At 72.5% G+C, this 48,554-nt stretch carries 44 protein-coding genes and 1 pseudogene; 13 read left to right on the top strand and 32 right to left on the bottom strand.

The genetic code is table 11. The features are described from left to right. Positions 1 to 142: 142 nt before the first annotated feature. The 8 genes from V1634_RS25250 to ruvC all read right to left on the bottom strand — a co-directional run bounded on the left by V1634_RS25250 (position 143) and on the right by ruvC (position 9,737). Positions 143 to 2,614, bottom strand: coding sequence for a RelA/SpoT family protein (locus V1634_RS25250; RefSeq protein ID WP_407951850.1), 2,472 nt, complete (start codon positions 2,612 to 2,614; stop codon positions 143 to 145). Between the two features lie 352 nt (positions 2,615 to 2,966). Next, the gene (locus tag V1634_RS25245) at positions 2,967 to 3,530 is read right to left on the bottom strand and encodes an adenine phosphoribosyltransferase (RefSeq protein WP_331210365.1); all 564 of its coding nucleotides are present in this window, start codon (positions 3,528 to 3,530) and stop codon (positions 2,967 to 2,969) included. A 79-nt stretch (positions 3,531 to 3,609) separates the two neighbouring features. Beyond that, positions 3,610 to 4,833 (bottom strand): protein translocase subunit SecF, encoded by a 1,224-nt coding sequence (gene secF, locus V1634_RS25240; protein WP_331210364.1) that lies wholly within the window; start codon positions 4,831 to 4,833, stop codon positions 3,610 to 3,612. 1 nt (position 4,834) lies between these two features. Then, positions 4,835 to 6,742, bottom strand: coding sequence for a protein translocase subunit SecD (gene secD, locus V1634_RS25235; RefSeq protein ID WP_331210363.1), 1,908 nt, complete (start codon positions 6,740 to 6,742; stop codon positions 4,835 to 4,837). 248 nt (positions 6,743 to 6,990) lie between these two features. After that, a complete protein-coding gene (gene yajC / locus V1634_RS25230; RefSeq protein ID WP_304598502.1) occupies positions 6,991 to 7,284 on the bottom strand; it encodes a preprotein translocase subunit YajC in 294 nt (97 codons plus the stop codon). 178 nt (positions 7,285 to 7,462) lie between these two features. Then, a complete protein-coding gene (ruvB, locus tag V1634_RS25225; RefSeq protein ID WP_331210362.1) occupies positions 7,463 to 8,530 on the bottom strand; it encodes a Holliday junction branch migration DNA helicase RuvB in 1,068 nt (355 codons plus the stop codon). Continuing rightward, the gene (gene ruvA / locus V1634_RS25220; RefSeq protein WP_107262864.1) at positions 8,527 to 9,129 is read right to left on the bottom strand and encodes a Holliday junction branch migration protein RuvA; all 603 of its coding nucleotides are present in this window, start codon (positions 9,127 to 9,129) and stop codon (positions 8,527 to 8,529) included. The genes ruvB and ruvA overlap by 4 nt, the downstream gene beginning before the upstream one ends. Then, entirely contained in the window at positions 9,126 to 9,737 is a 612-nt protein-coding gene (gene ruvC, locus V1634_RS25215; protein WP_331210361.1) for a crossover junction endodeoxyribonuclease RuvC, read from the bottom strand. The genes ruvA and ruvC overlap by 4 nt, the downstream gene beginning before the upstream one ends. Before the next feature lie 202 nt (positions 9,738 to 9,939). Here ruvC and V1634_RS25210 point away from each other — a divergent pair, with 202 nt between their 5' ends. Together V1634_RS25210 and V1634_RS25205 are read left to right on the top strand one after the other, a co-directional pair. Continuing rightward, the gene (locus V1634_RS25210; protein WP_331210360.1) at positions 9,940 to 10,803 is read left to right on the top strand and encodes a 3-hydroxybutyrate dehydrogenase; all 864 of its coding nucleotides are present in this window, start codon (positions 9,940 to 9,942) and stop codon (positions 10,801 to 10,803) included. An 18-nt stretch (positions 10,804 to 10,821) separates the two neighbouring features. Next, entirely contained in the window at positions 10,822 to 12,774 is a 1,953-nt protein-coding gene (locus V1634_RS25205; RefSeq protein WP_331210359.1) for a helix-turn-helix domain-containing protein, read from the top strand. Between the two features lie 33 nt (positions 12,775 to 12,807). Here V1634_RS25205 and V1634_RS25200 read toward each other — a convergent pair whose 3' ends face one another. Both V1634_RS25200 and V1634_RS25195 read right to left on the bottom strand, forming a co-directional pair. Continuing rightward, positions 12,808 to 13,416: a TetR/AcrR family transcriptional regulator gene (locus V1634_RS25200; RefSeq protein WP_331210358.1), complete on the bottom strand. Its 609-nt coding sequence runs from the start codon at positions 13,414 to 13,416 to the stop codon at positions 12,808 to 12,810. 13 nt (positions 13,417 to 13,429) lie between these two features. Beyond that, complete coding sequence (locus tag V1634_RS25195) at positions 13,430 to 15,001, bottom strand: MFS transporter (RefSeq protein WP_331210357.1); 1,572 nt, start codon at positions 14,999 to 15,001, stop codon at positions 13,430 to 13,432. Positions 15,002 to 15,231: 230 nt separating this feature from the next. On the opposite strand from V1634_RS25195, the gene V1634_RS25190 reads away from it, so the two are divergent. Both V1634_RS25190 and tsaA read left to right on the top strand, forming a co-directional pair. After that, on the top strand, positions 15,232 to 15,996 hold the full coding sequence (locus V1634_RS25190; protein ID WP_331210356.1) for an SDR family NAD(P)-dependent oxidoreductase: 765 nt from the start codon (positions 15,232 to 15,234) through the stop codon (positions 15,994 to 15,996). Between the two features lie 331 nt (positions 15,997 to 16,327). After that, entirely contained in the window at positions 16,328 to 16,795 is a 468-nt protein-coding gene (tsaA, locus tag V1634_RS25185; protein WP_331210355.1) for a tRNA (N6-threonylcarbamoyladenosine(37)-N6)-methyltransferase TrmO, read from the top strand. Between the two features lie 34 nt (positions 16,796 to 16,829). Here tsaA and V1634_RS25180 read toward each other — a convergent pair whose 3' ends face one another. The 3 genes from V1634_RS25180 to V1634_RS25170 all read right to left on the bottom strand — a co-directional run bounded on the left by V1634_RS25180 (position 16,830) and on the right by V1634_RS25170 (position 18,928). Next, positions 16,830 to 17,159 (bottom strand): cold-shock protein, encoded by a 330-nt coding sequence (locus V1634_RS25180; protein WP_331210354.1) that lies wholly within the window; start codon positions 17,157 to 17,159, stop codon positions 16,830 to 16,832. Between the two features lie 14 nt (positions 17,160 to 17,173). After that, entirely contained in the window at positions 17,174 to 17,923 is a 750-nt protein-coding gene (locus V1634_RS25175; RefSeq protein WP_331210353.1) for a YebC/PmpR family DNA-binding transcriptional regulator, read from the bottom strand. A gap of 354 nt (positions 17,924 to 18,277) precedes the next feature. After that, on the bottom strand, positions 18,278 to 18,928 hold the full coding sequence (locus V1634_RS25170; RefSeq protein ID WP_331210352.1) for an NADPH-dependent FMN reductase: 651 nt from the start codon (positions 18,926 to 18,928) through the stop codon (positions 18,278 to 18,280). A gap of 103 nt (positions 18,929 to 19,031) precedes the next feature. On the opposite strand from V1634_RS25170, the gene V1634_RS25165 reads away from it, so the two are divergent. Continuing rightward, positions 19,032 to 19,880, top strand: a complete 849-nt coding sequence (locus V1634_RS25165; RefSeq protein ID WP_331210373.1) for a helix-turn-helix transcriptional regulator — start codon at positions 19,032 to 19,034, stop codon at positions 19,878 to 19,880. Between the two features lie 23 nt (positions 19,881 to 19,903). Here the strand turns inward: V1634_RS25165 and pdxT are convergent, their stop codons facing one another. The 6 genes and pseudogenes from pdxT to pgsA all read right to left on the bottom strand — a co-directional run bounded on the left by pdxT (position 19,904) and on the right by pgsA (position 25,043). Further along, positions 19,904 to 20,536: a pyridoxal 5'-phosphate synthase glutaminase subunit PdxT gene (gene pdxT, locus V1634_RS25160; RefSeq protein WP_331210351.1), complete on the bottom strand. Its 633-nt coding sequence runs from the start codon at positions 20,534 to 20,536 to the stop codon at positions 19,904 to 19,906. 6 nt (positions 20,537 to 20,542) lie between these two features. Then, positions 20,543 to 21,421, bottom strand: coding sequence for a pyridoxal 5'-phosphate synthase lyase subunit PdxS (gene pdxS, locus V1634_RS25155; RefSeq protein WP_331210372.1), 879 nt, complete (start codon positions 21,419 to 21,421; stop codon positions 20,543 to 20,545). 219 nt (positions 21,422 to 21,640) lie between these two features. Then, entirely contained in the window at positions 21,641 to 22,144 is a 504-nt protein-coding gene (locus tag V1634_RS25150; RefSeq protein WP_331210350.1) for a hypothetical protein, read from the bottom strand. 110 nt (positions 22,145 to 22,254) lie between these two features. Continuing rightward, a complete protein-coding gene (locus tag V1634_RS25145; RefSeq protein ID WP_331210349.1) occupies positions 22,255 to 23,415 on the bottom strand; it encodes a glycosyltransferase family 4 protein in 1,161 nt (386 codons plus the stop codon). A gap of 13 nt (positions 23,416 to 23,428) precedes the next feature. Next, positions 23,429 to 24,403 (bottom strand): annotated as a pseudogene (locus V1634_RS25140) (phosphatidylinositol mannoside acyltransferase); the annotation flags it as partial. A 10-nt stretch (positions 24,404 to 24,413) separates the two neighbouring features. Then, a complete protein-coding gene (gene pgsA / locus V1634_RS25135; RefSeq protein ID WP_331210348.1) occupies positions 24,414 to 25,043 on the bottom strand; it encodes a phosphatidylinositol phosphate synthase in 630 nt (209 codons plus the stop codon). A 251-nt stretch (positions 25,044 to 25,294) separates the two neighbouring features. Here pgsA and V1634_RS25130 point away from each other — a divergent pair, with 251 nt between their 5' ends. Next, positions 25,295 to 27,454 (top strand): elongation factor G-like protein EF-G2, encoded by a 2,160-nt coding sequence (locus tag V1634_RS25130; protein ID WP_331210347.1) that lies wholly within the window; start codon positions 25,295 to 25,297, stop codon positions 27,452 to 27,454. Positions 27,455 to 27,475: 21 nt separating this feature from the next. On the opposite strand, the gene V1634_RS25125 is transcribed toward V1634_RS25130, so the two are convergent. Next, positions 27,476 to 28,489 (bottom strand): aldo/keto reductase, encoded by a 1,014-nt coding sequence (locus V1634_RS25125; protein ID WP_331210346.1) that lies wholly within the window; start codon positions 28,487 to 28,489, stop codon positions 27,476 to 27,478. A 202-nt stretch (positions 28,490 to 28,691) separates the two neighbouring features. Between V1634_RS25125 and V1634_RS25120 the strand changes: the two genes are divergently transcribed. Then, positions 28,692 to 29,567: a bifunctional DNA primase/polymerase gene (locus V1634_RS25120; RefSeq protein ID WP_331210345.1), complete on the top strand. Its 876-nt coding sequence runs from the start codon at positions 28,692 to 28,694 to the stop codon at positions 29,565 to 29,567. Between the two features lie 131 nt (positions 29,568 to 29,698). On the opposite strand, the gene V1634_RS25115 is transcribed toward V1634_RS25120, so the two are convergent. Beyond that, a complete protein-coding gene (locus V1634_RS25115) occupies positions 29,699 to 30,220 on the bottom strand; it encodes an HIT family protein (protein WP_331210371.1) in 522 nt (173 codons plus the stop codon). Between the two features lie 43 nt (positions 30,221 to 30,263). Next, positions 30,264 to 32,312, bottom strand: coding sequence for a threonine--tRNA ligase (gene thrS, locus V1634_RS25110; RefSeq protein ID WP_331210344.1), 2,049 nt, complete (start codon positions 32,310 to 32,312; stop codon positions 30,264 to 30,266). A 119-nt stretch (positions 32,313 to 32,431) separates the two neighbouring features. Here thrS and V1634_RS25105 point away from each other — a divergent pair, with 119 nt between their 5' ends. The 4 genes from V1634_RS25105 (at position 32,432) to V1634_RS25090 (ending at position 38,194) form a co-directional block, all read left to right on the top strand. After that, positions 32,432 to 33,583: a class I SAM-dependent methyltransferase gene (locus tag V1634_RS25105; protein ID WP_331210343.1), complete on the top strand. Its 1,152-nt coding sequence runs from the start codon at positions 32,432 to 32,434 to the stop codon at positions 33,581 to 33,583. Positions 33,584 to 33,769: 186 nt separating this feature from the next. Next, positions 33,770 to 35,977: a glycoside hydrolase family 3 N-terminal domain-containing protein gene (locus V1634_RS25100; protein ID WP_331210342.1), complete on the top strand. Its 2,208-nt coding sequence runs from the start codon at positions 33,770 to 33,772 to the stop codon at positions 35,975 to 35,977. A gap of 103 nt (positions 35,978 to 36,080) precedes the next feature. Beyond that, on the top strand, positions 36,081 to 36,770 hold the full coding sequence (locus tag V1634_RS25095) for a response regulator transcription factor (RefSeq protein ID WP_101366818.1): 690 nt from the start codon (positions 36,081 to 36,083) through the stop codon (positions 36,768 to 36,770). A 29-nt stretch (positions 36,771 to 36,799) separates the two neighbouring features. Then, complete coding sequence (locus V1634_RS25090; RefSeq protein WP_331210370.1) at positions 36,800 to 38,194, top strand: HAMP domain-containing sensor histidine kinase; 1,395 nt, start codon at positions 36,800 to 36,802, stop codon at positions 38,192 to 38,194. A 543-nt stretch (positions 38,195 to 38,737) separates the two neighbouring features. Here the strand turns inward: V1634_RS25090 and V1634_RS25085 are convergent. Together V1634_RS25085 and V1634_RS25080 are read right to left on the bottom strand one after the other, a co-directional pair. Continuing rightward, entirely contained in the window at positions 38,738 to 39,763 is a 1,026-nt protein-coding gene (locus V1634_RS25085) for an adenosine deaminase (RefSeq protein ID WP_331210341.1), read from the bottom strand. Positions 39,764 to 39,772: 9 nt separating this feature from the next. Further along, positions 39,773 to 40,588, bottom strand: a complete 816-nt coding sequence (locus V1634_RS25080; protein WP_331210340.1) for a trans-aconitate 2-methyltransferase — start codon at positions 40,586 to 40,588, stop codon at positions 39,773 to 39,775. Between the two features lie 93 nt (positions 40,589 to 40,681). Between V1634_RS25080 and V1634_RS25075 the strand changes: the two genes are divergently transcribed. Both V1634_RS25075 and V1634_RS25070 read left to right on the top strand, forming a co-directional pair. Then, the gene (locus tag V1634_RS25075; RefSeq protein ID WP_331210339.1) at positions 40,682 to 41,665 is read left to right on the top strand and encodes an aldo/keto reductase; all 984 of its coding nucleotides are present in this window, start codon (positions 40,682 to 40,684) and stop codon (positions 41,663 to 41,665) included. Positions 41,666 to 41,865: 200 nt separating this feature from the next. Continuing rightward, complete coding sequence (locus V1634_RS25070) at positions 41,866 to 42,072, top strand: hypothetical protein (RefSeq protein WP_331210338.1); 207 nt, start codon at positions 41,866 to 41,868, stop codon at positions 42,070 to 42,072. Between the two features lie 121 nt (positions 42,073 to 42,193). Here V1634_RS25070 and V1634_RS25065 read toward each other — a convergent pair whose 3' ends face one another. From V1634_RS25065 to V1634_RS25030, 8 genes are all read right to left on the bottom strand, one after another. Then, on the bottom strand, positions 42,194 to 42,397 hold the full coding sequence (locus V1634_RS25065) for a cold-shock protein (protein WP_007075740.1): 204 nt from the start codon (positions 42,395 to 42,397) through the stop codon (positions 42,194 to 42,196). A gap of 253 nt (positions 42,398 to 42,650) precedes the next feature. Continuing rightward, a complete protein-coding gene (locus tag V1634_RS25060; RefSeq protein WP_331210337.1) occupies positions 42,651 to 44,219 on the bottom strand; it encodes an MFS transporter in 1,569 nt (522 codons plus the stop codon). Between the two features lie 4 nt (positions 44,220 to 44,223). Next, a complete protein-coding gene (locus tag V1634_RS25055; protein ID WP_331210336.1) occupies positions 44,224 to 44,916 on the bottom strand; it encodes an LppX_LprAFG lipoprotein in 693 nt (230 codons plus the stop codon). A 72-nt stretch (positions 44,917 to 44,988) separates the two neighbouring features. After that, positions 44,989 to 45,240, bottom strand: a complete 252-nt coding sequence (locus V1634_RS25050) for a DUF4235 domain-containing protein (protein WP_407951849.1) — start codon at positions 45,238 to 45,240, stop codon at positions 44,989 to 44,991. Positions 45,241 to 45,257: 17 nt separating this feature from the next. Then, entirely contained in the window at positions 45,258 to 45,569 is a 312-nt protein-coding gene (locus V1634_RS25045; protein WP_331210334.1) for a DUF3618 domain-containing protein, read from the bottom strand. Further along, entirely contained in the window at positions 45,566 to 45,997 is a 432-nt protein-coding gene (locus V1634_RS25040) for a phage holin family protein (protein WP_331210333.1), read from the bottom strand. The genes V1634_RS25045 and V1634_RS25040 overlap by 4 nt, the downstream gene beginning before the upstream one ends. 310 nt (positions 45,998 to 46,307) lie before the next feature. After that, complete coding sequence (locus tag V1634_RS25035; protein WP_331210332.1) at positions 46,308 to 47,525, bottom strand: mechanosensitive ion channel family protein; 1,218 nt, start codon at positions 47,523 to 47,525, stop codon at positions 46,308 to 46,310. Between the two features lie 131 nt (positions 47,526 to 47,656). Continuing rightward, on the bottom strand, positions 47,657 to 48,478 hold the full coding sequence (locus V1634_RS25030) for a DUF1206 domain-containing protein (RefSeq protein WP_331210331.1): 822 nt from the start codon (positions 48,476 to 48,478) through the stop codon (positions 47,657 to 47,659). Positions 48,479 to 48,554: the final 76 nt, after the last annotated feature.

Here is a 48,554-nt window from a genome sequence, read left to right as displayed (position 1 = left end):
GGGGGGGGCCCGGGGGGGGGGGCCCCCCCCCCCCCCCCCCCCCCCCCCCCCCCCCCCCCGGGGGGGGGGGGGCCCCCCGGCGCCGTTTCAGTCATCCGTACCGAGGTGCCGCCCGTGCCGAGGAGCCGGCCCCGGGGTTGCCTCAGGCGCCCGAGGTGACCCGGTAGGCGTCGAAGACGCCGTCCACCTTGCGCACGGCGGCGAGCAGGTGCCCCAGGTGCTTGGGGTCGGCCATCTCGAAGCTGAACCGGCTCACCGCCACCCGGTCCCGGGTGGTGGTGACGGTCGCCGAGAGGATGTTGACCCGCTCGTCGGAGAGCACCCGGGTCACGTCCGCGAGCAGCTTGTGCCGGTCCAGCGCCTCGACCTGGATCGCGACCAGGAACGTCGAGGCCGAGGTGAGCCGCCAGCTCACCTCGACGATGCGCTCGGTCTGCACCTTGAGTTCCTCGGCGTTCGCGCAGTCGTCCCGGTGCACGCTCACCCCGCCGGAGCGGGTCACGAAGCCGAAGACGGTGTCCGGCGGCACCGGCGTGCAGCAGCGGGCCAGCTTGATCCAGACGTCGCTGACCCCCCGGACCACCACGCCCGGGTCGTTGCTGTTGCCCCGGCGCTGCGGACGGGTCGCGACGGCGGTCTCGGCGAGGTCCTCGGCGGCCCCCTCCTCGCCGCCGTAGCCGGCCATCAGCTTCTGCACCACGGACTGGGCGGAGACCTGGCTGTCGCCGACGGCCGCGTATAGCGAGGCGACGTCGGCCAGGTGCAGGTCCCGGGCGATGGTCATCAGGTTGTCCGTGGTCAGCATCCGCTGCAACGGCATGCCCTGCTTGCGCATCGCCTTGACGATCGCGTCCTTGCCGGCCTCGATCGCCTCCTCGCGGCGCTCCTTGTTGAAGTACTGCCGGATCTTCGTCCGCGCCCGGGGGCTCTTGACGAAGCCGAGCCAGTCCTGGGTCGGGCCGGCGGTGTCGGACTTCGAGGTGAAGATCTCGATCACGTCGCCGTTGGAGAGCGTCGACTCCAGCGGCACCAGCTTGCCGTTCACCCGCGCGCCGATGCACTTGTGCCCGACCTCGGTGTGCACCGCGTACGCGAAGTCGACCGGGGTCGACGCGGTCGGCAGCGGGATCACGTCGCCCTTCGGCGTGAAGACGTAGACCTCCTGGCTGGAGAGGTCGAAGCGGAGCGCGTCGAGGAACTCGCTCGGGTCGGCCGCCTCGCGCTGCCAGTCCAGCAACTGCCGCAGCCACGTCATCTCGTCGATGTGGGCCGGCGGGCCGACGACCGTCTCGCCCTTCTTCTCCTTGTACTTCCAGTGCGCGGCGATGCCGAACTCGGCCGTACGGTGCATCGCGTAGGTGCGGATCTGCATCTCGACCGGCTTGCCGCTCGGCCCGATCACCGTGGTGTGCAACGACTGGTACATGTTGAACTTCGGCATCGCGATGTAGTCCTTGAACCGGCCCGGCACGGGCTGCCAGTTCGCGTGGATCACACCGAGGGCCGCGTAGCAGTCCCGCACCGTGTCGACCAGGATGCGCACGCCGACCAGGTCGTAGATGTCGTTGAAGTCCCGACCCCGGACGATCATCTTCTGGTAGATCGAGTAGAGGTGCTTCGGACGGCCGGTGGTCTCCGCCTTGATCTTGGCGGACCTGAGGTCGACCTGCACCTTCTGGGTCACCTGCCGCAGCAGCGCCTCACGCTGCGGCTGGTGCTCCCCGATCAGCCGGTTGATCTCCTCGTAACGCTTCGGGAAGAGGTTGGCGAAGGCCAGATCCTCCAGCTCCCACTTGATGGTGTTCATACCGAGCCGGTGCGCCAGCGGAGCCAGGATCTCCAGCGTCTCCTTGGCCTTCTGCTCCCGCTTGGCAGGCGGCAGGAAGGTCAGGGTACGCATGTTGTGCAGCCGGTCGGCCAGCTTGATGACCAGCACCCGGGGGTCCTTGGCCATCGCCACCACCATCTTGCGGATCGTCTCCGCCTTGGCCGCGTCGCCCAGCTTGACCTTGTCCAGCTTGGTGACGCCGTCGACCAGCAGCGCGACCTCGGCACCGAAGTCGGCGCGCATCTGGTCGAGCCCGTAGTCGGTGTCCTCGATCGTGTCGTGCAGCAGCGCGGCGACCAGGGTGGTGGTGTCCATCCCGAGGTTGGCCAGGATGGTGGCGACCGCCAGCGGGTGGGTGATGTAGGGGTCGCCGGACTTGCGGTACTGCCCGGAGTGCCACCGGGCGGCCATGTCGAAGGCGCGTTGCAGCAGCCGCGCGTCCGCCTTGGGATGCGCGGCGCGGTGCGTCGCGATCAGCGGTTCCAGCACCTCGCTCACCTGCGGGGTCTGCCAGGGCGCGTTGAACCGGGCCAGCCGGGCCCGGACCCGGCGCCCGGTGGGCGCGTTGGCCAGGGCGAAACTGGACGCGGGCGGCTGCGCGACCCCGGTGGCCATCCCGGCGAACTCGGCGGTCGCGCCGGCCCCCACGGTGGCACCGACGCCGGCCGGCACCGCACCGCCGTCGACGGCGGGGGCGGCCAGCGGCCCGGCGACCGGGGCAGCGGCCCCGGCCGGACTGCCGGCGACCGGCTGGACCGCGCCGAGCGGTCGGTTCGGCGTGGCCACCCGTCCGGAGTCAGGCTGGGCCTGCTCGGCGGCGACCACCGGCTCCGCCGGCCCGCCGGGCCGACCGGACCCGTTGACCGGGGACTGGCCACCACCGGCGCCGGGCGTGCCGTCGGCAGGGGTATCAGCTTCGTTGGTGGGATGCACCATGCCCTCCGCCGGAGGGGCGACATCGGAAGACACCGGCCTCCTCAACACTTCGCCGGGAATGACCCGACCGTAGCCGGTCGAGCCGGTCCTACGCCAGTCGCGGGCATGCACCCGAGCCGGCCACGAAGGGCAATCGTACCCGCACCGGGGACCTGGTGACCGTCCTCCGGGCGTACCGGCCGGTCGTGGCGGTCACCAGGGACTAAACGGTCAGGAGGGCATGAACCGGACGAGGCGCCAACCGGTCGCGGCCGTTCAGGAAGCTCAGTTCCAGCAGCACGCTGAACCCGGCCACCGTGCCACCGGCCCGCTCCACGAGGTCCAGGGTGGCCTGCGCCGTCCCACCGGTGGCGAGTACGTCGTCGACCACCAGCACCCGGTGTCCGGCCGTGAACGCGTCCTGGTGCACCTCCAGGGTGGCCTCGCCGTACTCCAGGGCGTACGAGGCGGCGTACGCGGCCCGGGGCAGCTTGCCGGCCTTGCGTACCGGCACCACCCCGACCCCGGTGGCGTACGCGATCGCGGCGGCCACCACGAAGCCGCGCGCCTCGATCCCGACCACCACGTCGAACGAGTCCCGGCCGTGGTGGTCGACGATGTCGTCGATCACCCCCCGGAACGCGGCGCCGTCGGCGAACAACGGCATCAGGTCCTTGAACACCACGCCCGGCTTCGGGAAGTCGGGCACGTCCAGCACCCGGCTGGCCACCAACTGGGCGGTCACCGGTCCGCTGTCGCCGCGTACCTCGGTCGGGGTCTCCGTCACCACTGCGTCCTCTCCGGGCAAAGGCGCCCGACCCGCCGCCTGGGCGGCGCGTCGGGCGCCTTTCGATCCGTCTGTCGGCTCAGCGCCGCTTGCCACCGGGTCGGTTGCCACCGGAGCGACCGCCCCGGGCGCCACCGGACCGCTTGCCCGTCGGCCGGGAGCCGACCTTCGGCGCGGTCCCGGCCAGCGCGGTCCCCTCGGACGGCACCGGGGCCTCCTCGGTCGCCGGCTCGTCGACCGGCGCCTCGGCGGCGGCCGGCCGCGCCTGGCCGGGCTGCCGGGCGGGGCGGCGTACGGCGGAGGCGTCCCGGCCGCCACCGGCCCGGCGGGTCAGCACCCGCTGGGTGTGCTGCCGGATCCGCGGCTCCCGCTCCTTCAGCGCCACCAGCAGCGGGGTCGAGAGGAAGATCGACGAGAAGAACGCGGCGCCCATACCGACGAAGAGCACCAGGCCGAGGTCCTTCAGCGTGCCGGCACCGAGCAGCCCGGCACCGATGAAGAGCAGGCCACCGACGGGCAGCAGGGCGACCACCGAGGTGTTGATCGACCGCATCAGCGTCTGGTTCAGGGCCAGGTTGGCGGCCTCGGCGTACGTCTGGCTGCTGCCGCCGGTGATGCCCCGGGTGTTCTCCTGGATCTTGTCGAAGACCACCACGCTGTCGTACAGGGCGAAGCCGAGGATGGTGAGGAAGCCGACGACGGTCGACGGGGTCACCTCGAAGCCGACCGCCGAGTAGACGCCGGCGGTGAGCAGCAGGTCCAACAGGAGGCCGGCGACGGCGGCGATCGCCATCCGCAGCTCGAACCGGAGCACCAGGTAACCGGTGACCAGCACCACGAAGATCACCAGACCGAGCAGTGCCCGCTGGGTGATCTGGGCACCCCAGGCCGCGCTGACCCGGTTGTCGCTGATCTCGTCGACCGCGATGCCCAAATCGGCGGCGACCGCGGTGCGGACCTCGGTGGCCTGCTGCTGCTCCAGCGGTGAGGTCCGGAACAGGTAGGTGGCGTCGCCGACCCGCTGGCTGGAGACCAGCTCGGCCGGCCCCTCCGGGGTCGACTCCTCGGCGAGCGCGGAGTTCAGCGCCTCCTCGGCGCGCTGCATCGTGCCGACGCTGGTCGGCACCTGGAACTCGTTGCCGCCCCGGAACTCGATGCCGAGGTGGAAGCCCTGGATCAGGAAGCTGAGGATGGTCAGCAGCACCAACCCACCGGCGATGCCGAACCACAGCTTTCGGCGGGGGACGATGTCGAGACCGGCCTCACCGCGGTACAAGCGGCTGGCGAGCCCACTCCTGCTCATCTCAGGCCTCCTTCACGCGGGTCTTGCCGGTCGTCGGCGCCTCGTCGTCGTCCTGGCTGTGCAGCGCCCGACCGAGACCGCTGACCCGCGGCGACAGGAACGCCGGGGTACGCGCGAACATCGTCATGATCGGATGCCGGAACAGGAAGACGACCACCAGGTCGAGGATGGTGGCCAGGCCCAGCGCGAAGGCGAAGCCCTGCACCGTGCCGACCGAGACGAGGTAGAGCACCACGGCGGCCATGATCGAGATCGCGTTCGCCGAGATGATCGTCCGGCGGGCCCGGGCCCAGGCACGGGGTACCGCGCTGCGTGGGCTGCGTCCGTCCCGGATCTCGTCTTTCAGACGTTCGAAATAGATCACGAAGGAGTCGGCGGCGACACCCAACGAGACGATGAAGCCGGCGATTCCGGCCAGGGTCAGGGTGAAGCCGATCTGCCGGCCGAGCACCACCAGCGCGCCGAAGACCAGGATCGCGGAGAGCACCAGGCTCAGGAAGATCACCGAGCCGAGCAGCCGGTAGTAGAAGAAGGCGTAGATGATCACCAGGAGCATGCCGATGCCGGCGGCGAGCAGGCCGGCCCGCAGGTGCTCGGTGCCGAGCGTGGCGGTGATGTTCTGCGCCTCCTGCGGCTGGAAGGTCAGCGGCAGGGCGCCGTAGCGGAGCTGGCTGGCCAGCTCGCTGGCGGTGGCGTTGGTGAAGCTTCCGGTGATCTGCGAGTCACCGGTCAGCACACCCTGGATCTCCGGGGAGGAGATGATCTGGTTGTCCAGCACCACCGCCACCCGGCACCGGCCCTCGTCGCCCAGGGCCGCCTGGTCGCACTGGTTGTCGGTGTTGTTGTACGCCTCGCGGGTCAGGTTGGTCCACTTGCTCTGACCGCTGCCGGTGAAGTCCAGGCTGACCACCCACTGGCTGCTGGTCTGGTCGAGCACCCCGTCGGCGTCCTCGACGTCGGTCCCCTCCACCTTGGCGACGTCCAACAGGTTCTTCTGCTGGCCGCTCTCGCAGGCGACCACCTGCTGGTCCGACTCCTTGATCGAGCCGGGCGGCCGCTGGTCGAGCTTCTCGCAGGTGATGGTCGGTACGTTGAACTGGACGCCGGCCGGCAGGACCCGGATCTCCTGCGGGGTCAGGTCGGCGAAGGGCTTGAGCTTCTCGGCGAGGGCCGGGTCCGCACTGAAGTCCGCCGGCGCCTGGAGCGCGGTGGCGGCGGCCCAGGCCTCGGCGCCGATCTTCTGCTCCACCGCCGCGCGCTGCGCCTCCAGGGTCTGGTCGCCCGCCGGGGCGGCGCTGGCCGAGGCGCTCGGTGCCGGGGAGGCGCTGCCGCTCGGGGTGGGCGTCGGGGCCGGAGCGCCGCCGCCCTGGCCGCCACCGGCGCCCGGCGACGAGGTCACGTCCGGAGCCGGGCTGCCGGACGGGCTGGCGCTGCCGGAGGGAGTCGGGCTACCCGACGGGGCCGGGCTGGCCGAGGCACCGGGCGACGGCGCGGCGTTGACCGGGCCGCCACCGTCGACGGTCTTGAGCACCTTGCGGAACCGCAGCTCGGCCGGGGTGCCGACGTCGTCGAGGTCGGCGTTCTGCCCCGGTACCGAGATCACGATGTTGCGGTTGCCCTCGGTGACCACCTCGGCCTCGGCGACCCCTCGGCCGTCCACCCGGGCCTGGATGATCTGCCGGGCCTCCTCGAGGGAGCTGGCGGGCGGCGCCTGGCCGGCCTCGGTGGCCGCCTCCAGGGTCATCCGGGTGCCGCCGATGAGATCCAGGCCGAGCTTCGGCTCAAGCCGGTCCGTCCAGCTTCCCTTGGCCCCGGCGGCGAAGAACACCAGAAGGTAGAGGACGGTGAAGATCAACCCGAGCACGGCCAGCTGCCGCCCGGGTCGCATCTGTCCCTGAGGTGGTGCCACGGCTTTCCTGTCTCCCTGCGCGGTTCGGCCGCTAGTGGTGGGCGGCGGGTCGGACGCCGGTGGAGGCCGGCGACATACGTACCGCACCGGTGGGGGTCCCACCGGCCCGTCGATCTATTATCTTCGATGCCGAACCCGCCCCGTCGGCCGGGTCGGTCACCGAGCCATTCTCAACCCGGAGAGCGCGGAGCGTACGCCCGCCCTCCGCCCACGGCGACCACGAACCGCGAGGGAGGTTGAGCAGGGGCTCACTCCTTCGCGTCGACCTCTTCGGGCACCGACTCGACCCGCTCCACCTTCTTGACGACCCGGGCGATCGCCGGCCGCGCATACCGCGTCTGCACGCCGGGCGCCACCTCGAGCATCACGGTCTCGTCGTCCATGCCGGTGACGGTGCCGTAGAGCCCGCCGATGGTGACCACCTCGTCGCCGGGGCCGATCGAGGACTGCATCTGCTCGGCCTCGCGACGTCGCTTCTGCTGCGGCCGGATCATCATGAAGTACATGACGACGAAAAGCAGGACAATCATGAGGAGCGGCATGAAACTCCCGGCTCCGCCGCCGCTCTGTGCTGCCAAAGGCACTGTTACGACCTTCCCATCGGCCTCGTCACGACACGGGTATGCCGGAGCGGAGGCAGGAACTCACGTCCTGTACAAACCGCGGCGAGTCTAGTCCCTGCACCTGAGAACACCGAATGCGGCACGGATCACGAACGGATCACACCTCCTGGGACCCTGCGGAGAAGAGGTCGGGCCCTCCGGACCCGCTCACACCAAATGTACCATTTGGCGGAGTACGCCCCAAGTGTCGCCAGGCGGCCTCGGTCGCCACCCGCCCCCGGGGCGTCCGGGCCAGCAGACCGGCCCGGACCAGGAACGGCTCGCAGACCTCCTCCACGGTGTCCGGCTGCTCCCCCACCGCCACGGCCAGGGTCGACAGCCCCACCGGGCCACCCCGGAACGAGTCCACCAACGCGGTCAACACCGCCCGGTCCAGCCGGTCCAACCCCAGCTCGTCCACGTCGTAGACCCGCAGCGCGGCCCGGGCGGTCTCCAGGGTCACGGTCCCGTCGGCCCGGACCTCGGCGAAGTCGCGTACCCGGCGGAGCAGCCGGTTGGCGATCCGGGGCGTACCCCGGGACCGGCCGGCGATCTCCGTCGAACCGTCGGGGGTGATCGGCACCCCCAGGATCCGCGCGGAGCGCTGGAGCAGCACGTCCAGCTCGTCCGGGGAGTAGAAGTCGAGGTGCGCGACGAAACCGAACCGGTCCCGCATCGGGCCGGTCAACAACCCGGACCGGGTGGTCGCGCCGACCAGGGTGAACGGCTCGACGTCCAGCGGGATCGCGGTGGCACCCGGCCCCTTGCCGACCACCACGTCGACCCGGAAGTCCTCCATCGCGCTGTAGAGCAACTCCTCGGCCGGCTTGGCGATCCGGTGGATCTCGTCGATGAAGAGCACGTCACCCTCGGCGAGGCTGGTCAGGATCGCCGCGAGGTCACCGGAACGCTCGATCGCCGGGCCGCTGGTCACCCGGATCCCGGCACCCAGCTCGGCGGCGACGATGTTCGCCAGGGTCGTCTTCCCCAGGCCGGGCGGGCCGGAGAGCAGGATGTGGTCCGGCGGGGTGCCCCGGCCCATGGCGCCGCGCAGCAGCAGGTCGAGCTGGTCGCGTACCCGGTGCTGGGCGATGAAGTCGGCGAGCCGCTTCGGCCGCACCGTGACCTCGGCGTCCCGCTCCGCGTCGCTGGCGTACGCCGAGACGAGCCCCTCGGGATCGGTCACCGGGTCCTGCCCAGCAGCCGGATCGCCTGCTTCAGCAGCACCGGCACCGGCGGGACCTCACCGTCGACGGTCTCGGCCACCGCCGCCACCGCCTGGTCCGCCTGGGACGCCGTCCAGCCGAGCCCGACCAGCGCCTGGCGCACCTGCTCCGGCCAGGCACCGGCGGTGACCCCGGCCGCGCCGTCCGGGCCGACCGGCACCGGGCCGATCCGGTCCCGCAGCTCCAGCACCAGCCGCTCGGCGCCCTTCTTGCCGATCCCCGGCACCCGGGTCAGGGTGCCGGTGTCGGCGTTGGCGATCGCCTTGCGCACCACGTCCGGCGCGTGCACGGCGAGGACGGCCTGGGCGAGCCGGGGGCCGACCCCGCTGGCGGTCTGGAGCAGTTCGAAGAGGTGCTTCTCGTCGTCGTCGGCGAAGCCGTAGAGGGTCAGCGAGTCCTCCCGGACCACCAGGCTGGTGGCGAGCCGGGCCGGTGAGCCGACCCGCAGCCCGGCCAGGGTGCCGGGCGCGCACTGCACCGCCAGCCCCACCCCGCCGACCTCGATCACCGCGCCGTCCGGGGACAGCCCGGCGACCACGCCCCGGACACTCGCGATCATCCCGTTCCTCCCTGTCGCTTCGGGGCCGGCCGGGCGGCCCGCCGGGGCGTACCCGGTCGGGCGCCGGTCCGGGACGCGGCCGACGCCGCCGCGCGCTGCCGGACCGCGTCGGCCGCCGCCGCGATCCGGGACCGGGTGCCGCCGCGCCAGATGTGGCAGATCGCCAGCGCCAGCGCGTCGGCGGCGTCGGCCGGCCGGGGCGGCTCGGCCAGCCGCAGCAGCCGGGTCACCATCGACATCATCTGCGCCTTGTCCGCCTGGCCGGAACCGGTGACCGCCGCCTTGACCTCGCTCGGGGTGTACGTCTGCACCGGCAGCCCGGCCCGGGCCCCGGCCAGCACCGCCACCGCGCTGGCCTGCGCGGTCCCCATCACCGTCCGCACGTTGTGCTGGCTGAAGACCCGCTCCACCGCGACACTCTGCGGCTGGTGCTCGGCGACCAGCCGGGTCAGCTCGGTGTCCAGGTGCAGCAGGCGCAGCGGCAGCTCGTCACCCGGGTCGGTGTAGACGACGTAGTAGGCGACCAGGGTGCACGGCCGGCCGGGCACGCCCTCGACCACGCCGACCCCGCACCGGGTCAACCCCGGGTCGACGCCCAACACCCGCACGCCGCCCCCTCCCCGTGCCGCAGCACGTACGTGTGTTCGACACCCTACTGGCCTGCGCCGGAGCCGGAAACGCCGACACGCCCGTACCCGATCATCAGAGCCGTCCCCGGCAGCCCGCCGGGGGTCGCCACATAGGCCGCCGCCGGAGTATGTGGCCGACGCCCATGTGCCGCCGCCCGGTTGGCTCGTAGCTTTTTCGGCCATGACGGTAGAACCCGGTCGGGACGACCAGGCCGCGCGACGGCGGCAGCAGGAGGTCGGATCCCCGGCCTCGGCCGACCACCCGACCGGGACCGACCGGCGGGTCCTGCCGGTCGTCCGGCTCGACCTGTCCGGGCGGACCGCCCTGGTCACCGGCGGTGCCAGCGGGATCGGGCGGGCCTGCGCGGCGCGGCTGGCCGCGGCCGGCGCGACGGTGACCGTGCTGGACCGGGACGCCGGCCGGGCCGAGGCGGTCGCCGCCGAGATCGGCGGTCGGGCGCTCGGGCTGGACCTCGCCGATCCCGGCGCCGCCGACCGGATCGATCCCGAGTTGGACATCGTGGTCAACAACGCCGGGCTGCAACACGTGGCGCCGCTGCACGAGTTCCCGCCGGACCGCTTCGACCACCTGCACCGGGTGATGGTGACCGCCCCGTTCCTGATCGTCCGGCGGGCGTTGCCGCACATGTACGCCGGCAACTGGGGCCGGATCGTCAACATCTCCTCGGTGCACGGGCTGCGCGCCTCGGCGTTCAAGTCGGCGTACGTCTCCGCCAAGCACGCCCTGGAGGGGCTGTCGAAGGTGGTCGCCCTGGAGGGGGCGGCGCACGGGGTGACGGCGAACTGCGTCAACCCGGCGTACGTGCGCACGCCGCTGGTCGAGGGTCAGATCGCCGCGCAGGCGAGCGCGCACGGCATCGCCGAGAGCGAGGTGATCGAGCAGATCATGCTGGCCCGGGCGGCGATCAAGCGACTGATCGAGCCGGAGGAGGTCGCCGAACTCGTCGCCTACCTCTGCACCCCCGCCGCCTCCTTCCTGACCGGCGCCTCGATCCCCCTCGACGGGGGCTGGACGGCGAACTGAGTGGGCGCCTCCCGCAGAATGGACCCCGTGTCCACGCCGATCGAGTTCCTGGAGCTGCTGGCCCGGGAGGCCGCTCCGGTCGAGTTCGAGGGGCCGCTGGTGGCTGCCAGGGCGGCCGGGGTACCCGCCGACCGGCTCGCCGAGCTGGAGGCGGCCAAGGTGGTGGCGCTGCGGGTACGCGCCCTGCTGGAACGGCGGCGGCGCCGCGAGGCGGAACTCTCCGGCCTGTACGACACCGCCAGCGACCTGGCCGGGCTGCGCGACTCGGACGACGTACTGCGGGCGATCGTGCACCGGGCCCGGCACCTGCTCGGCACCGACGTGGCGTACATGACGCTGGTCGACGACGACCTGGGCGACACGTACATGCGGGTCACCGACGGCTCGATCTCGGCCCGGTTCCAGGCGCTGCGGCTGCCGATGGGGGCCGGACTGGGCGGGCTGGTGGCCCAGACCGGCAGCCCGTACGCGACCGCGAACTACCCGGAGGACGCGAGGTTCCACCACACCGGCGAGATCGACGCCGGGGTCGGCGAGGAAGGGCTGGTCGCCATCCTCGGGGTGCCGCTGCGGCTCGGCTCCCGGGTGATCGGGGTGCTCTACGCCGCCAACCGGTCGGCCCGGCCGTTCGCCCGGGAGGAGGTGTCGCTGCTGCTCTCACTGGCCGCGCACGCGGCGGTCGCGATCGACACGGCGCGGCTGCTCGCCGAGACCCGGGCCGCGCTGGCGGAACTCTCGGCGGCCAACTCGACGATCCAGGCGCACAGCGCGTCGGTGGAGCGGGCCGCCGCCGCGCACGACCGGATGACCTCGCTGGTGCTGCGCGGCGGCGGGGTGGAGGACGTGGCGGCGGCGGTGACCGAGGTGCTCGGCGGTGCGCTGCTGGCGCTGGACGCCGAGGGCCGGACGCTGGCCCGGGTCGGCGAGATCGACGAGCCGGAGCGGGCGGCGCTGGACGAGGCGGTGGTGGCGTCGCGTACCGAGGGGCGCAGCGTGCGCCGGGGCGACCTCTGGTACGCCGCCGTGGTCGCCGGTACGGAGAACCTCGGCGCCCTGGTCTCCCGCCCCGAGGAGGAGTTGGTCGACGCCGACCAGCGGATCCTGGAGCGGGCGGCGCTGGTCACCGCGCTGCTGCTGCTCTTTCGGCAGAGCGTCGCCGAGGCGGAGGGACGGGTCCGGGGCGAACTGCTCGACGATCTGATCGCCCGGCCGGTACTCGACGCCGCCGCGCTGCGCGGCCGGGCCCGCCGGCTCGGCGTGGACCTGGACGCGCCGCACGTACTCGTCGCGGTCGGCGACGACGCGATGGCCGGCAGTACCTCGGTACGGCAGCGGGTCACCTCCTGGGCCAGCACGTACGCCTCGGCCCAGGGTGGGCTGGCGGCGGCCCGGGACGGCCGGGCGGTGCTGATGCTGCCGGGCGGTGACGCCGGTTCGGCGGCCCGGACCGTGGTCCGGGACCTGTCCCGGGCGCTGGGCCGGCCGGTCACCGCCGGGGCGGGCGGGCCGGCGACCGGCCCGGCGTCGCTGGCCGGCGCGGCCCGGGAGGCGGACCGCTGCCTGACGGCGCTGCGTGCGCTGGGTCGGGGCGGCGAGGGTGCCAGCAGCGCCGAACTCGGCTTCGTCGGGCTGCTGCTCGGCGCGGTCGGGTCCGGCGGCGACCGGGAGGTGGCCCGGTTTCTGGTCGACACCGTCGGCCCGGTGGTCGACTACGACGCCCGCCGGGGCACCGCGCTGGTGAAGACGCTGGAGGCGTACTTCGGGGTCGGTGGCAGCCTGGCCCGGGCGGCCGAGTTGCTGCACGTGCACGTCAACACGGTGACCCAGCGGCTGGACCGGGTGGGGCAACTTCTCGGGCCGCAGTGGCAGAAGCCGGAGCGGGCGCTGGAGGTGCAGCTCGCCCTCCGCCTGCACCGGCTGCGTGCGGCGGCCGACCGGAACGGGGCAGGCGGCGGCACCGACCTGACCTGAGGGCGTGTCGCCCCGGCGCGGCGCGGCGGCGGGTCAGCGGGCGGCGATGCCGGCGATCACCGCGTCGACGACCCGGGCCGGCAGGTCCCGCTCGTCGAGGTCGGGCTGGGCGCGGAGCAACCGCTGCATCAGCAGCGGGGCGGTGAGCAGCGAGAGGGTCAGCTCGACGTCGAGGTCCGCCCGCAGCTCGCCGAGGTCGATCCCCCGGCGCAGCACCTCGCGGATCATCCGCCGCCGGGGCTCGACCAGCTCCTGGTAGAGCCGGTACTGCTCCGGGCTGCGGGTGATCGTGGGCATCAGGCAGGGCATGATCTGCCGCATCCTGGGGTCCGGGTTGTGTCCGGTGTTGCCGACCAGCGCGATCAGGTCCTCACGTACGGACCGGCCGGGCGGTGGCGGCGGTGGCGGCTTCAGCCGGCGCAGGGCGTCCTGGAGCAGCGCCTCCTTGCCGGACCAGCGCCGGTAGATGGTCGCCTTGCCCACGCCGGCCCGGGTGGCGATCGCCTCGATCGAGAGCGTCTCGATGCTGCTGCCCTCGGCGAGCAGGTCGAGGGCGGCCTCCAGGATCGCCTCGTCCGCGCGGATGCTCCGCGGGCGTCCTGGCGCCCGCGGAGCATCCATCGTTTCGGTCACGTTAACCATTGTCCCCTGTCGCTCAGGCGGCGACCAGTTCGGGATCACCCACCGGCTCCGGCGGCAGCACCTGCTCCTCGGCGGTGCGGCCGGGCAGCCAGCGGAGCACCACCAGGATGCCGAGGGCGGCGACCACCGCCGAGAGCCCGCTCGCCCAGTGCATGGCCGAGACGAAGGCGTCGTTGGCGGCGCTGGTCACCGCCGAGCCGGCCGGGCCACCGAGCCGCTCCGCCACCGCGTACGCCCCGGAGACCGACTCGGACGCGGCGTCCCGGACCGGTGCCGGCAGCGCGCGGGCCGCCGGCTCGATCTGGTCCCGGTAGACCCCGGAGAGCACCGAGCCGAGTACCGCGACGCCGAGCGCGCCGGCCACCTGGCGGACGGTGTTGCTGACCGCCGAGCCCACCCCGGCCTTCTCGCGGGGCAGCGCCGACATGATCGACTCGGTCGCCGGTGGCATGATGTTGGCCATCCCGACACCCTGGACGAAGAAGATCAACCCGATGATCCAGATCGGCGTGGTCGCGGTGGCGAAGGCGAACGCCACCAGCGCCGCCGAGGTCAGCGCCAGCCCGGTCACCGCGACTGCTTTGCCGCCGTACCGCTTGACCATGGTGGCACTGCGCGGGGCGAAGACCAGTTGGGCGGCGGCGAACGGCAGCATCAGCAGGCCGGTCTCCAGCGGGCTGTAGCCGCGGACGAGCTGGAGGTAGAAGGCGCTGAAGAACATCACGCCCATCGCGGCGAAGAAGACCAGGCCGATCACCGCGACCGGTGCGGCGAACCGGGGTACCCGGAACAGCCGTACGTCCAGCGACGGGAACTCGACCCGGCGCTCCCAGGCCACGAAGGCGGCCAGTACGGCCAGCCCGCCGACGATCGACACCCAGATGAGCGGCCGACCGAAGCCGTGCTCGCCACCGTCGATGATCCCGTACGAGAGCGCGACCAGACCGATCACCGAGAGCAGTACGCCGACCACGTCGATCCGGCCCGGCTTCGGGTCGCGCGAGTCCGGCACCAGCAGCGCGACCGCGACCAGCCCGATCAGCACCACCGGCACGTTGATCAGGAAGACCGAGCCCCACCAGTAGTTCTCCAGCAGCAGACCGCCCAGCACCGGGCCGATCGCCACACCGAGGCCGATCGCGCCGGCCCAGACCCCGATGGCGCGACCGCGCTCCCGGGGGTCGAAGACGTTGGAGATGATCGACAGGGTCACCGGCATCACGGCGGCGGCCCCGAAGCCCATCAGTGCGCGGGCGCCGATCAGTTGACCGGGGCTATGCGCGTACGCCGACAGCAGCGAGGCCAGGCCGAAGACGGCGAGCCCGACCATCAGGAACCACTTGCGCCCGTACCGGTCGCCGAGCACGCCGAAGGTGAAGAGCAGCCCGGCGAAGACCAGGGTGTACGAGTTGATCGACCATTCCAGTTCGCCCTGGCTCGCGCCGAGGCCGTGCACCGGGTCGGCCAGGGTGCGCAGTGCGACGTTCAGGACCGTGTTGTCCAGCACGATCACCAGCAGGCTGACCACGAGCACGCCGAGAATCGCCCAGCGCCTCGGGTGCCCGGTGTTTTCCGTTAACTCCATGCGGTGTTTTGTCCCCCCGAGACCCCACTTCGCCGGATTCCGGCGGCGGGGAAGTTTCTTGACCGCACTGACGATAACCAGCCATGAACCGAAACGGAACCGTTCCGTATCGTAATGTGAGCCGGCTCACCCCTCGGCTTGGACGACCCTCGAACGAGGCGTGACCGTCCTCGAACGAGGCGTCCGATCGCCGCCAGACGACGGCCCGCCCGCTGATCAGGATGGTTGGCATGAGCGAGATCATCGCGGCGAAGAGCCGCGTTCTAGAGGAAAAGGTCGCGGTTGTCACCGGAGGCAGCCGGGGCATCGGCGCGGCGGTGGCGGTCCGGCTGGCCCAGGAGGGTGCCGACGTGGCGCTGACCTACCAGCGGGATGCCGAAGCGGCCCACGCGGTAGTGGACCGGATCAAGGCGATCGGGCGGCGCGGGCTGGCGATCCAGGCCGACAGCGCCGACCCGGCGGCGGTCGTCTCGGCAATCGACCGGGCGGCCGGCGAGTTCGGCCGGCTCGACGTACTGGTCAACAACGCCGGGGCGTTCCTGGTCGGGCCGGTGCAGGAGTTGGGGCTCGCCGAGTTCGAGCGGACCGTGGCGGTGAACGTCCGGGCCCCGTTCGTCGCCGCCCAGGCGGCAGCCCGGCACATGGTCGACGGTGGACGGATCATCACGATCGGCAGCAACATGGCCGAACGGGCGCCGTTCCCGGGCTTCGCGCTCTACTCGATGAGCAAGACCGCGTTGACCGGGCTGACCAAGGGACTCGGCCGGGACCTCGGCCCCCTGGGCATCACCGTCAACCTGGTCAACCCCGGGCCGACCGACACCGACTCGAACCCCGCCGACAGCCCGATGGCGGAGACCATCCGCGGCCTCACCGCCGTCGGGCGGTACGCCGCACCGGCCGAGATCGCGGCGACGATCGCCTGGGTGGCCAGCGCCGACAGTTCGTACGTCACCGGAGCGACGATCAACGTCGACGGCGGCTTCACCATCTGATCCAGGTTCCGGGCCGCCCCGTCCAGCGTCCCGGCGGCGGTGGCGGTGGGGCCGGCGACCAGCGTGCCGGCCAGGGCCAGGCCGGCCGCCAGCATCACCGCGCTCAGCCCATCCGGGCGAGACTTCCCCACCACCGGCCCCCTTCGACTGAATCCGAAGGCAAGCCTGCCGCCCACGACTGGACAGGCACTGAACAACCGCTGGAACCCGCACCCACCGCGGGGACCGTGTAAGGAAGGGCCCCTTCTTATCGCTTTTTGTATAAGAAGGGGCCCTTCCTTACACGTCAGCTGGCGGTAGGCTCGGCCGACCGCACGGGGAGGAGCGAGGCGTGAGCGATGTTCCCGGCAACGCACCGACCGCCGGGACCGGCCGGAGGCCGACCGACCTGGCCCCGCTCGCCCTGGCTCCGATCGGGCGGGTCGAGTCTCCGCTGGTCGACCGGGCCTCGGCACCCCGGCAGGGCGACGAGGGGGCGCCCGAGGCGTGGCTGGTCTTCGATTCGGCGGTACGCGACGGGCTGCGCGACCTCCGACCCGGCGCCGACGTCATCCTGCTGACCTGGTTCGACCGGTCCGATCGGGACGTGCTGGTGGTGCATCCCCGGGGTGAGCTGACCCGGCCGCCGACCGGTGTCTTCAGCACCCGCTCCCCCGACCGGCCGAACCCGATCGGCCTGCACCGGGTGCACCTGCTGGAGATCGACGACCTCCGGATCCGGGTACGCGACCTGGAGGCCCTGGACGGTACGCCGATCCTGGACGTCAAACCGGTGCTCGACCGCGACACCGAACGCTGACCGGCCGCGTGGCCCGGCGCCGACCTGACCGGCGTCAACCGGCCTCGGCGACCCCGACGGACGGGTCGTCGTCGTAGACGATCGTCATCGTGCTGCGGTACGCCTCCGGCGGGTTCCCGTCCGGCACCCGGTCCGGCGGCTCCACCGGTCCGTCCCTCCAGACCTTCGTGGCCCGGTACGGGTAACCGTCCTGCCCGGGCGCCTCGGCCCGGAAGAAGACCCGCTGCCCCGCCGTCAGAGCACGGTAACCGGGGGCCGCGATGGCGGAGAAGTGCACCCAGCAGCCGCCGGGGGTCTCGGCGGCGTCGAGCACCCCCCAGCCCCGGTCGGCGTCGAACTCGCGTACCACTCCTTCGATGGTCACCGTGCGGCGCCGGCTCAGCCGACCGCTGCCATGACCTCGTCGGAGACGTCGAAGTTGCCGTAGACGTTCTGCACGTCGTCGGAGTCCTCCAGCGCGTCGATCAGCTTGAAGACCTTGCGGGCGCCGTCGGCGTCGAGTGGCACGGTCACGCTCGGCACCAGGGAGGACTCGGCCGACTCGTAGTCGATCCCGGCGTCCTGCAACGCGGTCCGTACCGCGATCAGGTCACCGGGCTCGGAGACCACCTCGAACGCCTCGTCCAGGTCGTTGACCTCCTCGGCCCCGGCGTCGAGTACGGCGAGCAGCACGTCGTCCTCGGAGAGTCCCGCCTTCGGCACGATCACGACGCCCTTGCGGGAGAACATGTACGACACCGAGCCCGCGTCCGCCAGCGAACCACCGTTGCGGGTCAGCGCGGTGCGTACCTCGGTCGCGGCACGGTTGCGGTTGTCGGTCAGGCACTCGATCAGCAGCGCGACACCGCCGGGGGCGTACCCCTCGTACATCACCGTCTGCCAGTCGGCGCCGCCGGCCTCCAGGCCGGAGCCGCGCTTGACGGCGCGGTCGATGTTGTCGTTCGGCACCGAGTTCTTCTTCGCCTTCTGGATGGCGTCGAAGAGGGTCGGGTTGCCGGCCGGGTCACCACCACCGGTACGCGCGGCGACCTCGACGTTCTTGATCAGCTTGGCGAACATCTTGCCGCGCTTGGCGTCGATGACCGCCTTCTTGTGCTTCGTCGTCGCCCACTTTGAGTGGCCGGACATCTGTTACCTCCGTTGCTAGCCGCCGCCTGCTTCGACCGCACCGCGCACGCCTCGCTCCGCACCCCGACGCACACGGTGGTGCCGGTCAACTCCGCTGGAAGCCGTGGCGGCCAGATGGCCCTGCCGAATCTCGACAATCCTACCGACGTGCGGCGGGCGGCCGTCACCCGCCGCACGTCGACGGCCAGGAAATGGTACAGATCGACACATAACAAACAGAGGATCGGCCCCGGCCGTACGACCCAGCACGGTGAACTCCGAGACGACCCGCTGCTCGCAGCGCTGTTCCGGGTCGGTCCGGGGCGCCGGAACGACCTCAGCGGGCCGGGTACGTGACCAGGATCGTCCGCCTGCTCACGACGCCGGGACCGGGGCCCGGGCCGTGTCGAGGAGTTCGGTGAGCAGCGCGGTGACCGCCACCGCCCGATCCTCGCCCGGCGCGATCCGCCCCGCGGCGGTCGGGTCGGACGCGTCCTCGCCGGACCAGTCGAAGTCGGTGAAGAGGCCCAACCCGACATGGGTCGGCACGACCACCATCCCCACCTCGGTGAGGATGTCCCGCAGATGTCCAGCCGCCTGCCCGCCGCCGCTCACGCCGTAGCTGAGCAGGCCGGCGGGTTTGCCCCGCCACTCCGCATCCAGATAGTCGATCCCGTTCTTCAGCACCGCGGGAATCGAATGGTTGTACTCCGGGGTGACGAAGACGAAGGCGTCGCAGCCGGCCACCACCGCCGACCAGCGGCGGGTGTGGTCGTGCCGGTAGTCACCGAACCTGGCCGGTACCGGCTCGTCGAGTAGCGGCAGCCGCTGCTCCGCGAGATCGATCAGTTCGACGGCCGCCACATCGGCCCGTACCGCCGGGTGCCCGGCCGCCACCTCGACCACCCACCGGGCCACCGCCGGTCCTCGCCGGCCCGGCCGGCTGCTTCCGACGACCACGCCGATGACGCGAGGTCCGGTCCGCTCCGTACTGTCCGGGAGTTCTCTGCGTTCCGTACTGTCCATGACCCGATCCCATCGGCGATCCCCCGCCGCCGGGAGACCGGCGCGAGGGTAGCCCTGGCAGGGACACCCTTCCGACCCGCGACACCGGCAGACTGGACCGGTGATGAACGGAGAACTGGGCGCGTTCCTCCGCAGCCGGCGAGAGGCGGTGCGGCCGGAACAGGTCGGACTGCCTGCCGGCATCCGACGCCGTACGCCAGGGCTGCGTCGGGCCGAACTCGCGACGCTCGCGCAGGTCAGCGTGGAATACCTGACCCGGCTCGAACAGGGCCGCGACAGCAGGCCCTCGCCGGAGATCCTCGCCGCGCTGGCAGACGCGCTCCGGCTCGACCAGGACGACCGGCAACACCTGCGGCAGCTCGCGGCGGTCAACCACCACAGACAACTGTGCCCGGGACGTCGCCCGTCGGTGTCGCGTACCGTCCGCCCGGAGGTTCGGCTGCTCCTGGACGCGCTACGGGACCGGCCGGCGTACCTGGTGAACCGGATCGGCGAACTGCTTGCCTGGAACGGTCTGTTCGACCGGGTGTCCCGCCCGCTCGGGCTGCTCGACGGCGACCGGCCCAACCTGGTGTGGTACGTCTTCACCGACGAACGCGCCCGGGAGCACTTCCCCGACTGGGCGCGGTTGGCCGACCAGCAGGTCGCCGAGTTGCACCGGCTGCGCCAGGGCGACCCGGCCACCGACGAGTTCGCCGAGCGCCTCGGCCGTACGGTGGGGACACCGTTCACCTCGCGCTGGCGGCGCCGTCCGGTCACCGCCACGTCCAGCGGCGTGCGCTGGTTACGGCATCCGGAGGTCGGGCCGGTGCGGCTCGCGTACGAGACGTTGGAACTCAGCGAAGACCAGCAGCGACTGGTGGTACAGCTGCCGGCCGACGCCGCCGGTGCGGAGGCCCTGGACCGCCTGCTGGGCCGGCGTCCGGGTCGGCTGCGCTCGGTGGCCGGCTGAGGCTGCCGCGGAGAGCGCGCGGCTCAGGTCGCGCTGCTGACCAGGTCGACGAAGTAGCGGTGCAGCCGGGCGTCGCCGGTGAGTTCCGGGTGGAACGAGGTGGCCAGCAGGTTGCCCTGTCGTACCGCCACGATCCGGCCGGCCGCCGGGCTGCTGGCAACCGTGCCGGCCGCCGGGCCGCTGGCAACCGTGCCCAGGACCTCTACACCGGGGCCGACCCGCTCGACCCAGGGCGCCCTGATGAAGACCGCGTGCAGCGGTCCACCGTCGATGCCGGAGATCTCCACCGGCGCCTCGAACGAGTCGACCTGCCGACCGAAGGCGTTGCGCCGTACCGTCATCGCGATGCCGTCGAAGCCGCGCTGGTCCGGCCGGCCATCGAGCACCTCGGCAGCCAGCATGATCATCCCAGCGCAGGAGCCGTAGACCGGCATGCCCGCGGCGATCCGCTTGTCGACTGGTTCGCGCAGCTCGAAGATGTCGACCAGCTTGCTGATCGTGGTGGACTCCCCGCCCGGGATGACCAGGCCGTCGACCGCGTCCAGTTCCGCCGGCCGGCGTACCAGACAGGCCTGCGCGCCCGCGCTGGTCAGGGCGGCGAGATGCTCGCGGACGTCACCCTGCACCCCGAGCACCCCGATCACGGGTGCGCTCATCTCACCTCACCAGCCGCGGTCGGCCAGCCGGTGCGGCACCGGGATGTCGTCCACGTTGATCCCGACCATCGCCTCGCCGAGCCCGCGCGACACCTTGGCCAGCACGTCCGGGTCGTCGTAGAAGGTGGTGGCCTTGACGATCGCGGCCGCGCGCTGCGCCGGGTTGCCGGACTTGAAGATCCCGGAGCCGACGAAGACCCCCTCCGCGCCGAGCTGCATCATCATCGCCGCGTCGGCCGGGGTGGCGATGCCGCCCGCGGTGAAGAGCACCACCGGCAGCTTCCCGGTCTCGGCCACCTCCCGGACCAGGTCGTACGGCGCCTGCAACTCCTTGGCGGCGACGTACAGCTCGTCGGTGGGCAGCGAACCGAGGCGGCGGATCTCGTCACGGATCTTGCGCATGTGGGTGGTGGCGTTCGAGACGTCACCCGTACCGGCCTCGCCCTTGGAGCGGATCATCGCCGCGCCCTCGGTGATCCGACGCAGCGCCTCGCCCAGGTTGGTGGCACCGCAGACGAACGGCACGGTGAAGGCCCACTTGTCGATGTGGTTGGCGTAGTCGGCCGGGGTCAGCACCTCGGACTCGTCGACGTAGTCCACGCCCAGCGCCTGGAGCACCTGCGCCTCGACGAAGTGCCCGATCCGGGCCTTGGCCATCACCGGGATCGAGACCGCGTTGATGATGCCGTCGATCATGTCCGGGTCGCTCATCCGGGAGACGCCGCCCTGGGCCCGGATGTCGGCAGGTACCCGCTCCAGCGCCATCACCGCGACCGCGCCGGCATCCTCGGCGATCTTCGCCTGCTCGGGCGTGACCACGTCCATGATCACGCCACCCTTGAGCATCTCGGCCATACCCCGCTTGACCCGCGCGGTGCCGACCACTGCGGTGGCGCTGACGGTCTGCTCTCCGGCCGCGGTCGACTGGTCGGAACCGGACTGGGCGGTGGATTCGGACACGGCGTTTTCGCTCCTCGGCAGTGTTTTCGGGGGTGGGATCGCACTCGATGCTACGCGCGGTACAACGCCGGACCGACAGCCAATCAGACCCCGGGTGGCCTGCACTGTGGCCCGGCTCACGCCCGGTGGCCGCGCGGTTGCCGGTCAGCCGACCGACAGCTCCGGACGGGTGCTCACAGTCGGGTCGTCGATGTCGAAGTACCGCGGCCGCTCGTGCTTGCGTGCCATCCGGAACAGGCGTACGACCGGGCGGCGCCGCAGGGAGAGCGCGTCGCGTACCAGGTCGGTGTGCACCTGACGGGCCAGCGCGAGCCGCCGGCTGGCGCCGATCACCGCCGCCGAGGCCGGCTCCTCCGGATCCAGCGGACTGGACCGCAGCTGCCGGGTCAGGTCGTTCTCGGCTGCCTCCCGCTCGTCGCCCTCGGCGTCCAGCGCGATCCGGGACGCCGCGTACAGCTCCACCGCGTACCGCTCCTCGGCCAGCACCGCGGCGGCCGCCGCCCGGCGCAGCAGGTGCGCGTCGAGGGCGCGGGTCGCCGAGCGTACCCGGACGTGCATCCGGTCGACCCGGGCCGCGATCCAGATCAGGTACGCCGTCACCAGGACGACCGCCGCGACGCCGCCCACCACCCACCACATGCCCGGCATCGTAGTGCGGCCCCCACTTCCGTCTCCTGGCACGTCACCGGCACCTCGCGGGACGATCCCGCCGAGCGGCCCCGGCAGTGTCGCAAGCGGGCCAGACCGACCGAACCCGCTCAGGCCGGCCCGATCCACTCCTGGTCCAGCACCCGACCGTCGGTTGCCTCGATCGCGGTGGCGTACACCTCCAGGACCCGGCGGGCCACCGTCGGCCAGTCGAAGGTCGCGACCACCTCCCGGGCACAGGTCGACAGCTCCGTACGGCGCACCGGGTCGTCGAGCAGGCTGGCCAGGGTACGCCGCAGCGCCGCCGGCTCCCCGGTGGGAAAGAGTTCCCCGGCCCGGCCACCGTCCAACACCCGACGGAAGGCGTCCAGGTCGCTGGCCACCACCGTCGCCCCGGCGGCCATCGCCTCGGTCAGGATCATGCCGAAGGACTCGCCCCCGATGTTCGGCGCGACGTAGAGGTGCACACTGCGCAGCATGCGCGCCTTATCCGGTTCGGAGACCCGGCCGAGGAAGGTGATCCGGTCCCGCAACTCCTCCGGTACGCCCTCGTGCAGCTCCGCCTCGTCGCCCGGGCCGGCGACCAGCAGCCGCAGCCCCGGACGTTGCGCGGCGAGCCCGACGAACGCCTCCCGGAGCACCCCGAAGCCCTTGCGGGGCTCGGTGAACCGACCGAGGAAACCCAGCGTGCCGCCCTCGCCCCGGTCGCACCGGCCAGGCCACCCGGGCAGCGGTTCGGCGTCGGCGAACTTCGCCACCGCCACCCCGTTGGGGATCTCCACCGCCCCGCCGCCGAGATGCTCGACCTGGACCTTGCGGGCCAGCGCGCTCACCGCGATCCGGGCGGTGATCCGCTCCACGGCGAACTGCAACACTCCCTGCGCGGCGGCGAGCGCCCGGGAGCGGGTCATCGCGGTGTGGAAGGTGGCCACCACCGGCCCCCGGGCGGAGAGCACGGCGAGCAGCGAGAGGCTGAGCGTGAACGGCTCGTGCACGTGCAGCACGTCGAAGTTGCCCCGGGCCAGCCAGCGCCGGACCCGGGCGGTGGAGACCGGCCCGAAGGTGATCCGGGCGACCGACCCGTTGTACGGCAGCGGCACCGACCGGCCGGCCGACACCACGTACGGCGGCAGCGGCGAGTCCTCGTCCGCCGGCGCCAGCACGCTCACCTCGTGGCCGAGCCCGATCAGCGCCTCGGCGAGGTCGAGTACGTGGTTCTGCACCCCGCCGGGGACGTCGAAGGAGTACGGACACACGATGCCGATCCGCACTGCGCCTCCCCCTTCAGGCCGGCTCGGAGATCGACGGGGTGCCAGGTGTCTCCGGCGCCACCATCCCGGCCGGATCGGCCACCCCGACGGTCCGGCCGGGCTCGTCGACCCAGACCCGTTGCAGCATGTGCCAGTCCTCCGGGCGCGCCGCGATGCCCTCGGCCAGGTGGTCGGCGATCTGCTGGGTCAGCACCCGGACCCGCTGGTCCAGCGGGCCGGCGTCCGGCGACGGCACCGCCAGCGGCCCGACCAGCCGGCCCCGGGGACCGGCCGGGTCGTACCAGAGCGCCGCCACGTAGAGCGGCGCGCCGGTCCGGACGGCCAGCAGCGCCGGTCCGGCCGGCATCCGCGCCCGGCCGCCGAAGAACCGCACCTCGACGCCGCGCGCCGACAGGTCCCGGTCGGCGAGCAGCGGCACCAGGTAACCGGCGGCGACCCGCTCGGCCAGCACGTCGAAGGGGGCCCGGGGGCCGCCGTGGGTCGGCAGGATCTCCATGCCGAGCCGGCGCCGGAAGTCGAGGAAACGCTCGTAGACGCCCTCCGGCTTGAGTCGTTCCATGACGGTGGCGATCGGCCAGCCCTTCGCGGCCACCCAGGCACCGGCGGCGTCCCAGTTGCCGGAGTGCGGCAGCGCCACCACGACGCCCCGGCCGGCGGCCATGTCGGCGGCGAGCAGTTCCTCGCCGTCGAGCCGGAAGTCGTCGCGGATCTGCTCCCGGCTGCGTGACGGCAGCCGGAACACGTCGAGCCAGTAGCGGGCGTACGAGCGCATGCCCCGGCGGACAAGCTCTTCGAGGGCGTCCGGCGGCAGTTCGGGACCGACCACCCGGCGCAGGTTGGCGGCGAGCCGGCGGGTCCCCGGGCCACGCCTGCGGTACGCCTGGTCGGCGGCGGCCCGGAACAGCGCCGCGGCCGCCGGCCGGGGCAGTGCGCGTACGGCCCGCCAGCCGGCCAGGTAGCCGAACTCGATCGGGGTCACCGGCTGGCTCGCGGCAGTGTCACGCGTCCACGCCCAACTCGGCGCGCTGCGCCTGCCGCCAGACGTGCGTCATCCGCTGCCCGACGGTGAAGACCGAGACCGCGGCGAGCAGCCAGAGCGCGACGACCAGCGCCCAGTCCAGCCCGAGGCCGGTGAGCAGCCCGCCGACCCCGACGATCAACAGCCGCTCGGTCCGCTCGGCGATGCCGACGTTGCAGGTCATCCCGAGCCCCTCGGCACGCGCCTTGACGTACGAGACGAGGCCACCCGCGACCAGGCAGATCAGCGCGGCGGCGACCCCGACGTGGTCGTCCTGGGTGGCGAGCCAGTACGCGACGGCGCCGAAGACCGCGCCGTCGGAGACCCGGTCCATGCTCGAGTCGAGGAACGCGCCGAACCGGCTCGATCCGCCCCGCATCCGGGCCATCGTGCCGTCGAGCAGGTCGGTGAGGGCGAAGAAGGTCACCACCAGCGCTCCGGCGACCAGGTAACCCCGGGCGCCGAGGACGATCGATCCGACCACCACCCCGAGCGTGCCGGTCACGGTGACGGCGTTGGGCGTCACCCCGACCCGCAGCAGGGTCCGGGCGATCGGTTCGACGACTCGGGTCATGCCGGCCCGGGCCGACACCTGGAAGATCTTCGCCATGGCCGTCCCACCATAACGGGCCGCGAACGGCGACGGTACGCCCGGTGGCGCCTACTTCGCCCCGCAGGCTTGTGTCACGACTTGTACGGGTGTGAGATCGGTGCAGGGGACGTGACGTCGCTCACCTGTCACCCGGCACGTCTCCGGCAGCACGGCAGGCCACCCGAGGATATCGCCGCGGAGTCGCCAGGGCAGCTCCCCCGTCGTACGCGGCGGTCGCCACCAACCACCGGCTTAGGGAGGTGCGCCCGATGGCGCAGAAGAGTCAGGAGAAAGGGGTCACCGGCCCGGCGCCGGTGGTGGACGAGCCCGGCAGGGTTCGCAACGTGGTGCTCGTCGGCCACTCCGGTGCCGGGAAGACGACCCTGGTCGACGCCCTGTTGGCGGCGACCGGCACGATCTCGCGGCCCGGTGCGGTGACCGAGGGCACCACGGTGTGCGACCACGACCCGGCGGCGGTACGCCAGCAGCGCTCGATCAGCCTGGCCTGCGCACCGCTGCAACACGACGGCATCAAGGTCAACCTGTTGGACACCCCCGGCTACGCGGACTTCGTCGGGGAACTCCGGGCCGGACTGCGCGCGGCGGACGCGGCGCTCTTCGTCGTCTCGGCGGTGGACGGGATGGACGGGGCGACCGCCGCGCTCTGGCAGGAGTGTGCCGCCGTCGGGATGCCCCGCGCGGTCGCGGTCACCCGGCTGGACCACCAGCGGGCCGACCTCGACGAGACGGTGGCGCTCTGCCAGCGGGTCTTCGGCGACAACGTACTCCCGCTCTACCTGCCGATGCTCGACGACGAGGGTGTCGACGTGGTCGGCCTGATGGGCCTGATCACCCGCCGGGTCTTCGACTACTCCGCCGGGCTGCCGGCGGCGGTCCGCGACCCGGATCCCGAACACCTGCCGGCGATCGGCGACGCCCGCAACGAGCTGATCGAGGGGATCATCGCGGAGAGCGAGGACGAGACGCTGCTGGACCGCTACCTCGGCGGCGAGGAGATCGAGGTGGAGGTCCTGGTAGACGACCTGGAGAAGGCCGTCGCCCGGGGACACTTCTATCCGGTGGTGCCGGTCTGCGCCGAGACCGGGCTCGGCATCGACGTCCTGCTGGAGCTGCTGACCTCGGCGTTCCCCACCCCGCTGGAGCACGACCTGCCCACCGTCACCGGCGTCGACGGCTCGCCGCAGCCGCCGCTGCACTGCGACCCGGACGGCCCGCTGGTGGCCGAGGTGGTCAAGACCACCATCGACCGGCACGTCGGCCGGGTCTCCCTGGTCCGGGTCTTCTCCGGCACGCTCCGCCCCGACCAGGTGGTGCACGTCTCCGGGCACGGCATGGCCGAGCGCGGCCATCCCGACCACGACGCCGACGAGCGGATCTCGCACATCTACTCCCCGCTCGGCGCCGCGCTGCGCGAGGTGCCGTACTGCGTGGCCGGTGACATCTGCGCGATCACCAAGTCGGGTACGGCGGAGACCGGCGACACCATCTCGGCCAAGGAGCACCCGCTGCTGATCGAGCCCTGGGAGATGCCCGAGCCGCTGCTGCCGGTGGCGATCGTCGCGAAGAGCCGGGCCGACGAGGACGCGCTGGCCAAGAACCTGGCCCGGCTGGTCGCCGGAGACCCGACGATGCGGCTGGAACGCAACCCGGAGACGCACCAGCTGGTGCTCTGGTGCATGGGCGAGGCGCACGCCGAGGTGGTGCTCGACCGGCTCCGTGGCGGCGGGGTGGACCTGGAGACCGAGCCGGTCCGGGTGGCGCTGCGCGAAACCTTCGCGGTGGCCTCGAAGGGGCACGGGCGGCACGTGAAGCAGTCCGGCGGCCACGGCCAGTACGCGGTCTGCGACATCGAGGTGGAGCCGCTGCCCCGGGGTGCGGGGTTCGAGTTCACCGACCGGGTGGTCGGCGGCGCGGTGCCGCACAACTACATCCCGTCGGTGGAGAAGGGTGTACGCACCCAGATGGGCCGGGGCATCGTCGCCGGCTATCCGGTGGTGGACCTGCGGGTGACCCTGGTGGACGGCAAGGCGCACAGCGTCGACTCGTCCGACGCCGCGTTCCAGACCGCCGGCTCGCTGGCGCTGCGGGACGCGGCGGAGAAAGGGCAGGTCACGCTCCTGGAACCGGTCGACGAGGTGGTGGTCCGGGTGCCGGACGGATGCGTCGGCGCGGTGATGAGCGACATGTCCGGGCGGCGCGGCCGGGTGCTCGGCACCGAGCCGGACCCGGCCGGCACCGAGCACACGCTGGTCCGGGCCGAGGTGCCGGCGACCGAGCTGATCCGGTACGCCGTCGAGCTGCGCTCGATGACCGCGGGTGGCGGCACCTTCCGGCGCTCCTTCGCCCGTTACGAGCCGATGCCGGCGCACCTGGCCGACCAGATCCGCAAGGAGCACGCCAGCCGCTGACGTGCAAGGAAGGGCCCCCGCTTATCGTTTTCTGTCGTAGCGGGGGCCCTTCCTTGCAAGCAGGCGCTCGACTTCGGCGAGCTGGTCGGCCGGGAGGGGGCCGTGCGCCAGCGCGCCGACGTTCTCCTCCACCTGGGCGACGGTCCGGAAGCCGGGGATCGGCACCGTACGGTCGCTGCGCGCCCAGAGCCAGCCGAGCGCGCCCTGGGCGAGGGTACGGCCGTCGGCGGTGAGCACGTCCCGGACGGCGGCCACCTGGGCCAGGAACTCCGGGGCGGGCCGCCCGTCCCGGAACCAGTCCAGCCAGGCCGGGGCGACTCCGCGTACGTCGTCGGCGGCCAGCGTGGACGACTCGGTGAACTTGCCGGAGAGCAGCCCCATCGCCAGCGGCCCCCGGTTGACGCTGGCCAGGTCGTGGCGCTCGCAGACGGCGAGCACCTCCGGCGAGTCCTGTAGCACCGAGAAGGAGTGCTGCACGGCGGTGCAGTGCGGGCCGTCGGCGCCCCAGGAGGCGGCCCGGTCGGGCAGGTCGGTGCTCCAGCCGTACGACCGGATCCGGCCCTCGGCGACCAGTTCCTCCAGGGTGCCGAGGAGTTCCGCCGCCTCGCCGACCGGCAGGTCGCCGAGGTGCAGTTGGTAGAGGTCGATCCGGTCGGTCTCCAGCCGGCGCAGTGAGGCTTCCACCGCCCGGCGCAGGTAGTCGGCCGACCCGTCCGCGCCGGTCATCTGCCGGGTCGCCTCGTCGTAGGTGTAGCCCCACTTGGTGGCGAGCACCACCTCGTCGCGGTGCCCGGCGAGGGCGCGGGCCAGGATCCGCTCGCTGTGCCCGGTGCCGTAGACGTCGGCGGTGTCGAAGAGGGTGACGCCGAGGTCCAGGCCGCGCCGGATCGCCCGGATCGACTCGTCGTCGTCCACCTGCCCCCAGCCGAACGGCTGGTCGCCCTGGTGCCAGACGCCCCCGACGGCCCAGCAGCCGAGGCCGAGCGCGCTCACCTCGATGCCGCTGCGCCCCAACACCCGCGTGTTCGCATTCATGTTGGTAAGGGTTTCACACGCGGTTGGCCGGGCGCGGCCCGCGACAATCCGCTGGACGCCGTCGAGGAAGGCTGCCGGTCATCGGAACACGGAGATCCGGCGGTACCCCGGGTCGAGTCCTGGCCCGAGCCGATCGAGGGTGTCGATCAGACAGGTGTTCGAATATCCTGAGCGTGGGTATCCGGCCGGTGAGGAGGTCGGGATGACACCGCTGCTGCGCGCCGCCCTGGAGTACGCCGCTGCCGGCGTACCCGTGCTCCCGCTGCACTCCCCGACCGCGACCGGCTGCACCTGCCGGCGGCCCGACTGCGACCGCCCGGGAAAGCATCCCCGCTGGCACCGCAGCCTGCTGCGGCACGGCCTGCACGACGCGAGCACCCGACCGGAGGTGATCCGGCGGTGGTGGACCCGCTGGCCGGAGGCGAACCTGGCGCTGCGGACCGGTGACCGGTTCGACGTCTGCGACGTCGACCCGCCGGACGGGGTCGCCGCGCTGCTTGCCGTGGTCCGGGAGCGTCGGATCACCGGGCCGGTGGTCCGGACCGGCTCCGGCGGCTGGCATCTCTACCTGCGCCCGACCGGGGCCGGCAACCGCGGCGGGCTGCTGCCCGGCGTCGACTGGCGCGGAGCCGGCGGCTACGTCGTCGCCCCGCCGTCCCGGCATGCCAGTGGCCGGGACTACCGCTGGATCCGCCGGCCGGACGTGCCGCTCGCCGACTGCCCGCCGGAGCTGACCGCGCTGCTCTTCCCGCCGGCACCGCCGGCCCGTCCGGGACTTCCCGGCCCGGGCACCGCCGATCGGCTGCGGCATCCCGACCGGTACGCCAGCGCCGCGCTCGCGGCCGAGGCCAGCACCGTCGCTGGCGCGGTGACCGGCACCCGCAACACCACGCTCTACCGGGCGGCGTACCACCTCGGTCAGCTCGCCGCGGTGGAGTTGCTGGACGAGCACGACATCACCGTGGTGCTGGCCGACGCCGCCCGGCGCAGCGGGCTCGGCCGGTACGAGATCGCCCGGACGATCCGCTCCGGGCTGCGTACCGGTCGCCGGCATCCCCGGTACGGCCTCGCCGCCTAGCTTCGTCGCCGACCGTGCCGGACCGGACCTCGCGCCGCCGTCCGGGCCGCTCCGGCACCGGTGGTCGGCTCGGCCGAGAAGCGGAGGCACGCCGGGACGGGGAGCCGCAGGGGTCGCCGGCAGTGCGTCGCTCAGCCGGCCGTGGTCGCCCAGGCGTTGGCGAGCAGGGTACGGGTGTCGGCGAGCAGCTGCGGCAGCACCTTGGTCCGGGCGATCACCGGCATGAAGTTGGCGTCCCCGCCCCACCTCGGCACCACGTGCTGGTGCAGGTGGGCAGCGATGCCGGCGCCGGCCACCCCGCCCTGGTTCATCCCGATGTTGAAGCCGTGCGCGTTGCTGACCCGCCGGACCACCCGCATCGCCGCCTGGGTGCAGTCGGCCAGCTCGGCCGTCTCCCCGGCATCCAGCTCGGTGTAGTCGGCGACGTGCCGGTACGGGCAGACCAGCAGGTGCCCGGGGTTGTACGGGTAGAGGTTGAGCACCACGAAGACCCGCTCGCCCCGGTGCACCACGAGGTTCTCCTCGCCCTCCCGTTCCGGGGCGAGGCAGAACGGGCAGCCGGCCGGCTTCTCGTGCCCCTCCCCCGGCCGGTCCGGACCGGAGATGTAGGTCATCCGGTGCGGGGTCCAGAGCCGATCGAGCCCGTCGGGCATGCCGAGTTCCGCGTGGGGCGCCGCGCCTGTCACGCCGACGATCCTACGACCCGGCCTCGCCACCGGTCGGTTCGGCGGTCGGACCGGTGTTGACCCGGGACCGGACCAGCTCCACCACGTGCGCCACCGCGTCGGCGAGCGGTACCCCGTTGCGCTGCGACCCGTCCCGGTAGCGGAACGAGACCGCGCCGGCCTCCACGTCCGCGTCCCCGGCGATCGCCATGAACGGGATCTTCTGCTGCTGGGCGGTACGGATCTTCTTCTGCATCCGGTCGTCCGAGGTGTCCACCTCGGCGCGGATCCCCTCGGCGCGCAGCGCGGCGACGAACCCGTGCAGGTGGGTGGCGTGCTCCTCGCGGATCGGGATGCCGACCACCTGCACCGGGGCGAGCCAGGCCGGAAACGCCCCGGCGTAGTGCTCGGTCAGTACCCCGAAGAAGCGCTCGATCGAGCCGAAGAGTGCCCGGTGGATCATCACCGGCCGCTGCCGACTGCCGTCCGCGGCCTGGTATTCGAGGCCGAACCGCTCCGGCTGGTTGAAGTCGACCTGGATGGTGGACATCTGCCAGGTACGTCCGATGGCGTCCTTGGCCTGCACGCTGATCTTCGGCCCGTAGAAGGCCGCGCCGCCCGGATCGGGCACCAGGTCGAGCCCGGACGCCTCGGCGGCGGTACGCAGCGCCTCGGTCGCCTCCGCCCAGTCCTCGGCCGAGCCGATGAACTTCGGCGAGTCGTCCCGGGTCGACAGCTCCAGGTAGAAGTCGTCCAGGCCGTAGTCGCGGAGCAGGTCGAGGACGAACGCCAGCAGCGTGGTCAGCTCGCCCGGCATCTGCTCCCGGGTGCAGTAGATGTGCGAGTCGTCCTGGGTCAGCCCGCGTACCCGGGTCAGCCCGTGCACCACGCCGGACTTCTCGTACCGGTAGACGGTGCCGAACTCGAAGAGCCGCAGCGGCAGCTCCCGGTAGGACCGCCCGCGCGCCCGGAAGATCAGGTTGTGCATCGGGCAGTTCATCGCCTTGAGGTAATACTCCGCGCCCTCGAACCGCATCGGCGGGAACATCGTGTCGGCGTAGTACGGCAGGTGGCCGGAGGTCTCGAAGAGCTGCGCCTTGGTGATGTGCGGGCTGTTCACGAACTCGTAGCCGGCTGCCTCGTGCCGCCGCCGCGAGTAGTCCTCCAGCTCGCGCCGGATGATCCCGCCCTTGGGGTGGAAGACCGCCAGGCCGGAGCCGATCTCGTCGGGGAAGCTGAACAGGTCCAGTTCGGCGCCGAGCTTGCGGTGGTCGCGCCGGGCCGCCTCCTCCAGCACCTTGAGGTACGCCTTGAGCGCGTCCCGGGTCGGCCAGGCGGTGCCGTACACCCGCTGGAGCTGCGGGTTGCGCTCGTTGCCCCGCCAGTAGGCGGCGGCCGAGCGCATCAGCTTGAACGCGCCGATCAGCCGGGTGCTGGGCAGGTGCGGCCCCCGGCACAGGTCCGACCAGCAGACCTTGCCGCTCTCGGCGTCCAGGTTGTCGTAGATGGTGAGGTCACCGGCGCCGACCTCCATCACCTCACCGGCGTCGAACCCGGTCCCGCCGCCCTCGGTCCCGGCGCCCTTGACCTCGATCAGCTCGAGCTTGAACGGCTCGTCGGCGAGTTCGGTGCGGGCGGCGTCCAGGCTGTCGAAGCGGCGCCGCCGGAACCGCTGGCCGGACTTGACGATCTCCTGCATCCGCTTCTCCAGCCGGTCGAGATCCTCCGGCTGGAACGGGCGGTCGACGTCGAAGTCGTAGTAGAAGCCGTTGTCGATCGGCGGGCCGATCCCGAGCTTCGCCTCCGGAAAGGTGTCCTGGACGGCCTGGGCCAGCACGTGTGCGGTCGAGTGCCGCAGCACGTTGAGCCCGTCCGGCGAGTCCAGGCGTACCGGCTCGACCACGGTCTCCACCTCGGGCGCCCAGTCCAGGTCGCGGAGCTGGCCGCCCGGGTCGCGGACCACCACGATCGCCCCGGGGCCGGCGTGCGGCAGACCCGCCGCGGCCACCGCCTCGGCCGCCGTCGTCCCGGCCGGGACGACGACGGGGTCGACACCGACGGGGGTACGGGCTTGGGACACGGTGGCTCCTTACGATCTCGGACGAATCGGGCGTCACCGAGGGGATCGGCTTGCCCAGATGCTATCGGTCCTGCGTTTTCTTCCTGCCGGCGCCGCTGCCTCGGCGTTAGATTGACGCCGTGGCAGCCGTCGACGCCGTGAGCGCACTACAGCGTAGATACCAGACCTTCTTCGGCACCGGGCCGGGCGTACCCTTCGCGGTGGCTCCGGCCGGTGGCCCGGTGCGGACCTTCGGCACCGGAGCACCGCAGTTCACCATCGTGGTCAAGGACGAGCGGGGCGCCAAGGCGCTGGCCGCACTCGACCAGTTCGCCGTCGCCGTCGCGTACCTCCAGGGGTCGCTGGACGTCGAGGGCGACCTGGCGGCGGCGCTGCGGATGCGTTCGTTCTTCACCGACCGGCATCCGATCGCCTTCCTCGGCCGGTTCCTGCCGACGCTGCTGCGCGGGCGGCGCGAGGACGACCGGCGGGCCATCTCGCACCACTACGACGAGGACTCCGACTTCTTCCTGACCTTCCTCGACCACCGGCACCGCTGCTACACCGAGGGGGTCTTCGCCTCCGACGACGAGCCGTTGGAAGACGCGATGACCCGCAAGATGGACCTGGCGCTGGAGGCGATCGGGGTCGGCCCCGGCGACCACGTGCTGGAGGTCGGCGGCGGCTGGGGCGCGTTCAGCGAGCACGCCGCCCGCCGGGGCCTGCAGGTCACCACCACCACCCTGTCGGTGGAGTCGGAGCGCTTCCTCACCGAGTTGTTCGACCGCGAGCGGCTGCCGGTGCGGGTGGTCCGGGAGCACATCTTCGGCTACTCCCCCGGCGAGCGCTACGACGCGATCGTCAACATGGGGGTCACCGAGCACCTGCCCGACTACCGCACGACGCTGCGCAAGTACGCCGAACTGCTCCGGCCCGGCGGCAGGGTCTACCTTGACGCGCTGGCGATGCGCCGCAAGCACGTCGTCTCCACCTTCATGAAGCGGTACGTCTATCCGGGCGGCTCGGCCCCGCTGCTGCTGCACCAGTACCTGCGGCACGTGGCGCATTCGCCGTTCGAGCTGCTCAACCTGGTCGACGACCGGCACAACTACTACCTGACCTGCCGGGAGTGGGCGCGCCGGCTGGACGACGCCCGGGACGAGATCGTGCGGCGCTGGGGCGAGCCGCTGTACCGGCGGTTCCGGCTCTTCCTCTGGGGCTCGGCGGCCGGCTTCGACACCGGGATGGTCCAGGCGTACCGCTGGGTGCTGCAACTGCCGCCGGCCCGGTAAGGAAGGGCCCCCTCTTATCGCTTTCTGTTGTAGAAGGGCCCCCTCCTTGCATCCGGGATTGCGGGTGGGAGCGCTCCCGCTTAGGGTGGTGGCGGAGCCGAGAACGACGATCGTCGATTGCTGCGGTCACCGTACGGCGGGGAGCGGCGCCGGACGTGCGGGAACCTACCGCCGGAAGGACGTCCCGTGCCCACCCGACCTCCCGCCGCACTGCTCGCCGCCGCCCTGCTGACCCTGGTCGGCATCGGTGTCGGCGCCCCCGCCCCGCCGGCCGCCAGCGCCGCCGCGCTGCCCTACCAGGACCCGGCGCTGCCGGTCGCCACCCGGGTCGACGACCTGCTCGGCCGGATGAGCCTGGACGAGAAGATCGGCCAGATGACCCAGGCCGAGCGCGCCTCGGTCACCCCCGCCGACATCACCACCTACCGGCTCGGCTCGGTGCTCTCCGGCGGCGGCTCCGCGCCCACCCCGAACAACGCCGCGAGCTGGGCCGACATGTACGACCGGTTCCAGAACGGCGCCCTCGGCACGCCGCTGGGCATCCCGATGATCTACGGCTCGGACGCCGTGCACGGGCACAACAACGTGGTCGGCGCGACGATCTTCCCGCACAACATCGGCCTCGGCGCCACCCGGGACCCCGAACTGGTCCGGCGGATCGGCCGGGCCACCGCCGAGGAGGTCGCCGGCACCGGGGTGAACTGGACCTTCGCCCCGTGCCTCTGCGTGGCCCGCAACGACCGCTGGGGCCGCACCTACGAGTCGTTCGGCGAGGATCCGGCCCTGGTCAGCTCGATGACCACCGTGATCGACGGTCTCCAGGGCGACTCGCTCTCCGGCCCCGCGTCGGTACTGGCCACCGCCAAGCACTACCTCGGCGACGGCGGCACCACGAACGGCACCGACCAGGGCAACACCCAGCTCTCCGAGGCCGAGCTGCGGGCCGTACACCTGCCGCCGTTCGCCGAGGCGGTCCGCCGGGGCGTCGGCTCGGTGATGATCTCGTACAGCAGTTGGGACGGGCAGAAGCTGCACGGGCACGACTACCTGATCAACGGCCTGCTCAAGGGCGAACTCGGCTTCGACGGCTTCGTGGTCTCCGACTGGAACGGCATCGACCAGCTCGACGGCGCCACCGGATTCACCGCCGCCGAGGTACGGCAGGCGGTGAACGCCGGCATCGACATGGTGATGGCGCCGACCGGCTGGCGGCAGTTCATCACCCACCTGCGGGCCGAGGTGCAGGCCGGCCGGGTGGGCCAGGCCCGGATCGACGACGCCAACCGGCGGATCCTGACCAAGAAGTTCGAGCTGGGCCTCTTCGAACGGCCGCTGGCCGACCGGTCGTACACCTCGACGGTGGGCAGCGCGGCACACCGGGCGCTGGCCCGGGAGGCGGTGGCGGCCTCCCAGGTGCTGCTGAAGAACGACGGCGGCATCCTGCCGCTGGCCACCGCGAACAACCGGATCTTCGTGGCCGGCAAGAGCGCCGACAACATCGGGTACGCCAGCGGCGGCTGGACGGTCTCCTGGCAGGGCGGCAGCGGGGCGATCACCCCCGGCACCAGCATCCTGCAGGGGATCCGGAACGCGGTCGCCTCCTCCAGCACGGTCACCTACAACGCCAGCGGTACCGGCATCGACAGCTCCTACCGGGCGGCGATCGCGGTGGTCGGCGAGACGCCGTACGCCGAGGGGCGCGGGGACCGGCCGAGCGGGATGGGGCTGGACGCCACCGACCTGGCCACCCTGGACCGGTTGCGCGCCTCCGGGGTACCGGTGATCGTGGTGCTGGTCTCCGGCCGGCCGCTGGACATCGCCGGCCAATTGCCGAACTGGCGTGCCCTGCTCGCCGCCTGGCTGCCCGGCACCGAGGGCGCCGGGGTGGCCGACGTGCTGTTCGGGGTACGCCCGGCCACCGGCCGGCTGCCGATGAGCTGGATGAGCAGCGCGAGCCAGCAGCCGATCAACGACGGCGACGGCAAGACGCCGCTCTTCCCGTACGGCCACGGCCTCGGCTACGCCAGCCAGCCGCCGAGCACCCCGCCGCCCAGCACCCCGCCACCGGCCGGCGCCGCCTGCCAGGTGACGTACGCGGTCGACGAGTGGGGCGGCGGATTCTCCGCGAACCTCACCGTCCGCAACACCGGTACCTCCGCGCTGACCGGCTGGACCCTCGGTTTCGGCTTCCCGGCCGGCGGGCAACGGGTGGTGCAGGGCTGGTCGGCCCGGTGGACGCAGTCCGGCAGCGCCGTCACCGCGACGAACGAGAGCTGGAACGGCACCCTGGCCGCCGGCGCCTCGGTCGGGCTCGGCTTCACCGGCAGCCACACCGGCAGCAACCCCCGGCCGACAGCGTTCACCCTGAACGGGCAGTCCTGCGGCACCGGCTGAACGGTGCCCGGTCCGCCCGGAGTCGCGCTGGTGGCATATTCCGGGCGGACCGCCGCACCAGCCACCGATTCACCCGACTTGCCATGGGCAGTACGGTCATCAGGTGGCCACCGTCCTCCTGGTCGAAGACGACCATGTCGTACGCGGCGCCATGCTGCGCTCCCTGGCCGACCGCGGGCACGCGGTGCACGCGGTCGGTACGGCGCTCGACGCGCTGCGCCGGGTCGCCGCCGAAACCCCCGACCTGGTCGTACTCGACCTCGGGCTGCCCGATCTGGACGGCGCCGACGCGCTGCGGATGCTGCGCGGCATCACCGACGTGCCGATCATCATCGCCACCGCCCGGGACGACGAGCAGGCGATCGTCCGGCTGCTCCGGGCCGGTGCCGACGACTACATGGTGAAGCCGTTCACCGGCGCCCACCTGGACGCCCGGATCACCACGGTGCTCCGCCGGGTCGGCCGGGCGAGCCGGACGGTCGAGCCGGCCGTACACTCCGTCGGCGGGCTGCGGATCGACGTCGGCGAGCGGAGCGCACACCTCGACGGGGTGCCTCTGGCGCTGACCCGCAAGGAGTTCGACCTGCTGGCCTATCTCGCGGCGCGGCCCGGCCGGGTAGTGTCCCGCCGGGAACTGTTGGAGGAGGTATGGCGGCAGCCATCGGTCGGCGAGGATCAGACCATCGACGTACATCTGTATTGGCTCCGCCGCAAAATGGGCGAGTCCGCGGCGAAGCCCCGCTACCTGCGCACCGTGCGGGGGGTCGGGTTCCGGTTGGTGGTACCGGACTGAGGTTGGCGCTGGCCTACCTCGGGGCCGGCATGACCACCATCGTCGCGCTCGCCTTCCTGATCCCGCTCGGCACGGCACTGCAACGCGACGCCCGGGAGGACGCGCTCGGCGACGCCGCCCGGCGCAGCGCGGTGGTCACCGGCGCGCTCGCGGTCAGCGCCGACCCGGCCGTGGTCCGCCGGGTCGTCGAGTCGACCGCCGGCAACACCGGCAACCCACCGGTCGTGCACGGCCTGTCGCTCGGTGGCAACCCCCGGGCCGCCGCCGGTGACGTCGACCGGGCGATCCGAACCGGCACCCCGGTCGTCGCCGAGGTCGCGGGGGGCGTCGTCCGGCTCGAACCGGTACCGGTCGCCGGCCGGGTGCTGGTGGTGGAGGTCTTCGTCTCCGAGGCGGCGCTGACCGCCGGTACCGGCGGCACCTGGCTGATGCTGATCCTGGTGGCGATCGGGCTGGTGATCGCCTCGGTGATCGTGGTGGACCGGCTCGCCGGCAAGGCGGTCGCCTCGGCCCGCGGGCTGGTGCAGGCGGCGCTGGCCGTCGGCGACGGCGACCTGGAGGTACGCATCCAGCCGAGCGGGCCCCGCGAGCTGGCCGAGGCCGGGTACGCCTTCAACCGGATGGCGGACCGGCTCGTCACCTCGCGCACCGACGAACGGGAACTCGTCGCCGACCTGTCACACCGGCTGCGTACCCCGCTGACCGTGCTGCGGCTCGACGCCGACGCGCTCGACTCCGACGACACCAGCGTCGGGAACTTCAGCGCTGCCGAACTGGACCGGCGCCGGACGATCCGCCGGATCCGGCAGGCGATCGTGACGCTGGAGGGCGAGATCGACGTACTGATCAACACCACCCGGAAGACGGTGGCCCAGGAGGCCGCACCGGGCAGTTGCGACGTCAGCGAGGTGGTCCGGGACCGGATGGTCTTCTGGTCGGCGCTGGCCGGCGACCAGAACCGGTCGCACCGGGTCATCGGGGCGCACACCCGGATCCCGGTGCCGGTACCCCGGGCGGAGCTGGCCGCCGCGCTGGACGCGGTGCTCGGCAACGTCTTCCGGTACACCCCGCAGGGCACCGCGTTCGAGGTCGCGGTCACCCGTCGGGACGGCTACATCGCGGTACGGGTGGACGACGCCGGCCCCGGCATCGCCGACCCGGACCGGGCGCTGCGCCGGGGGGCCAGCGACCGCGGTTCCACCGGGCTCGGTCTGGACATCGCCCGCCGGGTGGCCCAGCAGGCGAACGGCTCGGTGAGCATCGACCGGGCCCGGCTCGGCGGGGCGAGCGTGGTCATGCTGCTGGCCGACCCGGACGCGGCGCCCCGACAGGTGAGCCGGTTCGGGCTGGTCGGCCGGCTGGCCCGGGAGAAGGACGCGGTCACCCGCCGCCGCTGGTCCCGGCCGCGTTCCTCCGGCGACTAGCCACTCCGCCGGCGACTGACGCGCTCCCCCGACGATGGCGCGCTCCGCCGGCGACTGACGCGCTCCGCCGACGGTGACGCGCTGATGGCGCGCTCCTCCGACGACTGACCCGGTCACCGGCCGGAGCCGGTGGCCTGCGCCGCCCCCCGGCGCACCGGTCGGGAACCCCTTTCCCGGCCGGATCGGGCGTCCTGGCAAGGAGTTTCTGGTTCCGCGCAAGTCTTCCTTAGGTCTGGATTAACGCGCGTCCGAGTGGCCCGCCCCGGTGGCAACATCGAACGCGATCCCATCCCGCTCCACCGGGCCAACTACCCACAGATGTTTGCCCCGATCCGGCCCGTGGAGCCTGGCGCGCGGCGGAAGCACGGTCCCCCACACCTGGCTTCCGTCGCGCGCCGACACCAACGGCAGAGGTCGGGCCGGCGTACCGCCGCGACGTGCGCGGGACGTACCGGTCGATCTCGGCCCCATGATCGCTGACCCGGCGCGGCCGCCCGCAGCACCCCGCGCCGGGTCAGCCTGTCTTTCCCGGTGGACGCCCGGTCAGGACCGGTACCCGGCCAGGTAGGCGTCGATCTCGGCGATCAGCTTGTCCCGCTCCGGCGCCGCCAGGAACGAGGCGGTGACGGCGTTGCGGGCCAGTCCGGCCAGCCCGGCGGCGTCGAGGTCGAGCAGCCGGGCGGCGACCGCGTACTCGTCGTTGAGGGTGGTGCCGAACATCGGCGGGTCGTCGGAGTTGACCGTCACCAGCAGGCCGGCCTCGACGAGCCGGGGCAGCGGGTGCTCCTCGATCGAGCGGACCGCCCGGGTCCGGACGTTGGAGGTCGGGCAGACCTCCATCGGAATCTGCCGCTGCGCGAGGTGTTCCAGCAGCTCCGGGTCGTGGACCGCCGAAATGCCGTGCCCGATCCGCTCCGCACCCAGGTCGCGCAGCGCGTCCCAGATGGTCCCCGGCCCGGTGGTCTCACCGGCGTGCGGCACGGAGCGCAGTCCGGCCGCCCGGGCCTGGTCGAAGTACGGCTTGAACTGCGGCCGGGGAACCCCCACCTCCGGGCCGCCGAGCCCGAAGCTGACCAGCCCGTCCGGCCGCTCGTCGAGGGCGATCCGCAGGGTCTGCTCGGCCGCCGGCAGCCCCGCCTCGCCGGGGATGTCGAAGCACCAGCGCAGCGAGATGCCGAGTTCGGTCTCGGCGGCCCGCCGGGCGTCCTCGATCGCCTCGCAGAAGGCGGGTGCCGGGATCCCCCGGTGCACGTGCGAGTACGGCGTGACCGTCAGCTCCGCGTACCGGACCTGCTGGCGGGCCAGTTCCCGGGCCACCTCGAAGGTGAGCAGCCGGACGTCGGACGGGTCGCGGATCAGATCGACCACGCTGAGGTAGATCTCGACGAAGTGGGCGAAGTCGCGGAACTCGAAGTAGCCGGCGAGGGCCTCGGGGTCGGCCGGTACCCGGGTCCGGCCCTCGTGCCGGGCGGCCAGCTCGGCCACGATGCGCGGCAGCGCGGAGCCGACGTGGTGCACGTGCAGCTCCACCTTGGGCAGTCCGGCGATGAAGGCCGAGAGGTCGGTCACGGAAACTCCCTACTGACGTGCGCGGGTACGGGCGACGAAGAAGACACGGTGGAACGGGAACTGCACCAGCCCGTGCCGGACCGGGTACGCCTCGACCAGCCGGTCGTGCAGCGCGGACCGGAACTCGTCCCAGTCCGTACCCGCGCCGCCGAGCGCGGCCCGGACCGGACGAAGCGCCGTCCCCTCCATCCAGGTCAGCACCGGATGGTCGGTGTCGCCGGAGGCGGGGAGCAGGTGCACGTAGGTAGTTTCCCAGGCGTCGACGGCGCAGTTCGCACCGGTCAGCAGGGTGGCGTAGCCGGCCGCGTCGGAGACCGGGGCGGCCCGGAGCAGGTCGGCGACCAGGTGCCGCCAGCGGGGGACGTCGGCCACCTCGCGCAGCGCCCGGTGCGAGGCGGCGTCGAAGTTGCCCGGCACCTGGACCGCGAGCCAGCGGTCGGGGCCCAGTTCGTGTGCCCAGCGCAGCAGCAGCTCCTGGTGCCCGGGGACCCATTGCAGCACGGCGTTGCAGACCAGCACGTCGACGTCGGGGTCGGGTGTCCAGGTCCGGGCATCCGCCAACGCGAACTCGACCCCGCCGCCGGGCGGGGCGGTTCCGGCCGGCGGAGCGGTGCGGGTGGCGGTGGCGATCATCTCGGTCGAGGAGTCGAGCCCGACGATCCGGGCGGCCGGCCAGCGGGCGGCCAGGGTCGCGGTCAGGTTGCCGGGGCCGCAGCCCAGGTCGACCACGGTCCGGGGCCGCTGCGCGGCGACCCGGGCGAGCAGGTCGTAGAAGGGCCGGGAGCGTTCGTCGGCGTACCGGAGATAGCTGGCCGGGTCCCACATGACTCTCCTCCAAACCGTACGTACGTCTTGTTTAGCATACCGGCACCGTCCCGCCCCCGCAGGCCCGATTCCGTCCGGGATAGGCTCGCCGGCGTGGAAAAGCGGAGATTCGCGCGGTTGAACCGCGAGGTCGGCGTCGTCGGGCTCGGCGCCTGGCAGCTCGGCGCCGACTGGGGCCAGGTCAGCGAGTCCGAGGCCCTGTCGGTGCTGACCGCCGCCGTCGAGGGCGGAGTCACCTTTCTGGACACTGCCGACGTCTACGGCGACGGGCGCAGCGAGCAACTGATCGGCCGGTTCCTGCGCGAGCGGCCCGACGCCGGGCTCACCGTCGCCACCAAGATGGGCCGCCGGGTACCGCAGACCCCCGACGCGTACGTCCTGGAGAACTTCCGGGCCTGGACGGACCGGTCCCGGGCGAACCTCGGCGTGGAGGTGCTCGACCTGGTGCAGTTGCACTGCCCGCCCACCCCGGTCTTCTCCACCGACGCCGTCTACGACGCCCTGGACACCCTGGTCGCGGAGGAACGCATCGCGGCGTACGGGGTCAGCGTGGAAACCTGCGACGAGGCGCTCGCCGCGATCGCCCGGCCCGGGGTGGCCAGCGTGCAGATCATCCTCAACGCGCTGCGGCACAAGCCGGTCGAGCGGGTACTCCCGGCCGCCCTCGCCGCCGGAGTCGGCATCATCGCCCGGGTGCCGCTCGCCAGCGGCCTGCTCTCCGGCCGGTACGACGCGCACACCACCTTCCCGAGCGACGACCACCGCAACTACAACCGGCACGGTGAGTCGTTCGACGTCGGCGAGACGTTCTCCGGGGTGGACTACGAAACCGGGCTGGAGGCCGTACGGCGACTGCGTCCGGCGGTGCCGGAGGGGGCCACGATGGCGCAGTTCGCGCTCCGCTGGATCCTCGACCAGCCCGGCGTCACGGTGGTCATCCCCGGTGCCCGTAACGCCGAACAGGCTCGCGCCAACGTCGCCGCCGCCGCGCTCGCGCCACTGCCGGCCGAGGCCGCCGGGACGGTGGACGCGGTCTACGCCGAACTCGTCAGACCGCAGGTGCACGACCGCTGGTAGCCGACCGACCGGAGCGCTGCCGCACCGCGAGGCGACGTGCGCCCCGGCGCACCGCACGGTTTACTGACCGCAACGGGTTCGTTGCCGAACGGATGCGACCGTTCGGTCGGAGTGGATGCGACCGATTCGGGCTGGAGCGGATGCGACCGGTTCGTCGCGGAGGTGGTGCGACATCGGCACGGGAAGGAGCAACGAGACAGATGAAGGGGTGGCTCCCGCTCACGCTCGGGCTGCTGGCCGTCGTCGTCGGCGCCGTGTGGACGCTACAGGGGCTGGGCCGGCTGGGCGGCAGTGTGATGACCGGTGAACCACTCTGGGCCGTGATCGGCCCGGTGGTGGTGGTCGCCGGGCTTGTCCTGGTGGTGCTGGGCCTGCGCGCCCGCAACCGGGGCACACCGCCGCCCTGACCTGTGCCGCCGACCAGGGCCCGACAGACCGGATACGCGTCGAGCCCCGCGGGGCCGCGGGGCTCGACGTGGATCCCAAAGCAATCGAAACTCGGGCCGGCGGGGGCCGGCCGTCACGGAATCAGATGGGGCGAACCTGCTCCGCCTGCGGCCCCTTCTGGCCCTGAGCGATCTCGAACTCCACCCGCTGGTTCTCCTCCAGCGTGCGGTAGCCGCTGGTCTGGATGGCCGAGAAGTGGACGAACACGTCAGCACCCCCGCCGTCGACGGTGATGAAGCCGAAGCCCTTGTCTGCGTTGAACCACTTCACGGTTCCCTGCGCCATGTGTATCTCCTTCTAAAACTGGCGGCCGAGCACGCCGTGCGGCCGGTTGGCCGTTTTCGAGCAGCGGCGCCTTGAGTCGGCCCCCACGAAGGAGGACTTCTCTCGACCCACGCCATCTCTCAACAGCGTGGAACAGCAAACCACGTACGCAAAAACTTCGCATAGCCTACCCGACGAAATTCTCCGACATGTGACCTGAGAACGCGCCCGGTGGCCCTCCAGGCATCGACGGCAGGGCACGGCGACGACACCGCTATCCGGACGAAACAGGATCAGCCCGGGAACTCCGCCCGGCCGCGTCACCGGCCGGCACGGCCGGCTCGGCAACACCGTCGCGGCCGCCGAGCGCAACCGCCGCAACGGCGGCGAGCAGGCAGAACAGGGCCGCACCGGTGAACATCTCGGCGTACTCGACCCGGAGCGCCGCGCGCACCGCGGCCGTGTACTCGGCGACCTGCTGCTGGTAGACGGCACGGTCCACACCGAACGGCAGCGGGGTCACCAGGTCGGCGGTGAGTTGCTGGAACCGGTGCAGCCCCCAGGCGGTGACGGCGGCGACCCCGAGCAGCATGCCCACCATCCGGGCCACCACCAGTGCGGCGGCGGCGACTCCGTGCTGTACCGGCGGCACCGCACGGAGTACGACGGAACTCAGTGGTGCGATGACCAGCCCGAGACCGAAACCGGCCAGTGCCAGGTCGGTGTCGACCCGGGGCAGCCCGACCGGCCCGATCGGGTACCGGGCCGCCATCGCCTCGACCGGCCAACCGGCGATCAGCAGGTAGCCGAGTACGGCCAGCGCCAGGCCGCCGACGGTGAGGGTACGGTCGCCGAGCCGACGGGCGAGCAACCCGCCGAGCACCGCACCGACCGGCAGCGCCACGAGGAACCGGGTGAGCAGCAGCGCTCCCTGCACCGCATCGCGGCCGAGTACGGTCTGCGCGAAGAGTTGCACGTCGACCAGGGTCACCAGCAGGGCGGCACCGGCCAGCGCGCTCACCCCGAGGGCGACCAGGAAGGGCCGCATCCGTACCCCGGTCGGATCCAGCAGCCGGGTCCGGGCCCGGGCCTGCCAGAGCAGGAACCCGGCGAAGACCACCACCCCGGCCCCGACGGTGACCGGCCCCCAGGGCGGCAGCAGCGAGCGCGCCGGATCGGGGTTGTAGAGGCCGACCACCAGCAGCCCGAGCGCGACCGCCAGCAGCAGCCCGCCGACGACGTCGACCCGCTGCCGCACGGCATCCGGCCGGTCCTTCCGGGCCGGCAGCGTCAACCGGACCACCACGATCGCCACCGCCGCCAGCGGCAGGTTCACCCAGAAGACACCGCGCCAGCCGACCAGCGCGGCGAGCCCGGCGCCGTAGAGCGGGCCGAGCACGCTGCCCAGCTCCTGCGCCGCGCCGACCAGCCCCAGGGTCAGCGCCCGGCGCCGGGCCGAGCCGAGGTCGGAGACCAGCGCCATCGTCACCGGCAGCAGCGCGCCGCCGGCCAGACCCTGCAGGCCCCGACCGGCGACCAGCAACGGCAGGCTGTCGGCGAGTGCGGCCAGCACCGAACCGGCGGCGAAACCGGCCAGGCAGACCTCGATGACGACGCGCCGGCCGTACCGGTCGGAGAGCCGGGCGAGCAGCGGCATCCCGGCGACGTAGCCGAGCAGGTAGCCGGTGACCACCGGAGTGGCCCGTTCCAGTCGGTTGACCGGTACCCGCAGGTCGCCGAGGATCTCGACCAGCAGGGTCACCACGACGTACGCGTCGAGGGCGGCGAGCAGCACCGCCGCGCCGCCCACCCCGATCGCGAGCCGGCGACCGGCCCGCGGCACGGGATCAGGGGACACGGATGGTGACCGGAGCGTCGTACTCCGAGAAGGTCACCGTCACCGTCCCGGTCTGGCCGGGTACCGGGAACCGGGCCCGGTGCAGCAGCCGCCGGTCGGTACCGATCCAGAGCGTGCCGGTGACGTCCGCGCTGACCCCCGGCACCAGGTTGCCGAGCGCGGTGCCGGGCAACGTCCCCTCGATCCGGTACGTCTCGACCCCGTCGACCTTCTCCCGGCCCCTGGTGGTGCCGGTGGCCGTACCGACGAGGTTGGCGACGCCACGGTCCGGGGAGAGGATCGCGGTCGGGTCGTAGATCGCCGCGGCGGTCGCCAGCGGCAGCTTCTGCCAGCCGCCGGTCAGCCCGTTGACGTGCAGGGTCTCGTCCTTGACCACGAAGGACAGCTCCAGCGGCAGCCCGCCCTGCTCGATCTTGGCGGTCCCCTGTGCCTCGCCGGCCGCGGTGATCACGCCCTCGGCGGCGCTGATCCCGAGGCTCTCCGCCGCCCCCTCGGTGGCGATCGCGAACCGGGCGGTCTTGACCGTCCCCAGCTCGGTCGCCGCGTCCTTGAGGAGTTCGGCCGCCTCGGGCAGGGCCGTGGAGTCCGCCCCGGCGGGGTCATCGGCGCCCCGGTCGGTGCAGCCTGCGGAGACGGCCAGAAGCAGGCTCAGCGCACCGGCGAGAGCGAGGGATCGACGCATGAACCGAAGCGTACTCACGACCGGCGGCCCGGCGGCGGTGATCCCGCCCCGGGCCCCACCGAACGGTCGGATCTAGTCGGGCCAGCGGCCGGTGAGCCGGCGTACGCCGATCGCGCCGCCCCGGTCCACCGCGGCCCGGACCACCGAGAAGATGGCCCCCTGCAACGCGGCGGCGGCCAGGATCTCACCCCAGTGCCGGTCCTCGTCGATCGCGTCGGGCGCCTCACCGTCGCCCGCGGTCATCTTCCACACCTGCCGGAACACCGCACCCGCGGCCACCCCGGCGGCCATGCCCAGGAGGATGCCCACCGGCCGGTAGGCCATCTTGCTGACTGTCCTGCTCACCCACGTCTCCCTCGTGCCATCAGCACCACGACCGCCAGCGCCAGCGCCCCGGCCGCGAAGACGGCCCAGGACACCGGGTGGCGCAACGCTACCGAACCGGCGTCGTGCACGGAGGACCGGACGTTCGCGGTCGTCTGCCCGGCCCGCTGCACCATCCGGTCCCTGGTCTGCACCGCCGAGCCCTTGATCCGGGCCTTGACGTCCGCCTTCGCCGCCAGCGCCTGGACCGTCTCGCCCAACTCGGCCCGGGTCTGCCGGATCTCCGCCCGGAGCGCCTCCGGGTTGCGGTAGCCGTTGCTGCGACTCATCCCTGTCCCCTGTCCCGGACCGCCGACGCCACCGTACGCACGTCCGCGCGCAGGCTCTCCGCCGTCGCCTTCGGCATCGGTGGCACCGCCCGGCGTACCTGGCCTCGGCCGAGCAGCGCGAAGATCCCGGCGACGATGAAGAGCGCCCCGGCCACCACCAGCGCGGCGGCCCAGGCCGGAATCACCAGGGCCAGTCCCAGCACCGCGCCGGCCACCAGGACGCCGAGTCCGCAGAGCGCCAGGAGGGCGCCGCCGCCGAAGAGACCCGCCGCGATCCCGGCATGCCGACCCTTCTCGGCCAGCTCCATCCGGGCCAGCGCCAGTTCGTCACGCACCAGCCGCGACACCTGCTCGGTGGCGCGCTGCACCAGCTCGGCGGTGGACTGCTCCGCGACCGGTCGAGCGGAGTCGCGTACGACATCGGCCATGCTGCCCTCCTATCCCGGCTCCTGAGCTGTATGCCCCGGTCGCCGGTGGTTCAATCCTGCCGACCGTTGCTGGCGCCGGATGTCCGTTTCGTCGGCGCGGAATCTGCGATCGTCGCGCCCGTCCACCGGTGCCGAGCCGACGGCCCGTCGATGCGGCGGAGGAGGAGAGACGTCCCGCCCCGCTGTGGTCAGTGTCCGCCACCGGACGCTCCGATGACGGCCGATCCGGCAGGTCAGCGGCTCCGCTCGCGGCTCCGGTCGGCATCGCGACCTGGTCGCGGGATCGCGCGCTGCCCCAGTTCGCGGCGGCTCAGCGCTGCGACGCCTCGACCGGCTCGTCGGGGCCGACGAAGGCACTGCTTCGGGCCTCGCCGTCGTCGGTACCGCCGAAGAGCCGGGCGTCGTCCGGCGGCTCGTGCTCGGCCGACCGGTTGTCGACGGTGCCGCCCCGCGTCGGCCGGCGCGACCCGACCGACTGCCGGGGCATCCGGCCGGAGGCGTCGCCGAGCTCGGCGCGCAGCCGGGGCAGCGCGCTCGGCCGCTGGTCCCGCAGCCAGCCGACCAGGTGTTCGCGGACCAGACAGCGCAGGTCCCAGAGCCTCGGTGCGTCGGCCGCGCTGACCAGGGCACGCAACCGGACCATCCCGCCGACCGCGTCGGTCACCTGGAGTACGCAGGTACGCCCGTCCCACAGCTCGGTCCCCTCCACCAGCCGGCGCAACTCCTCCCGCATCGCCTGCACCGGTACCGACCAGTCGACCTCGAACTCGGCGGTGCCGAGCACGGCGGCCTGGGTACGGGTCCAGTTCTGGAACGGCTTGGTGGTGAAGTACGACGTCGGCAGGATCAGCCGCCGGTCGTCCCAGATCTGCACCACCACGTAGCTGAGGGTCAGCTCCTCGATCCGACCCCACTCCCCCTCGACCACCACCACGTCGTCGAGCCGGACCGCGTCGCTGAACGCCAGTTGCAGCCCGGCGAAGACGTTGCCGAGCACGCTCTGCGCGGCCAGCGCGGCGACCACGCCGATCACCCCGGCCGAGGCGAGCACACTGGCGCCGACCCCGCGCACGCTGGGGAAGGTCATCAGCATCACCCCGGCGGCCAACACCACGATCACCGCGATGGTGACCCGGCGGAGCATCACGATCTGCGTCTTGATCCGCCGCGCGTGGCGGTTGTCCGGCACGTCGACCCGGAACCGGGCCAGCGCGGTGTCCTCGCTGACCAGCAGCAGCGAGGCGACCAGCCAGGCGGTGGCGGCGATCACCGCCAGGACGAGCAGGTGCAGCAGGGTACGCCGCCACGGGGTACCGGCACCGTAGCCGGTGCTGAACCGCACCCCGAACTGGATCGCCAGCACGGTCGCCGCCACCTGGAAGGGGCGGTGCGAATGCTCGGAGAGTTCGTTGAGCAGCACCGACCGGCGGCCGAGCCGGCGTACGGTCCGGTGCACCGCCTCCACCACTGCGAGGGCGAGCAGCGCCGCGCCCGCCGTCGCGATGACCGTCCACAGATAGCTGTCCACCAATGTTCTTCCTTTCACGCCAAAGCCGGGTGCGGCTGCGGGACTTCTCCCGAACCGCACCCGGCGAGGGCTGCGAAACGTTGTGGGGTCGGAAAACGTGGGACGCCCGGGAGCGTCCGACAAATTTCGGGTCAGACCTTGCGGTACCTCGCCTGGACCACGCAGAACAGGGCGAAGGCGGCGATGCCGAGCGCCACCAGCGTGAGCAGGATCGAGCCGTACGACTGCTCCCGCAGCGTGTGCAGGGCGGCGTCCAGCCCCCGCGCCCGGTCCGGGTCGTAGTTCACCGCGGCCGTCAGCACCAGCAGCCCGGCGATGCCGTACGCGATGCCCTTGGCGACGTAGCCGGCGACGCCGAGCCGGCGGGCGAGCTTGCGGGTCTGCGGGCTCATCTCCCCGGTCTTCAGGTGCCGCTCGAACTTCTTGACCGCGCCGTACCAGATCAGCCCGGCGCCGAGCGCGGCCAGGGCGAGACCGGCCAGCCCGACCAGCAGCCGGCCTCCGGTCGACGCCATGAGTTCCTCGGTCAGCGCCTGCTGCTTGTCCGCGCTGGACGAGTTCGCGTGCTGCACCACCTGATAGGCCGTCCAGGCGAAGTAGAGGTAGACGAGGGTCCGGCCCGCCGAGGTGAGCCGCTCGACGACCCGCTCCCGGCCCCGGTACTCCCGGTGCCCGATCGCCGCCTCGAAGGCCTGCCAGATCGCCATCGCGAGCAGGCCGACGCCGATCGCGCCGACCAGGAACCGGCCGAGCGGCTGGGCGGACAGGGTGCGCAGCGCGCCGGACTGGTCGCCGTCGTCGGCCGGCCGGCCGAAGGCGATCTGCAATGCCAGCCAGGCGAAGAGCAGGTGGACGAGCCCGTAGCCGACGAAGCCGGCCCGGGCGAGGATTTCCAGGGGCTTGCTGTTGGCGGCGCGGGCCGCGCTCGCTCCTGCGGTCGAAGTCGCTGACATGGGCCTGTCAATGACCGATCGGGAAGATTTCCAAACGTCCGGGCGGCGGAGGCGGCCCTCCGGCCCGGTGGCCGGC

Source organism: Plantactinospora veratri, from assembly GCF_036421995.1.
Taxonomy (GTDB): Bacteria; Actinomycetota; Actinomycetes; order Mycobacteriales; family Micromonosporaceae; genus Plantactinospora; species Plantactinospora veratri.
This window is presented reverse-complemented; position numbering and strand designations above follow the sequence as displayed.

Bases quoted from the DNA above. Each gene is read 5' to 3' on its own strand.
- secF (WP_331210364.1), bottom strand. From the start codon at position 4,833: ATGAGCAGGAGTGGGCTCGCCAGCCGCTTGTACCGCGGTGAGGCCGGT.
- yajC (WP_304598502.1), bottom strand. From the start codon at position 7,284: ATGCCGCTCCTCATGATTGTCCTGCTTTTCGTCGTCATGTACTTCATG.
- ruvA (WP_107262864.1), bottom strand. From the start codon at position 9,129: ATGATCGCGAGTGTCCGGGGCGTGGTCGCCGGGCTGTCCCCGGACGGC.
- V1634_RS25210 (WP_331210360.1), top strand. From the start codon at position 9,940: ATGACGGTAGAACCCGGTCGGGACGACCAGGCCGCGCGACGGCGGCAG.
- V1634_RS25205 (WP_331210359.1), top strand. From the start codon at position 10,822: ATGGACCCCGTGTCCACGCCGATCGAGTTCCTGGAGCTGCTGGCCCGG.
- V1634_RS25200 (WP_331210358.1), bottom strand. From the start codon at position 13,416: ATGGTTAACGTGACCGAAACGATGGATGCTCCGCGGGCGCCAGGACGC.
- V1634_RS25195 (WP_331210357.1), bottom strand. From the start codon at position 15,001: ATGGAGTTAACGGAAAACACCGGGCACCCGAGGCGCTGGGCGATTCTC.
- V1634_RS25190 (WP_331210356.1), top strand. From the start codon at position 15,232: ATGAGCGAGATCATCGCGGCGAAGAGCCGCGTTCTAGAGGAAAAGGTC.
- V1634_RS25175 (WP_331210353.1), bottom strand. From the start codon at position 17,923: ATGTCCGGCCACTCAAAGTGGGCGACGACGAAGCACAAGAAGGCGGTC.
- V1634_RS25170 (WP_331210352.1), bottom strand. From the start codon at position 18,928: ATGGACAGTACGGAACGCAGAGAACTCCCGGACAGTACGGAGCGGACC.
- V1634_RS25165 (WP_331210373.1), top strand. From the start codon at position 19,032: ATGAACGGAGAACTGGGCGCGTTCCTCCGCAGCCGGCGAGAGGCGGTG.
- pdxT (WP_331210351.1), bottom strand. From the start codon at position 20,536: ATGAGCGCACCCGTGATCGGGGTGCTCGGGGTGCAGGGTGACGTCCGC.
- V1634_RS25150 (WP_331210350.1), bottom strand. From the start codon at position 22,144: ATGCCGGGCATGTGGTGGGTGGTGGGCGGCGTCGCGGCGGTCGTCCTG.
- pgsA (WP_331210348.1), bottom strand. From the start codon at position 25,043: ATGGCGAAGATCTTCCAGGTGTCGGCCCGGGCCGGCATGACCCGAGTC.
- V1634_RS25130 (WP_331210347.1), top strand. From the start codon at position 25,295: ATGGCGCAGAAGAGTCAGGAGAAAGGGGTCACCGGCCCGGCGCCGGTG.
- V1634_RS25125 (WP_331210346.1), bottom strand. From the start codon at position 28,489: ATGAATGCGAACACGCGGGTGTTGGGGCGCAGCGGCATCGAGGTGAGC.
- V1634_RS25120 (WP_331210345.1), top strand. From the start codon at position 28,692: ATGACACCGCTGCTGCGCGCCGCCCTGGAGTACGCCGCTGCCGGCGTA.
- V1634_RS25115 (WP_331210371.1), bottom strand. From the start codon at position 30,220: ATGCCCGACGGGCTCGATCGGCTCTGGACCCCGCACCGGATGACCTAC.
- V1634_RS25090 (WP_331210370.1), top strand. From the start codon at position 36,800: ATGACCACCATCGTCGCGCTCGCCTTCCTGATCCCGCTCGGCACGGCA.
- V1634_RS25080 (WP_331210340.1), bottom strand. From the start codon at position 40,588: ATGTGGGACCCGGCCAGCTATCTCCGGTACGCCGACGAACGCTCCCGG.
- V1634_RS25070 (WP_331210338.1), top strand. From the start codon at position 41,866: ATGAAGGGGTGGCTCCCGCTCACGCTCGGGCTGCTGGCCGTCGTCGTC.
- V1634_RS25065 (WP_007075740.1), bottom strand. From the start codon at position 42,397: ATGGCGCAGGGAACCGTGAAGTGGTTCAACGCAGACAAGGGCTTCGGC.
- V1634_RS25055 (WP_331210336.1), bottom strand. From the start codon at position 44,916: ATGCGTCGATCCCTCGCTCTCGCCGGTGCGCTGAGCCTGCTTCTGGCC.
- V1634_RS25050 (WP_407951849.1), bottom strand. From the start codon at position 45,240: ATGGCCTACCGGCCGGTGGGCATCCTCCTGGGCATGGCCGCCGGGGTG.
- V1634_RS25045 (WP_331210334.1), bottom strand. From the start codon at position 45,569: ATGAGTCGCAGCAACGGCTACCGCAACCCGGAGGCGCTCCGGGCGGAG.
- V1634_RS25040 (WP_331210333.1), bottom strand. From the start codon at position 45,997: ATGGCCGATGTCGTACGCGACTCCGCTCGACCGGTCGCGGAGCAGTCC.
- V1634_RS25030 (WP_331210331.1), bottom strand. From the start codon at position 48,478: ATGTCAGCGACTTCGACCGCAGGAGCGAGCGCGGCCCGCGCCGCCAAC.